General features: G+C 60.0%; 42 protein-coding genes (1 of these 42 running past the window's edge). 28 read left to right on the forward strand and 14 right to left on the reverse strand.

Translation table 11 applies throughout. The features are described from left to right. The 12 genes from FJ964_RS20835 to FJ964_RS20890 all read left to right on the forward strand — a co-directional run. Positions 1–1,367, forward strand: partial view of an amidohydrolase family protein gene (locus FJ964_RS20835; RefSeq protein WP_140552134.1) — the 3' portion only. It extends 76 nt beyond the left edge of the window; only the last 1,367 of its 1,443 coding nucleotides appear in the window; its start codon lies beyond the left edge, outside the window; the stop codon is at positions 1,365–1,367. Between the two features lie 218 nt (positions 1,368–1,585). Then, positions 1,586–2,206 (forward strand): HdeD family acid-resistance protein, encoded by a 621-nt coding sequence (locus FJ964_RS20840; protein WP_140552135.1) that lies wholly within the window; start codon positions 1,586–1,588, stop codon positions 2,204–2,206. Next, positions 2,190–3,326, forward strand: coding sequence for an efflux RND transporter periplasmic adaptor subunit (locus FJ964_RS20845; protein ID WP_224717419.1), 1,137 nt, complete (start codon positions 2,190–2,192; stop codon positions 3,324–3,326). The genes FJ964_RS20840 and FJ964_RS20845 overlap by 17 nt, the downstream gene beginning before the upstream one ends. Beyond that, positions 3,323–6,484 (forward strand): efflux RND transporter permease subunit, encoded by a 3,162-nt coding sequence (locus FJ964_RS20850; protein ID WP_140552137.1) that lies wholly within the window; start codon positions 3,323–3,325, stop codon positions 6,482–6,484. Before FJ964_RS20845 ends, FJ964_RS20850 begins: the two co-directional genes overlap by 4 nt. Positions 6,485–6,724: 240 nt before the next feature. Next, on the forward strand, positions 6,725–7,432 hold the full coding sequence (locus tag FJ964_RS20855) for an META domain-containing protein (protein WP_140552138.1): 708 nt from the start codon (positions 6,725–6,727) through the stop codon (positions 7,430–7,432). Between the two features lie 18 nt (positions 7,433–7,450). Then, positions 7,451–8,632 (forward strand): alpha/beta fold hydrolase, encoded by a 1,182-nt coding sequence (locus FJ964_RS20860; RefSeq protein WP_140552139.1) that lies wholly within the window; start codon positions 7,451–7,453, stop codon positions 8,630–8,632. A gap of 37 nt (positions 8,633–8,669) precedes the next feature. Next, on the forward strand, positions 8,670–9,377 hold the full coding sequence (locus FJ964_RS20865; RefSeq protein ID WP_181172550.1) for an MgtC/SapB family protein: 708 nt from the start codon (positions 8,670–8,672) through the stop codon (positions 9,375–9,377). 61 nt (positions 9,378–9,438) lie between these two features. Then, positions 9,439–9,639, forward strand: a complete 201-nt coding sequence (locus FJ964_RS20870; RefSeq protein WP_140552140.1) for a hypothetical protein — start codon at positions 9,439–9,441, stop codon at positions 9,637–9,639. A 110-nt stretch (positions 9,640–9,749) separates the two neighbouring features. Further along, positions 9,750–10,745 (forward strand): AraC family transcriptional regulator, encoded by a 996-nt coding sequence (locus FJ964_RS20875; RefSeq protein ID WP_140552141.1) that lies wholly within the window; start codon positions 9,750–9,752, stop codon positions 10,743–10,745. Positions 10,746–11,316: 571 nt separating this feature from the next. After that, the gene (locus tag FJ964_RS20880; protein ID WP_140552142.1) at positions 11,317–12,387 is read left to right on the forward strand and encodes an AraC family transcriptional regulator; all 1,071 of its coding nucleotides are present in this window, start codon (positions 11,317–11,319) and stop codon (positions 12,385–12,387) included. 533 nt (positions 12,388–12,920) lie between these two features. Beyond that, the gene (locus FJ964_RS20885; RefSeq protein ID WP_140552143.1) at positions 12,921–13,988 is read left to right on the forward strand and encodes a helix-turn-helix domain-containing protein; all 1,068 of its coding nucleotides are present in this window, start codon (positions 12,921–12,923) and stop codon (positions 13,986–13,988) included. Positions 13,989–14,240: 252 nt separating this feature from the next. Next, entirely contained in the window at positions 14,241–14,846 is a 606-nt protein-coding gene (locus FJ964_RS20890; protein WP_140552144.1) for a L,D-transpeptidase, read from the forward strand. Positions 14,847–14,986: 140 nt separating this feature from the next. On the opposite strand, the gene FJ964_RS20895 is transcribed toward FJ964_RS20890, so the two are convergent. The 4 genes from FJ964_RS20895 to FJ964_RS20910 all read right to left on the reverse strand — a co-directional run bounded on the left by FJ964_RS20895 (position 14,987) and on the right by FJ964_RS20910 (position 18,077). After that, positions 14,987–15,439, reverse strand: a complete 453-nt coding sequence (locus FJ964_RS20895; protein ID WP_140552145.1) for a universal stress protein — start codon at positions 15,437–15,439, stop codon at positions 14,987–14,989. Positions 15,440–16,449: 1,010 nt separating this feature from the next. Beyond that, entirely contained in the window at positions 16,450–17,445 is a 996-nt protein-coding gene (locus FJ964_RS20900) for a YihY/virulence factor BrkB family protein (protein WP_140552146.1), read from the reverse strand. Between the two features lie 5 nt (positions 17,446–17,450). Next, positions 17,451–17,669, reverse strand: coding sequence for a hypothetical protein (locus tag FJ964_RS20905; RefSeq protein ID WP_140552147.1), 219 nt, complete (start codon positions 17,667–17,669; stop codon positions 17,451–17,453). Between the two features lie 102 nt (positions 17,670–17,771). Continuing rightward, complete coding sequence (locus tag FJ964_RS20910; RefSeq protein ID WP_140552148.1) at positions 17,772–18,077, reverse strand: preprotein translocase subunit YajC; 306 nt, start codon at positions 18,075–18,077, stop codon at positions 17,772–17,774. A 502-nt stretch (positions 18,078–18,579) separates the two neighbouring features. On the opposite strand from FJ964_RS20910, the gene cyoA reads away from it, so the two are divergent. The 14 genes from cyoA (at position 18,580) to FJ964_RS20980 (ending at position 32,550) form a co-directional block, all read left to right on the forward strand. Continuing rightward, the gene (gene cyoA / locus FJ964_RS20915) at positions 18,580–19,527 is read left to right on the forward strand and encodes a ubiquinol oxidase subunit II (protein ID WP_140552149.1); all 948 of its coding nucleotides are present in this window, start codon (positions 18,580–18,582) and stop codon (positions 19,525–19,527) included. 2 nt (positions 19,528–19,529) lie between these two features. Further along, entirely contained in the window at positions 19,530–21,533 is a 2,004-nt protein-coding gene (gene cyoB / locus FJ964_RS20920) for a cytochrome o ubiquinol oxidase subunit I (protein ID WP_181172551.1), read from the forward strand. Then, positions 21,530–22,204, forward strand: coding sequence for a cytochrome o ubiquinol oxidase subunit III (gene cyoC, locus FJ964_RS20925; protein ID WP_140552151.1), 675 nt, complete (start codon positions 21,530–21,532; stop codon positions 22,202–22,204). The genes cyoB and cyoC overlap by 4 nt, the downstream gene beginning before the upstream one ends. Continuing rightward, a complete protein-coding gene (gene cyoD / locus FJ964_RS20930; RefSeq protein WP_140517457.1) occupies positions 22,201–22,611 on the forward strand; it encodes a cytochrome o ubiquinol oxidase subunit IV in 411 nt (136 codons plus the stop codon). Before cyoC ends, cyoD begins: the two co-directional genes overlap by 4 nt. Before the next feature lie 648 nt (positions 22,612–23,259). Next, the gene (locus tag FJ964_RS20935) at positions 23,260–24,096 is read left to right on the forward strand and encodes a heme-binding protein (RefSeq protein ID WP_246676204.1); all 837 of its coding nucleotides are present in this window, start codon (positions 23,260–23,262) and stop codon (positions 24,094–24,096) included. Between the two features lie 122 nt (positions 24,097–24,218). Further along, positions 24,219–25,979 carry a methanol/ethanol family PQQ-dependent dehydrogenase gene (locus FJ964_RS20940; protein ID WP_263493498.1) on the forward strand — a complete coding sequence of 587 codons (1,761 nt, stop codon included), beginning with the start codon at positions 24,219–24,221 and terminating at the stop codon, positions 25,977–25,979. After that, positions 25,960–26,829 (forward strand): substrate-binding domain-containing protein, encoded by an 870-nt coding sequence (locus FJ964_RS20945; protein WP_140552153.1) that lies wholly within the window; start codon positions 25,960–25,962, stop codon positions 26,827–26,829. Before FJ964_RS20940 ends, FJ964_RS20945 begins: the two co-directional genes overlap by 20 nt. Continuing rightward, positions 26,826–27,359, forward strand: a complete 534-nt coding sequence (locus FJ964_RS20950; protein WP_140552154.1) for a c-type cytochrome — start codon at positions 26,826–26,828, stop codon at positions 27,357–27,359. Before FJ964_RS20945 ends, FJ964_RS20950 begins: the two co-directional genes overlap by 4 nt. 38 nt (positions 27,360–27,397) lie before the next feature. Further along, positions 27,398–28,369: a cytochrome c oxidase subunit II gene (gene coxB, locus FJ964_RS20955; protein ID WP_224713301.1), complete on the forward strand. Its 972-nt coding sequence runs from the start codon at positions 27,398–27,400 to the stop codon at positions 28,367–28,369. Beyond that, positions 28,366–30,342, forward strand: a complete 1,977-nt coding sequence (gene ctaD / locus FJ964_RS20960) for a cytochrome c oxidase subunit I (RefSeq protein ID WP_140552156.1) — start codon at positions 28,366–28,368, stop codon at positions 30,340–30,342. Before coxB ends, ctaD begins: the two co-directional genes overlap by 4 nt. Further along, positions 30,339–30,944 carry a cytochrome c oxidase subunit 3 gene (locus FJ964_RS20965; protein WP_140552157.1) on the forward strand — a complete coding sequence of 202 codons (606 nt, stop codon included), beginning with the start codon at positions 30,339–30,341 and terminating at the stop codon, positions 30,942–30,944. Before ctaD ends, FJ964_RS20965 begins: the two co-directional genes overlap by 4 nt. 40 nt (positions 30,945–30,984) lie before the next feature. Beyond that, positions 30,985–31,287 carry a hypothetical protein gene (locus tag FJ964_RS20970; protein WP_224717420.1) on the forward strand — a complete coding sequence of 101 codons (303 nt, stop codon included), beginning with the start codon at positions 30,985–30,987 and terminating at the stop codon, positions 31,285–31,287. After that, positions 31,284–32,162 carry a cytochrome c oxidase assembly protein gene (locus FJ964_RS20975; RefSeq protein ID WP_140552159.1) on the forward strand — a complete coding sequence of 293 codons (879 nt, stop codon included), beginning with the start codon at positions 31,284–31,286 and terminating at the stop codon, positions 32,160–32,162. The genes FJ964_RS20970 and FJ964_RS20975 overlap by 4 nt, the downstream gene beginning before the upstream one ends. A gap of 1 nt (position 32,163) precedes the next feature. Next, on the forward strand, positions 32,164–32,550 hold the full coding sequence (locus FJ964_RS20980; RefSeq protein WP_318012708.1) for a c-type cytochrome: 387 nt from the start codon (positions 32,164–32,166) through the stop codon (positions 32,548–32,550). Positions 32,551–33,109: 559 nt separating this feature from the next. On the opposite strand, the gene FJ964_RS20985 is transcribed toward FJ964_RS20980, so the two are convergent. Further along, positions 33,110–34,099 (reverse strand): NAD-dependent epimerase/dehydratase family protein, encoded by a 990-nt coding sequence (locus FJ964_RS20985; RefSeq protein ID WP_140552161.1) that lies wholly within the window; start codon positions 34,097–34,099, stop codon positions 33,110–33,112. A 500-nt stretch (positions 34,100–34,599) separates the two neighbouring features. Between FJ964_RS20985 and FJ964_RS20990 the strand changes: the two genes are divergently transcribed. Next, a complete protein-coding gene (locus FJ964_RS20990; RefSeq protein ID WP_181172552.1) occupies positions 34,600–35,532 on the forward strand; it encodes an ABC transporter permease in 933 nt (310 codons plus the stop codon). A 3-nt stretch (positions 35,533–35,535) separates the two neighbouring features. Beyond that, positions 35,536–36,765, forward strand: coding sequence for an ABC transporter ATP-binding protein (locus tag FJ964_RS20995; protein WP_140552163.1), 1,230 nt, complete (start codon positions 35,536–35,538; stop codon positions 36,763–36,765). Between the two features lie 9 nt (positions 36,766–36,774). Here FJ964_RS20995 and FJ964_RS21000 read toward each other — a convergent pair whose 3' ends face one another. Genes FJ964_RS21000 through FJ964_RS21040 form a run of 9 tightly spaced genes read right to left on the reverse strand, consistent with a single transcriptional unit; the run spans position 36,775 to position 46,460 of the window. Further along, the gene (locus tag FJ964_RS21000) at positions 36,775–37,713 is read right to left on the reverse strand and encodes a glycosyltransferase (RefSeq protein WP_181172553.1); all 939 of its coding nucleotides are present in this window, start codon (positions 37,711–37,713) and stop codon (positions 36,775–36,777) included. Next, entirely contained in the window at positions 37,710–38,588 is an 879-nt protein-coding gene (locus FJ964_RS21005; RefSeq protein ID WP_140552165.1) for a glycosyltransferase, read from the reverse strand. Before FJ964_RS21005 ends, FJ964_RS21000 begins: the two co-directional genes overlap by 4 nt. Continuing rightward, positions 38,581–39,579, reverse strand: coding sequence for a polysaccharide deacetylase family protein (locus tag FJ964_RS21010; protein WP_181172554.1), 999 nt, complete (start codon positions 39,577–39,579; stop codon positions 38,581–38,583). Before FJ964_RS21010 ends, FJ964_RS21005 begins: the two co-directional genes overlap by 8 nt. Beyond that, positions 39,576–41,138, reverse strand: coding sequence for a glycosyltransferase (locus FJ964_RS21015; protein ID WP_140552167.1), 1,563 nt, complete (start codon positions 41,136–41,138; stop codon positions 39,576–39,578). The genes FJ964_RS21010 and FJ964_RS21015 overlap by 4 nt, the downstream gene beginning before the upstream one ends. Continuing rightward, positions 41,135–42,229, reverse strand: coding sequence for an NAD-dependent epimerase/dehydratase family protein (locus FJ964_RS21020; RefSeq protein ID WP_181172555.1), 1,095 nt, complete (start codon positions 42,227–42,229; stop codon positions 41,135–41,137). Before FJ964_RS21020 ends, FJ964_RS21015 begins: the two co-directional genes overlap by 4 nt. Then, positions 42,226–43,329, reverse strand: coding sequence for a Gfo/Idh/MocA family oxidoreductase (locus tag FJ964_RS21025; protein ID WP_181172556.1), 1,104 nt, complete (start codon positions 43,327–43,329; stop codon positions 42,226–42,228). Before FJ964_RS21025 ends, FJ964_RS21020 begins: the two co-directional genes overlap by 4 nt. After that, the gene (locus tag FJ964_RS21030; RefSeq protein ID WP_140552170.1) at positions 43,313–44,305 is read right to left on the reverse strand and encodes a glycosyltransferase; all 993 of its coding nucleotides are present in this window, start codon (positions 44,303–44,305) and stop codon (positions 43,313–43,315) included. Before FJ964_RS21030 ends, FJ964_RS21025 begins: the two co-directional genes overlap by 17 nt. After that, a complete protein-coding gene (locus tag FJ964_RS21035) occupies positions 44,302–45,318 on the reverse strand; it encodes a glycosyltransferase family 2 protein (protein WP_140552171.1) in 1,017 nt (338 codons plus the stop codon). The genes FJ964_RS21030 and FJ964_RS21035 overlap by 4 nt, the downstream gene beginning before the upstream one ends. Next, entirely contained in the window at positions 45,315–46,460 is a 1,146-nt protein-coding gene (locus FJ964_RS21040) for a glycosyltransferase family 2 protein (RefSeq protein WP_181172557.1), read from the reverse strand. The genes FJ964_RS21035 and FJ964_RS21040 overlap by 4 nt, the downstream gene beginning before the upstream one ends. Between the last annotated feature and the right edge of the window lie 905 nt (positions 46,461–47,365).

Consider the following 47,365-nt stretch of genomic DNA (forward strand, 5'->3'; position numbering starts at 1 on the left):
GGGCTTCCCGTCGCCTGGAAGCCTTTTCCCGGCGTAGCTTTCTTTCCGGCATCGGGGTCGCGACCATTGCCGGCGTCCTGACCAAGCCGTCGTTCGCGCAGACGGCTACGCCGCCCTCCAAGATCCTGTTTCGCGAGGTTCGGTTATTCGACGGCAAGTCAGGCATGGTGAAGGATGGCGCTCAAATCCTGGTGGAGGACAACAGGATTTCCGGAATCGATATGACGAATGCCCCTCCCCCGAACGACGCTACCATCATCAAATGCCGCAATGGCGTCCTCATGCCGGGGCTGATCGACGCGCATTGGCATGCAATCTTCGCGGCGGTCCCTGTCAACATCCTGCTCAACGGCGACCCGGGAATTATCTTCGCCGCGTCCACCGCCGAGGCGGATCGCACGCTCAGTCGCGGCTTCACCGCCATACGCGATCTGGGAGGCCCTTCCTTCTCCTTCAAGCAGGCCATCGACACGGGGCTGATCCCTGGCCCGCGCATCTATCCCTCAGGCGCAATGATCACGACCTCCGGGGGCCACGCCGATCTTCGCCTGCCGAGCGAGATTCCGCGCGACGGCGGCAAGCTCAGCAAAGGAGAGCTGCTGGGCGGCTCGGCCATAGTCGACGATATCGGCGACCTGAAGATGCGTATCCGGGAACAGCTTCTCCAAGGCGCCTCACAGATAAAGTTGGTTGGCAGCGGTGGCGTATCGTCGCCGCGCAGTCCGCTGGACATAGTCACCTTCAGCGAAGATGAGTTGCGGGCGGGCGTCGAGGTGGCACAGGATTGGAACACCTACGTTACCGTGCACGCCTATACGGCTCGCGCGATACGGCGCGCGCTGGCAGCCGGGGTGCAGTCGATCGAGCACGCGCATCTGATGGACGAGGACACGGCGGCCATGATCGCCGAGAAGGGCGCATGGCTCAGCACCCAGCCTTTCCTGACAGCGGAGGACACAGGCCCGCTGACCGGACCTAGCGCCGACCGCGCCCAGCAGCTTTTCTCAGGCACGCCGAGGATATATGCCTTCGCTCGCAAGCACGGCATCAAGACGGCCTGGGGTTCCGACGTGCTGTTCTCGCCCGCGTTGGGTCCGCGCCAGAGCATGATGCTCACGCATTTAGCCAACTGGTACAAGAACGCCGAAGTCCTGCAGATGGCGACCTCCGGCAATGCCGAACTGCTCGCGCTCTCCAATCTGCGCAACCCTTATCCTGGCAAGCTCGGCGTCATCGAGGAAGGAGCTTTCGCGGACCTCCTGGTCGTGGACGGCAACCCGCTCGACGACATCCGGCTGATCGAGGATCCGCACAAGAATTTCGTCGTCATCATGAAGGACGGCCGGCTGCACAAGAGTACCCTTTGAAAGCCAGCGGAAAGCCGTATGCCGCATTCACGTCGCAGCGATCAGTATCCGACACGGCCTCACGGACCTGACGAAGCAAGGGCGCAAGAAGATCTCGACCACGCAGCCGTCGTCATTGGGAAATCTCGCCGAGAGGCGGCCAGACTGGCTCCTGACGTTCCGTCCGGTCTGTCCGCAGGGTGCGAGATCGATATTTAGAACCTGCATGGAACGGGGACATGCCAGAAAAATCAGATCACCCGCCTGCAACGCCATATGAACGGGCCGAAATCGAGCAGAGCAAGTGGCGCAGGTTTCTGCTCTTTGGGATCCTCCTGCTTGCGGGCGGTGTTTTTTCAGTCGCAGTTCCCACCGTTTCCAATTTCGCATCCAACGTCGTGTTCGCCGTAGCCCTGATGGCAGTCGGCGTCATCAAGGTCATCCAATCTCTCTGGATCAAAAGTTGGGCGGGTTTCGTGTGGCAGGAACTGACCGGCTTCTTCGAGCTCATCGGCGGCATCATGATTTACTTCAACCCTATAAAAGCATCGGCCGCAATATCACTGTTCATAGCATTTGTACTATTCGTCCACGGTATTCTTCAACTAATCATTGCCACGGAAGTCAGGAAAGTCGGCGGCTGGTATTGGTTCGCCGTTTCCGGAATCGTCGCCATATTTGCTGCCTTCTCCATACTGTTGAAGTGGCCGATCGTCAGAGAGATGCCAACCGGCTTGGTGGCCGGATTTTCCATGATGATTGCCGGACTGGCGTATCTCGTCATTGCGCTGAGCGTGCGCAGGACGAAGGGGTTGGCTTTAGAGCGGGATGCGAGTGCCCATGATGAAAAGCAGTTTTGATTTTCGAGCCAAGATCGTGGCGGCTGCAATGCTGGTCGGCGTGGCCGGCTTCGCGGGCGCGGCACGTACGCAGACCGCGCAGCCGGCGCCCGTGCCGGTGGTCGTGCAGAAAGTCCAGTCCGGTCCAGCAAACGCCCCGCTGACATACAACGCGCAGGTCGAGGCCATCGACGCTGTCGACATTCAGGCGCGCGTGTCCGGCCTGTTGAAGGAGATCCGGTTTTCGGAAGGCCAGCGTGTGAAGGAGGGCGATCTGCTTTTCGAAATCGAGCCGGATCAACTGTCGGCGGCGGTGATGTCGGCCCAAGCACAAGTGGCGCGATCCGAAGCCACCCGCAATGCCGCGCAGCAAAGCCTGTCGCGCGCCAGGGACCTGCTCAATCGCAGGACTATTGCTCAGGCCACGCTGGACGATGCGCAGGCTGCATTCGATGTCGCCGCGGCGGATGTTCAAAGCGCCAACGCAGCGCTCCATACGGCCGAACTCAATCTTTCCTATGCTCAGATCAGGTCTCCCATCGATGGCACCATCGGCCGCTCCCTGGCGACGCGCGGCAATCTCGTGGGGCCCGGCTCCGCGCCATTGGCGCGCATCGTGCAACTCGACCCTATTCGCGTCGCATTTTCGATCGCCGACAGCACCTTGGTCGACATCAGGCAGAAACTGGCCGGCGGCCAGAAAATCGATCCGAACGGGTTTCGCCTGAGCCTGTTGCTCGCCAACGGCACCGAATTCGCTTCGCCGGGGCGGGTGCAGTTCATCGACAATGAGGTCAACCAGCAGACCGGCACCGTCGCCGTCCGCGCGCTGTTCCCCAACCCCGACCATATATTGGCGCCAGGCCAATTCGTCCGGCTGACAGTCGTCGATGAAGACGCCAGAAAATTGCCGATGGTGCCGATGGCGTCCGTTCTTCAGGACCGCCAGGGCAAGTTCGTCTTCGTGCTCAACGACAACAATACCGTGACCAGGCAGGCGATCACGACCGGTGCGCGCATCGACAATCGCTGGGCAGCGACGAGCGGATTGAAAGGCGGCGAGACGATCGTCGTCGAAGGACTGCAGCGCGTTTCCGATGGTCAGCAGGTCACCCCGCGCGAAAGCGAGGGCACGCAATGATCTCGGACCTGTTCATCACCCGCACCCGGCTCGCGATCGTTATCTCAATCATCATTTCGATCGCCGGTGCGATAGCGGTGTTTTCTCTTCCCATACAGCAATACCCGCAGATCAGCCCTCCAACGGTGACAGTGTCGGCCTCCTATCCGGGAGCAAGCGCGGAAGTCATCGCCGACGTCGTCGGTGGCCCGCTGGAGACGGCCATAAATGGCGTGGATCACATGATGTACATGTCGTCCACCAGCTCCAACGCCGGCCAATACACGCTGTCGGTGACCTTCGAAGTCGGAACCGACCCCGAGACGGCGCAGATCAACGTACAGAACCGTGCCCAACTGGCGATCTCGCGCCTGCCGGCGGCGGTTGCGCAGCAAGGCGTGTCCGTGCGCGCTCGCTCGCCGGATTTCATCCTTGGTATCGCTTTCTATTCACCGGACGACAGCCTCGATGCGCTGGCGATCACGAATTTCATCACCACGACCATCGCCGACACGATATCGCGTGTGCGGGGCGTCGGTGAGGCTTCGGTTGCGGGGGCCTCGGAATACTCGATGAGGGTATGGCTCAACCCACAGCGCATGGATGCGCTTGGGCTGACGCCCGACGATGTCTCAGCCGCCATCCAACGCCAGAACATCCAGGCGACACTCGGGCAGGCGGGCGCGCCGCCGCAGGCGCAAGGCTCGGAGCTGCAGTACACGCTGGTCGCGCAGGGGCGGCTGAGGAGCGTCGAGGAGTTCGGCGACATCGTCGTGCGCACGGGCTCGTCGGGGGCCAAGGTCTACCTGCGCGACATCGCGCGGCTCGAGCTCGGCGCGCGAAACTATGCTTCGAGTGCCAGCTTTGCCGGACACGCATCGGCGATGATGCAGATCAACCAGTCGCCCGGCGCCAACGCCATCCAGACCGCGGCCTCGGTACGCGCCGAACTGGAGCGCCTTTCGTCACGCTTTCCCAAAGGCATGCAGTACCACATCGTCTACGACGCGACCCGCTTCGTGAATGCCAGCATCTCGCTGACGACCCGAACCCTGCTTGAAGCGTTCCTGATCGTTCTCGCGGTCACCTATGTCTTCCTGCAGGATTGGCGCGCCACGTTCATATCGGCGCTTGCCATCCCGGTTTCCATGCTCGGCGCCTTGGCGGTGCTGTTTGCCGCCGGCTATTCGCTGAACATGGTTTCTCTTCTGGCGCTGGTGCTGGCAATCGGCCTGGTGGTGGATGATGCCATCCTTGTCGTTGAGAACGTCAAGCATGTGCTGGAGGATACGCCGGACATCGGGGTCGCCGACGCCACGCGCAAGGCGATGCACCAGATCACCGGGCCGATCATATCCACGACCCTGGTGCTGCTGGCCGTGGTGACGCCGACAGCGTTTCTCGGCGGCATAGGTGGCCAGCTCTACCGGCAGTTCGCCGTGACGCTGTCTTCGGCGCTGGTGATTTCCTCGTTTGTCGGATTGACCCTGAGCCCGGCGTTGGCCGCACTGCTTCTGCGGCGCCATACGGGTCATTTCAAGCGCGGCCCCTTGGCCTGGTTCACGGCATTCATGAACAGGACGCGCGACGGCTATGGACGCCTCGTCGGGTTTCTGGTGCGGCATTGGTACGTGCCTTTGGCGGGATTGCTTGCCTGTTTTGGCGCCGCCTATCTAATCTTCACCGGGCTGCCGTCGACTTTCCTGCCCGACGAGGACCAGGGCGCGCTGTTCATCGACATCCAGTTGCCCAATGCCGCTTCACTCGATCGCACGAAAGCCATCGTGGAGGACGTGCGCAAGATTCTGGCCGACACCGGCGGCGTGCAAGATGTCATCACGGTTGCGGGATTCAGCATCCTTCAGTCGACGAGTTCGCCCAGCGGCGCAATGGCGGTCGCGGCGCTGAAGCCCTGGGACGAGCGCACGTCCAGGGAACTGCAGCTCGCCGGCATCCTGCAGGCGCTGCGGATGAAATTCTCCCAGATCCCCGGCGCGAATGTCGCCGTGTTCGCTCCGCCGGCGATCGCCGGCATCGGCTCGGTCGGTGGCTTGGACTTCCGCCTGCAGGCGCTAGAAGGGCAACCGCCGCAGGAGATCGCGCAGGTCGTCAGCGCCCTGCTTGGCGCCTTCAATCACCTGCCCGAACTCGGCGGGGCCGCCACCACCTTCAGCGCCAATGTCCCGCAAGTCTATGTCGACGTGGACAGAACGCGTGCCGAGGCGCTCGGGGTAAGCGTGTCGGACGTCTACTCCACGATCGGCGCGGCTTTCGGGTCGCGCTACGTAAATGATTTTACGCTCAACGGCCGCGTGTTCCAGGTCAATCTGCAGGCCGATGCCGATTTCCGTGCCCATGCGGAAGACATCTTGGACCTGCACGTGCGCAGCCGGAACGGCACCATGGTGCCCTTGAACACTCTGACGTCGCTGACGACGATCCTGTCGCCGTTCGCCATCCAGCGCTACAACCTGTCGGTCGCCGCTCCGATAAACGCCATTACCGCACCTGGAAGCTCGAGCGGCGGCGCCATGGACGCAATGGAGAAGACAGCGGCCCAGGTTTTGCCGAACGGCTATGGTTTCGAATGGTCGGGCCTGTCGTTTCAAGAACGTCGCGGCAGTGGCCAGGAGGGTCTGGTCTTCGCGCTGGCGTTCCTCTTTGCCTATCTCTTCCTTGTCGCCCAATACGAGAGCTGGTCGCTTCCGTTGGTCGTCATCCTTTCGCTCGGAGCGGCTCTCTTCGGCGCCATCGCGGCATTGAAGGTCTTCGGATTGCAGAACAGCCTCTACGTGCAGATCGCCATGGTGCTGCTGATTGGGCTGGCGGCGAAGAATGCCATCCTGATCGTGGAATTCGCCAAGGAGCGCCGCGATGAAGGACAGAGCATAGTGGAGGCCGCGCGGACCGGGGCCGAGCAGCGCTTCAGGGCGGTCATGATGACCGCGGTCTCCTTCATCCTCGGGATCATTCCTCTTGTCGTGTCGACCGGCGCGGGCGCCGGCGCGCGGCGGGCTGTTGGCGTCACAATCTTCGGGGGCATGGCCGCGGCTACCACGATCGGCCTGCTGATCATTCCCTCGGTCTATTTTGTCGTCCAGAAAGCAACCGAGTATCTGTCGTTCCGGCGTCCGGAAGACCGTGCGGAACGCCTCGATACGATCGAACCATCCCGTTGAGGTTCGTCCTCGCCAAAGGGCGGCCGAGATGGTCCGCGGCCATCATCCATATTCTTGGAATCTCAATTCTTGGCTTTGCGTCCATTTTTCGCCGAATGGACTCGTTCCCCGAACCGCGACGATAGACTGACGGCCGGATGTCAGTACATTCGGCGCAATATTTTGGCGAAGCTGCCCCGCCAGAGGCCGGTTTCCGGGCGGCCTTCGAATTCAGTGACGCTTCGCCTGGAGGCTGCAACCGTGAGCCCAGATTCCTGCTCGTCTCCACCATTAGCCGCTTCACTTGCGGTGTTGTCGGTGTTCGCCACCGCGACCGGCAATGCAGAGGCCGCATCGCTGACCGCACGCGGCAACGAGCCGAGTTGGCAGATCAGTATCTCGGACACCGCGCTCAGCTTCAACGCCTTAGGGGGCGAGACCTTCACGGTTAAGCCGGCTCCGAGCCCTACGAGGCAAGGCGACGCCGACACCTATTTGGCAACGGTCGGCGGCCGGCAACTCGCGGTGACCGTCGCTGCCAAAATATGCGTCGATACCATGAGCGGAATGCCATACCCCCAAACCGCGACCGTCATCCTTGGCGACCGGAAATTTGAGGGCTGCGCCGGAGAGCCGGGCGACCTCCTTCACGGAGATTGGCTCGTGGACGAGATTCGAGAAGAAACCACGGTCGCGGGTTCGAAACCAACCCTTGCCTTCGAGCCGAATGGACGCATCCATGGGAATGGTTCGTGCAATCGGTTCTTTGGCGGCTTCGCCTTGACCGGGGAAGCGCTGACGATCTCGGAAACCGGCTCGTCGAGGATGATGTGCGATCAGCCACTCATGGATCAAGAGCGCAATCTTCTGAAGGCACTCGGGTCCGTCCATCGCTTTGAAGCCCCACAGACAGGACGAGTGCAACTGTTGGACAAGGATGGCCAAAGGCTGGTGAGTTTACAAAGATAAGCCGGCGCGGCCAGCAGGATGCAGAACCCCGCAGGACGATTTGTGTTGGTTATCTCGCTGGCGTTGCTGGTGCAAAGCTGCGCCGGTCCAAGAGCCGTGACGGGCCTTGCCTCGCCTGTACAAATTAGCAACGAAATGTCGGCTATTCGCTTCCTGGTCGCCACCACGCGCACAAGATCCCCTATCTCCGAACCACCCTATTCGCGGGATCGTTCCCCGACATTGAGTTTTTCGCAGTTGACTGTCGTCGTGCCGGCTACACACCGGCCGGGCGTCGTCGAGACGTCATCGACATCACCCGATCCGAAGCGCCATTTTTCCGCTCGTGATCTTGTCCGCTTCGAGAACAGGGCATCCTTCGCAGGTCGGTTAAACGGTATGCTGGCGAAGCGTCCGCCTTCGGAACGCGAGGTGTTTATCTTCGTGCACGGCTACAACAACAATTTTGCCGAAGGCCTGTTTCGCAATGCCCAAGTCGTCCACGACTACCATATCTCCTCGGTGCCGGTTCATTTCTCCTGGGCGTCGGCGGGATCCATCGGCGGCTATCTTTTCGATCGCGATAGCGCTCTGCAGGCGCGGGACGGCTTGGCCGAAACGATCGAAATCGCAGCTCGATCGAACGCTACCGGTGTTTTCATCGTCGGCCATTCCATGGGCGCGTATGTCGTGATGGAGGCGCTCCGCACCCTTGCGTTGCAAGGCAAGGCGGAGGTGACCTCAAGAATCCGCGGCGTCTTGCTTGCCGCGCCCGATATCGATCCGGATGTCTTCAGCAGCCAGGTTAGGGACATACACCAACTGCCACATCCCTTCACGATCGTTGTCTCTCGGCGAGATCGTGCCTTGAGCGTGTCGCGCCGCATCGCAGGTGGCCGGCCACGAGTGGGCAGTGGCTTCGAGATTCCGCTCCTTCAGAAAAAGAACATCCAAGTTATCGATATTTCCGGCGTGGACGGCGGCGGACACAGCGGCTTCGCAACATCGGAAACACTGATGAAGCTGTTGGGGTCCGGGCATCTGCTGCGTCGTCTCATCGTGAACGAAGATATGCCGGTCGAAGACAAAGCCGAAGAGGCCCGGCAGATCATCTTCAACAACGCCTTCCTCGTTCTCCACCTGCCGCTCACAATCCTGAAGCGGTCGGCATCCCAGCAATCCGTGTCCCGGCAGCCGGCGCCCGAGATCGGCGCCATGTGATGAAAGCCCTGCATCTTGAATAAGACGGAATGAACATTTGGAAGCTGAAGTCGCGATAACTCAATCAATCCTGCTGAAGCTTGTGCTTGCGTTGCTGCTCGGCGCGCTGATTGGTGCGGAACGCCAGTACCGGCAACAGTATACAGGACTTGTGACGTACGCACTGGTCGCACTGGGTGCGGCGGCATATTCCTCGCTGCCGGGCGCTCTCGGCTCAGGTCTCGATCTTCGAATGGGGGCTCAGGTCGTAACCGGCATTGGTTTCCTTGGCGCCGGCCTGATCATCAGGGACGGTTCCAACATAAGAGGGTTGAGTACGTCCGCGACGATCTGGAGCACTGGCTCTGTCGGAGTGTTCGTAGGCTTTGGCTTTCTGCTGCTGGCCGCGGAAACCGCAATGCTGATTATCGTACTCAATTCGCTTCTTCCTAATTTCTCAAGATTCTTTCGAAGGCACTCTCAGGAACAACCTGCCGTCGAATACACGTACACCATAGAGATCGTATGCCCACGGGATAATGTTTATTTGCTCAGATCGATCCTGCTTCAGACCATCAATACAAACCTCCTCCGCCTACGCTCCCTTAACAGCCATCCCATCAATGAGGGCGACGCCATGAGAATAGAAGCAACGTTGTTCAGCAACCGTGATGATGCGCAATCAGTCGAACGCGTCGTCGCTCACCTCGCGCTCGACTCGAATGTTCAGTCGGCTTCCTGGGAGCCAGAAGAAAAGACCGAATAGAGCGAAAGCCAGAAAGACCCTCGACACCACCTCGAAACGTCAAATTTAAGGAGCTGCGACAATGGAAGGAACCACCAAGGCCCTGTTGGCAAACAAATTGATAGCTATCGGCCTCTTGCTCATAGGCTTTCTCATTTTTGCATCGGGCTATCGCTACGGCTCTCCATCGAGCATCACGGTTGGCTGTCTTCTCTTTGCTATCGGAATCATTCTCCTGATTATAAAGATCGCCCGCAGAAACAAGCCGGACTCGGTTGCTTGACTTATCGAGTTGGACGAAAGCGATCGCGTCCAACCCCAGTCCGGACAAAAGACTTGGAGAGGCCCTCGTTGTTGGAGGCTCCTAACTGGTACGCTCGCCAATATAATTCCGTGGTCGCGCGCACCCGCGAGTCTGATCCCGACGCGGAATTCCATATCCAGCAGATTGGCGAGCAGCGCCATGCATCGAGCCTTGCAACGATAGACTATGGCGACACGTTTGTCCTCGATTTGCGGGACAAGGGTGGCATCGCCATGTCTGGGGCGATCAATGACGATGCGTTGACGGCGGTGTTCCTCTGGGGCGAAGGCACGACCTTCAACGGACAACGGAGTGAAGTACCGCAGTTGCGGATCATCGGCCCGGGAACGGAATTCAAGCTGGAGATGCCAGGAAGCTATCGCCTCATGCGGATCGGTCTGCGTGGGTCCGCGCTCGAGTCTCTGCGCACGGCATCAGCCTCCCACCTGGGCCAGAGGAGCTCGTTGACGCCAGGGATACATGAGCAACGCCTCACGGCAGGAGCCGAACTGGAGCTTCAGCAGAAGCTGCTGCGAACCGTCGGGTTCGCGGAAGCTGCAGCACAGCGTGGCTATGACCTAAGTGCCGGCCTGGCCGTTGCGGCGAGCGAAGCGGGCGCCGCGCTCGCGCGGGTGCTTTCCCTCACGGAGCAACCGTCCCCCCGCGCCCCCGGCTCCAGCGATCGGCGCGATATCGTTGACGCTACCCTGGCCATTCTGGAGGCAAAGCCTCATAGCCCTGTTTCCGTCAGTGCAGTCTGCGAGGTACTGGGCATTGGCGAACGAATGTTGGAGCGCGCCTTTCAGGAACGTCTAGGAGTCAGCCCTCGAGCTTACGAGCGTGAGCGGCGGCTTCGGGCCGCGCACGGCCTTATCCTGACGCAGGGCGATCGCCTCTCGATCACCGATATCGCCATGAGCTTTGGTTTCTGGCACCTGGGCCGTTTCGCTGGAGCCTATATGTCAATCTTCGGATGCTCCCCCAGTGAGGCGCGTCGACGCTTCTGGAGACACACAGCACCAGACCGATGGGATGCCCAACCTGCCGATCCGAGGCTGGTTAACGCGGGGCCCCAGGCATTTTGATCAGGATGGAGCCGTCGGCTCCTGTTGGACGGAGGCAGTCGGCAGAAATGCCGGCCCCCCGGTCCCAAGCCAAGAACATACCTACGCATAGAGCCTCATCACAGCTTGTGCAGCCCGCATTCGGCCTATTGCCTACTGAACCACCCCAATCCCGAGAGCTTTCACGCACTCCGTCGGAAAGTGGATAGAAATTGGTTGGCCGTCAGGAGATTCTCATGTCGCGACCTCTGTGGGTCGCAACAGACCTTCCGACCGGTTGGTCGCAAGCAAGAGAATGCAAGGGTCACTCCACATGGCGCGCTCGGCGCCGACGAGAATGGCCATGGTTGCAAGGGTAAATACGATGGGAAAAACGCTGTCCCCGTTTCCACGAGAAATAAACGCATTGCCTATGTTTGGGATTCCTAGCCCACTCTAGGGGCGTATCTCCGGCTTAAGATTGTCTCAAAATCGATCTCATCCGCGGCGGCAGGTTGAGGCGTGTTTTATTGTCGGTTTCCTTGCGGGAAACGGCCTGCCGACCCCTTGAGTTGCCTATACTTCGGCGTCTCTTGTACGACAGGAGTTTGTTATGGACGCGAGAGTAACCGCTGCCGGCGTTCCCACCGACCCTTTTGCGGATGAACCTCTAAGATGCGCCATCGACGTAAGTAGCTTGTTGGCGCCCCCAGCCGAACAGTTTGATTTCTATCGATCATGGTTTACCGGGGTTGCCGAAATACAGCTTCTTCGAGCTGAGCACTCCGCGTTCCCGGCTCGTCATCAGGTATGGCAGTTGGGCGATCTGGCGTTGAGTTCCATCGAAATTCCAGGCGCCGGTTACGAGATACAATGGGAACATCGCAGACGACCGCTGTTGGATCACTGGATGCTGTCGGTGCCGTTCTCGCGTTGTGCCGGGGGCGAGATGATATCTCGTCGGCCCCGCATGAGGTGTCTGGCCCTGCCCGATGTTGGAGTGAGCAACGACGACCTGTTCATCACACTTTTTCTGCCGCGCACATGGCCGGCAACCAGATCATCGAAAATCGAAGCCAGCGACGCAGCGCTTGATTTTCTTGCCCACTACGCGGTTCTTCTGCACCGCTCACTTCCTCACTTGAGAGAAGCGGATCTACCCCATATCGTTACCGCGACCGCCAATATTTCCGCGGCTGCTCTTATGCCGACAAAAGATCATCTGGCAGAGGCGCAAGGGCCTGTGAACGCCGTGTCTGCCGCTCGGATTGCCAAGCGTATCGCGGAGAGGTTGAGCGATCCCGACTTGACGCCCAACAAACTCTGCCGTGCGGTCGGTGTCTCGCGCTCCCGTCTCTACCGGATTTTCGAGCCGGTAGGCGGTGTGTCCAACTATGTGCGACGCAAGCGGCTGCTCAAAACGCGCGACGCCCTGGCGGACAGTTCGGACAAGCGAACGATCTCCAGCATAGCCGAAGCATGGGGCTTCCACGATCCGTCTACCTACAGCCGGATGTTCAAAACAGAGTTCGGCATCTCTCCAAGAGAAGCGCGCGAACTCGGGTGGCAGGGCGTCAAGCATTCGACTTGGCTGACTGTGGATGAGCCAGTCGCGGATGCTGGCATCCTGAGCAACCTTCTGATCAACAATTCATTGGGATTGTCCCTTTCTTCAAGACAGTGACGGATTCCTGGCAGAGGTCGGGGGCGCCTGGAGATCATCACACAAGCTACAAGAAATATACGTCAAACCCATATTATGGATTCCTCGCATATTTTTCAAAAATCGATGACCGTTTAAGCTCGGCCGCGCTCTCGTCATTAGCATCACGATTTTCGATAACTCCACCCTGGATTTTTAATTGTCAGGACCGTCTCCTTGCGAAAGGCACATCGTTCATTGTTGATCTGCTAGCGCGATAGGAGCTTGTGATGGAGGTAACAGTACGAAGCGATACTCTTGGCGAGCCGATCGCTGGAGCAGTTGCCATACACGCGGCCGACATCCGCACATCATCGATTCTGCTGGCTGGGCGAGATGTTCTTGTCGACTGGCTCCATACCACCCAAGCAGGTGCGGGTGTCGGGATTTCAAGTCCCATAACCTCGATCTCGCCGCGGCTACATCCGCCGGGGATGAGCCCGACACGTCTGGTCTCTTGATCGAGAACTCCATGGGGTTGGCGTCACCCTCTTTCAAGCAATGAGTTTGCCTCAATGCAAGACAAGCCATCAATTGTCAGCGAAAGTGAAGCGATCGGGACCGCGGAACCTCTAAGATGCGTCGTAGACGTTGATACCTCGCAGGTGCCACCGGCCGAGCAATTCGACCTGTTCCGGAGTTGGCACTCAAATATTGCCGACGTCGAATTGCTGCGAGACGAGTTCGGCTCGTTCTCGGCGCGCGAGCGGGCGTGGCGATTGGAGAGCCTCGTGCTGGCTTTCATCGAATATCCCGGGATGGGGTACCGTCGGCGGTGGCGCAGCAGAAAGAGTCCGGTGTTCGACCACTGGGCTCTCTCGGTGCCCCAGACAATCCCCGCGGGCGGCGGCCCGCCAAGAATGGGACAGCTACGTTGGCAATGCCTGGGTGCACCCCATGAAGATCAGGGTGAGGATGACGGTGTCCTTGCGCTATTCCTTCCGCGGGATTTCGCCTTCTCGCAACCCTTCACGCTCGATATCCGGCCCGAGATGGCTACGTTCGTCGCCGACTATGTTCTGCTGCTCTATCATTCCTTCCCCGATCGCACGGAAAACGACGTCCCGTATATCGCATCGGCGACCACCAGCCTGCTTGCCGCGTGCATTTCCCCGTCCCGGGATCACTTTTTCGAAGCACAGGAGCCGATCGACGCGGTCATCATGGCCCGCGCAAACAAGATCATAGTAGCCAATCTGGCCGACCGGAACCTGACACCGGGAAAGCTCTCGCAAGACCTCGGCATTTCACGCTCCCGACTTTATCGGATTTTCGAACCAGCCGGAGGCATCTCGCACTATATCCGGCGACAGCGGCTGCTGAAAACGAGGGACGCGCTCGGGAACATCGCGGATGGACGCCCGATTTCAAGCATTGCGGAGGAGTGGGGCTTCATGGATCCCTCGACATATAGCCGGACATTCAGGCGCGAGTTCGGAATCTCGCCCAAAGAGGCACGGGAGGCGGGCTGGCTGGGCCTCAAGCATCCTCCTTTGGCGGAGCGGTCGAACAACGGCAAACCTTCCCTGAACAGCCTCCTGGCTAACAATTGCCTTCTCAGCCATCAGCTTTCGAGTACGTGATTGGAGTCTTCGGCTGAGGTAATCTTGTCGAAGACGAGAGTGAACCCATTCCTTGGCGAAGCTGGAGATTGGACGCCGGTTCGAACTGCCCGCCGGGAACACCACGCAGCCTGACGAGGCGCTCGTACGGCATAAGAGATTGCACCCTCAAGCGGAGAGGCCGATGTCAGAAATGTTGGTCCCGATAGCGCAGGCTTATCGAAACTCACAAAATACCAGCCAACAAGTCATTATATTTTGGAGGTTCATTTGGTGAATTCTTTGAGCAGACGATCCCTGATCGTTGGGGGAATATCATTTCTGGCGCTGTCCGGGCGTGCGGAAGCTTCCCAAAAAAGTTGGTATATCGGGAGAATTCCCGATCAGCCGTTTGACATCCCTCTCGTAGACAAGACGCGCATCCCCCAGCAATTCCGTCGGCAAACGGTGCCTTACTTGGGCAGGGAAACCGCCGGAACCATCCTAATCAACAAGCAGGAGCGCTTCCTGTACTATGTCGAAGACGCCCGCAGGGCGATCCGCTTCGGCATCGCAGTCGGTCGGGACGGACAGAGATGGAATGGAGAGGCAATCGTTGGACGACGAGCCCAATGGCCGACCTGGACCCCCACCGCCAACATGCGACGCCGCAATCCGAGCTTGCCGCAGCGCGTTCCGGGAGGCCCAAACAATCCTCTCGGCGCGCGGGCGCTGTATCTGTATCGCAATGGCCAGGACACGCTGTATCGCATTCATGGGACCAATGAGCCCTGGACCATTGGAAAAGCTGCATCATCCGGCTGCATCCGGATGTTGAACGAGCATGTTTTTGAACTCTTCGGGACAGTGCGCAACGGCGCCCGCGTTGTCGTTGTCTAGCCTGCGCCAATCATGGATGCCATTGCGCGGCAGCCTCTAAATGCCGAGGCCGGCGCATGGAGACATCGTCGTCACAGGATACCGTCTCTTTCGGAAGGTTGAGCGCAAAGGAAGCCGGTACTTTCTCCGGTTTCGTTTGGCTACCGCACGACCAATACAGGCACACTTCCCTCCGCGAGAACCTCCGATGTCTGGCTTCCCAGCAAAAGCTTTCTGATGCCACGACGGCCATGGGAAGCCATCACAATCAGGTCGCAGCTCCGTGACTTGGCGGTCTCGATAATCGCCTTGGCCGGGTGGGCATCCGGGACATGTAGAAATTCCGCGGATACCCCCATCCGGTCAGTTGCCTCTCTGACTTGATCGAGGACTTGCCCTGCGAATTCCTTGCTCGCGGCCTCAAAACTATCAACCTCCTCCTGCGAAGGAATAGACCCGGAGGTAAATCCGGTTCCATAGTCAATCAGCATTGGCTCCGTGACAGTGACAACTGTCGCCTTGGCAGCCAAGGCTTTCGCCAAGGCTATCCCCTGCTCAACGCCCTTCCTGGCGACGTCGGAACCATCCGTGCTCACGAGGATATTGGTGTACATCTGAGTTCTCCCTGCCTGGTCGATCACGGTTCCGGCAACACCAACAGTAGTCGAGATATGCACGTTGGTGCACTGCAAGCCCTCTCTTGCATATCCAACTCACGCCGCCTGTATCGCGACGCCGGGCACATTCGGGAGCGGGCGCACCGTCTCCAAATCGCGGAGGAATAGCGCTTGCCCGGCCCGCCGATCACCAATTGCCTTCTCATGTACCAGCTATGGTTAAATCACAGACAAGACGACAGATGTTCGCAATGCCTTTGTTGCCCGCTCAACCTACAATTCATCGGGTCATTGCGTTATGTGCAATTTATCCCAATGAATTGCATCTCGTCCAATTCTTCTTATTGCGATGGCATATGTTAGAGATACCCCTTTCGACCCCGAAATCGAACAATATGATTTGATCAATGTATCTTTCGGTGAGGATCTCCACATGAAAAGAAGCCCATTTCTGACTGCAGGGGCGGCAGCCGTAATCGCCTGTCTGTAAAGCCCGCATTTTCGCAGTCGACCTCGGAGACGGCCAGCCGCTAACGGTCACCGATTTGGAGAACTCGGCCGCTCAGCTTCGACCCGCTTTTTCCCGGGGTTTCGATCCCGCCCGGTGAGTGTCTATCAGGGTTAACGCGCGATGCTACCGATGATCGACACGGCGCCGAGCCAAGGCCCCGATTTGCAGGTCCGAGGTAAGGAAACAGTGCCTTCGCACCGCTTAAGTCCTCCACCACGGCACCTGAATGCCGGAGCACAGTGCGGGCCCGCGCTGTGCCGAACCTCCCGCTGTGGCAGACCGACTCCTTCTGCGAAGCCACAGGCGCCAAGTGTCCAAACGCGCGGCACGACCGCGCCGCGATCCACGGGTCAAGGCTGCCGGACAGCACGGATAACCTTCGCCTTGCTCCTGCGCAGCGGCCGGGATCCTGTTATCCTCAGTAGTGCTGCGCCCATATGGGGCTGGATCAAGATGCTACGGCTTTCGCTTTTTGCAACGGTGCCCCCGCGCGGCGTCAATCCTGTTTTCGCCGCCACAATTGCGAGACCAGCGCGGTGATCAGGCTGCTTACGACAATCCATGCGGCGATCTCGCCGTCATGCACTTCAGGCCGGCGCGGCGTGTCTATCTTGTTGCCGCTCAACACCACTACCGGCGCAAGGTCTGGCCGGCTTCCACGCCTGACCGAGTAAGCGCGCGTAATTTCGGCACCGAAGAGGAAGATCTGCGCTGAATAATAGACCCAAAGCAGCACCACCATCAGCGCGCCTGCCGCTCCGTAGGAAGTCGCTATCGCGCTGGTGCCGATGTACCAGCCGATCAGCGACTTGCCGATGGTGAACAGCAACGCAGTGACCACCGACCCGACGGCAACATCGCGCCATTTGAGCGTGCGATCCGGCAAGACCTTGTAGATCGCTGCGAAGAGCAGCCCAATCAGCAAGAAAGAGACAACCGTGTTGACCGTGCTGAGCACCAGTTCGCCGAACGGCAGGTGGTGATTGATGACTTCGCTTAGCGCGGTGATCGCTGCGCTTGCCGCCAGCGATACCATCAGCATGAAGCCCAGTGCGGCAACCAGGCCGAGACTTACCGCACGCGCCCGCACCAGGCGCGAAAGCGACAGGCCGTCGGCTTTTACCTTCCAGATCTCGTTCAGCGACTGTTGCATCTCACCGAAAACACCGGAGGCAGTGAAGAAGAGCGTCACCAATCCGATGACCGTGGCAAGCGTCCCGGACCATCGGTGCGAAGCCGTCTCGATCGTCGCCTTGAGTAGATCGGCACTCTGCGCGCCCATCACGCCGGATATCTGTGCCGACAGGGCGAGCTGGGCCGCATCCTTGCCCACCGCCAGACCAGCGACCGCCACGACGATCAGAAGGATCGGCGCCAGCGATGTCGTGGCGTAGAAAGCCACCGCTGCCCCGTGGCTCAACGCATTGTCGTTGATGAAGCCGGTGACGGCATCCTTCAAGAGAATCCAGGCACCGCGAAACCAGTGTGGCATCTCCCTCATCCGTCACGCCATATCGGACGCGGAGCGTCGTGGCCTGTCACGATCGGCGGAAACTGCCCTGCACGTCGTTCTTTGACCGCTTCCGCCACTGCCAGCACCGCGATGCGGACCCCGGTCTGGATCGCACGGTCGGCGTCAAGCGCTTCGTGGCTCGGCTCCCAGTAGCCGATATAGCGCGCGAGTTCGGCCACCTCGCCAATGGGATCACGCTTCATCGAGCGCAGCCCGTCGGTAAAGCTGGCGCGGCGAGATGGCGTGGATAATCCCATCCCCCGAGCTCGGCCTCGTTGGCGAGCTTTACGTCGCGGGGTGATGCGTCAGCCATTTCGGGCCGCGCAATTTTTCTTCAGCCTTATGATCGCCGACATGTGGACGGTAACCACACCGCCACAGTCAATCCGTACGCTCAGCTTGTTGGTTTCAAGATCGACCCGAGTGACGTCCCCAACAAGAACGACTTTGTCTCCGACGTGAGTTCTGGGGGGCGCATCGATCGCATAAGGACGATCATAGGAGGGGATGCTCACCCTGGCGCGTCCGCTGGGAAGCATGTCCATGACCGTACTCGTCAGGGCAACTTCATCACCGATTGCAACTTCTCGAGGCAGGTTGAATTGCAGCATGGCATTTCTCCCGAGACTGTCCCAAATCAATGCTGGCAGCTCGAGTTGGTTGCCTGAAATCGCACCTACATAGCAGGCAATCGGAGACCTGCTGACGCGCATCGCGAGTCGCGAGCTCAACAGCTCGCCGGGGAGGAACACACGGGGCGGAACCTTTAAGAGCCAAGCCAAACCGATATTGCGTGATCGCGAAACGTCCCAGCGCGCAACGGCGTCTCGCCCGAGGTTGGGTTGCATCTTGTAGGGCTCGCGTTCGCCATAGCACCCGAGTTGGACATTTGCTGTCCATTTCCGCAGACAAGGCAGGCCGACCACACGGGCCAGCTTGCCGTAGCGCTGACGTAGAACAAGTTGAGATCGGAGCGTGGGGCGCGCGAGACGCTCCGTCATCTCGATGCAGTTGCCGTTGGAGACAAAAGCGCGCCTTTGCGGAACAAGCAGCCCGCGCCGCAGTTATGAAGGTACTCATCCCGGGGACGGCGGCTGGCTATGATGTTTTGCAGTGTTACACTGTTGTAGTCGAGGCCTATCGCTTCTCTGGATTTTCGCAGCGGTAACCCTGTCGGGTTGCGCGGGAGGCGTGCTCGACCCGCAGGGACCGGTCGGCGCGGGGAACCGCACGATCCTCCTGAACTCACTGGCCGTGATGCTGGTCATCGTCATTCCGACGCTGGTCGCGCTGCTTGCCTTCGCCTGGATATTTCGTGCCTCGAACAGCAGGGCTCGGTATGATCCAGAGTTCACGTATTCCGGCCGGATCGAGCTCATCGTCTGGTCGATTCCGACGCTGACCATCCTCTTCCTCGGCGGCTTGATCTATTATGGATCGTACCATCTCGATCCTCGCAAGCCGATCGACTCCAGCCGGCCGCCAATCGAAATCCAGGTGGTGGCGCTCGACTGGAAGTGGCTGTTCCTCTATCCCGATCAAGGTGTCGGAACGGTCAACCAGCTGGTTATTCCAACCGGCATGCCGCTGCGTTTCAGACTGACCTCGGCCAGCGTCATGAACACCTTCTTCGTGCCGCAGCTCGGCAGCATGGTCTATGCCATGAATGGCATGCAGACCGAGGTCAACCTGCAGGCTGATCGCGAGGGCGAGTACTTCGGCCTGTCGGCGCATTTCAGTGGCGATGGCTTTTCGGACATGAATTTCCGTGTCAGGGCAGTCTCGGCTGACGCCTTCGCCAGTTGGGCCTCCTCCTTGCATGGCGGAGGCGGCGTGCTCAACGCCAGCGCCTATCGCCAGCTTGCCAGGCAAAGCATCAACGCGCCGGCATCCTCGTTCGGCCATGTGCAGCCGGGCTTGTTCGATGCGGTCGTGCGCCAGTCGCTGCCTCCAGGGCCGGGACCTGCTGGAACTGCCGCCGGAGGGCCGCAGGTGAGCCCGAAAGCTGAGCCCAAGGCGGGAGCGCCGCCCATGGCTCACCAGCACGATGAAGGAGGATGACGATGCTCGGCAAGCTCGACTGGTCGGCCGTTCCCTTTGACCAGCCTATTCCGCTCGGCGCGGCCCTGATCGTCTTCCTGGCCGCCGCCGCCGTTCTGACCTGGGTAACGATCAAAGGCTACTGGCCCTATCTTTGGTATGAGTGGATAACCTCCGTCGACCACAAGCGGATCGGCGTCATGTATATCGTGCTGGCGGCGCTGATGCTCCTGCGCGGCTTCGTTGACGCCGTCATGATGCGTACCCAGCAGGTGCTCGCCATCCACGGGCCGGGATACCTGCCGTCGGAGCACTACGACCAGGTCTTTTCGGCCCACGGCACGATCATGATCTTCTTCGCCGCGATGCCCTTTGTCATTGGGCTGATGAATTTCGTCATCCCGCTGCAGCTCGGCATCCGCGACGTCGCCTTCCCGACGCTGAATTCAGTGAGCTTCTGGCTGACCGCGACCGGCGCGCTGCTCGTCAACATTTCGCTCGTCGTCGGCGAGTTCGCGCGCACCGGCTGGCTGCCTTATGCACCGCTGTCGGAGACGACCTACTCGCCAGGCGTCGGCGTCGACTATTATCTGTGGTCGATTCAGATCTCCGGCGTCGGCACCCTGCTCACGGGCGTCAACCTGGCGACCACCATCCTCAAGATGCGCGCGCCAGGCATGGGCTATCTGCGCATGCCGATGTTCTGCTGGACCTCGCTTGCCTCCAACATGCTCATCGTCGCCGCATTCCCTATCCTTACCGCAACCCTCGCCATGCTAACCCTCGACCGCTATCTCGACTTCCATTTTTTCACCAACGAAGCCGGGGGCAACCAGATGATGTTCGTCAATCTCATCTGGGCCTGGGGTCACCCCGAGGTCTACATCCTCGTGCTTCCCGCCTTCGGGATCTATTCGGAAATCTTCTCGACCTTCTCGTCGAAACCGCTGTTCGGCTATCGTTCGATGGTTGCGGCGACGATGTTCATCTGCATCGTCTCCTTCATGGTCTGGCTGCACCACTTCTTCACCATGGGCGCCGGCGCCGATGTCAATGCGGCTTTCGGCATCGCCACCTCGGTTATCGCCGTCGGCACCGGCGTCAAGATCTACAACTGGCTCTTCACCATGTATGGCGGGCGCGTGCGCTTCGAAACGCCAATGCTCTGGGCGCTAGGCTTTGTCACCACGTTCATCATCGGCGGCATGACCGGCGTGCTGCTCGCCGTTCCGCCGGCCGATTTCATGCTGCACAATTCGCTCTTTCTCGTGGCGCATTTTCACAACGTCATCATCTCGGGCGTGCTGTTCGCGGCCTTTGCCGGCTTCACCTACTGGTTCCCGAAAGCCTTCGGGTTCCGGCTGCATGAGGGTTGGGGCAAGGCGGCGTTCTGGGTCACGCTTGCCGGCTACATTCTGGTGTTCGTGCCGCTCTATATCGTCGGCCTTCTCGGCATGACCCGCCGCCTTCAGCATATCGACATGGATATGTGGGCGCCGTGGCTTGTCGTAGCGGCCTTCGGAATCGTGGTGATGATCATCGGCGCCGCATGCCAAATCACGCAGCTTGTCGTCTCGATCAGGCATCGCGACGAGTTGCGCGACGAAACCGGCGATCCTTGGGACGGACGCTCGCTGGAATGGTCGACATCCTCGCCGCCGCCCGTCTTCAACTACGCGCGGCTGCCGCATGTCGAAAACGAGGAGCCCTACTGGACCATCAAGCAAAGGGCAATGGACGAGCAGAGTCAGGAGACCGAAGAAGACTACGAGGCGATCGAGATGCCGCGCAATAGCCCCACAGGCTTCGTCACCGCCTTCTTCAGCACTCTGATTGGCTTCGCGCTCATCTGGCACATCTGGTGGTTGGCGATTGTCGGCTTCATCGGGGCCTATGCCACCTTCGTTGTATTCGCCTGGCGCGAGCATGGCGATTACGAGATCCCTGCCGACGAGGTCGGTCGCATCGATCTTGACCGCAAGGCAGCCCAGCTTGCCTGGATGCGCAGACGCGAGCGTGTGGCATGAGCGACATCCCCGCCGACGCCGCAACGCGCGATCCCTACCGGCTGGGTCGCACCGCAGGGCATGGCCATCACGTGTTCTCGGCGACCGGCCACGGCGAGGGTGGCCCGGCCTCCAAGTTCGTCACGGTTGCCTACGGCTTTTGGATCTTCCTGTTGTCGGACATCATAATGTTCTCGGCTTTCTTCGCCGCGTATGCCGTCCTGTCCAATTCGGCGGCGGGCGGGCCAACAGGCAAGGAGCTGTTTGAGTTGACGCGCGTCGCGGCACAGACGGCGCTGCTGCTCACCTCGAGCTTCGCCGGCGGCCTTGCGATGCTCGCGACCCACCGCCGGTCGATGGCCGCCACCCAGTTCTGGTTGCTGGTGACCGGCCTGCTTGGTGCAGCCTTCCTGTTCCTGGAGGTGCAGGAATTCGCGGCCATGGTGAATGAGCAGGCGGGCCCATCACGTAGCGCCTTCCTGTCCGCGTTCTTCGCCCTTGTGGGCTGCCACGGAACCCATGTTGGACTTGGCCTGCTTTGGCTCGGCACCATGATGGCGCAGCTCTGGATAAAAGGCTTTCGTCCCGACATATTGCGCCGGCTTCACTGCTTCAGCCTGTTCTGGCACGCGCTCGACATCATCTGGATCGCCATCTTCACCCTGGTCTATCTGCTGGGAGCGTCATCATGAGCGAAATGGACAGCCGGAACGAGGACATGCTTGACCGCCGCGATTCCGCACCAGGCGAAGAACGCAGCGAGGAACACGAGGTGGCGGGAGGCCTTTCCGGCTATCTGCTGGGCTTTGGCCTGGCAATCCTGTTGTCAGTGGCGTCCTTCATTGCGGCACAAACCGATCTGATTTACCAGCCGGCCGTGATCTCGGCCCTGACGGTGCTTGCCATCGCACAAATGGGCGTCCATCTCGTCTTTTTCCTGCACCTGACGACAGGACCTGACAACACCAACAACGTGCTCGCGCTCGCTTTCGGTGTGCTGATCGTGACCTTGGTCGTTTTGGGCTCGGTGTGGATCATGAATCATCTCAGCCAGAACATGGGAGCGATGGATGCGCATCAGGCTCACATGATGCCATGATGCGGTTCCAGCTCCGTGGCCTGGGCGCAAGACCGCCCGTCCCTCGGTTCGGCTACCTTGCGCATAGCGTCTGCACCTTCAGGCGTCGAAATCCATAGGTGCGGAGAGCCAAGCCGATACCACTCGTACCCCCAGTGATGACGATGCTCTGTTGGAAAACTTGCCCATAGCTCACAGTCCGCACGGCGTTTGCACCTTGGACGCTGCGAAATACATAGTTGCGCCGGATTAGCGGGCCAGGGTGTGATGAGGGCAGGCTCCCTCGCCTTCTGGCAGCCGCATGCCCCGGTCTTGACCTGGACGCGATCCCGTAGCGCTGGCGACGGCGGATCCAGAGCGGCATCGAGGACGAAGGCGAACTCGGACGCATCATTTCCCGTCACACCGTGCCGCTTCGGATGATGGCTTAGACTACCTCGGACGTCGGCTGGCCGCATGCGTGACCAAGCGTGCTTTTCCGGGCTGTCATCCTGCTGCGGCCAACATGGGAGGGTGACCAGCGGGCTGCGTCGATGCCTTTTCAATGAGCTGCTGCCTATGTCGCAACGTCTATGCCTTCCATCATAATTTCAGGAAGCAGGAACATAGGGGCCTCGTCCGAGTTCCATTGACAGTGCGGGAACATAGCTCAGTTTGCGAGGGGATTCCTTGCTCTGTGAGCGCTCTCACTTTCCACGTCGTGTTCAACGAATGCTCCGGATCATGGGTCGCCCACAGCTTTTCTCCCTGGCTTTCAGCCTCCTGGTACTCGTTAATTGCGCCTTGCTGCAAAGCAGGGCTTGGGCACAGCTACCCTGCCCCGCCGACCACGCCAAGCTCCTGGCTGCCCTCAAGGCAAACGTCAAAGCAAGCGGCGGCCCTGCCAATGGCGGCTTCGAGACCAATGAATGGGCGGCGATCGTTACGCGTGACGGAACAGTTTGCGCTGTTGCTTTCAGCGGCCCCACCAGCGATGCGCAGTGGCCCGGCAGCCGGCTGATCGCAGCCGAAAAGGCCAGCACGGCCAACGGGCTCAGCGTTGTCCAGATGGCTCTCTCGACGGCGAACCTATATGCGTCTGTTCAGCCAGGCGCCCCCTTGTTCGGATTGCAGCTTACCAATCCTGTCAACCAGGCAGCCGCCTATGCCGGCGACAGCAAGGCCTTTGGGAGTGCGAGCGATCCGCTGATTGGCAAGCCGATCGGCGGCGTCGTGGCATTTGGCGGCGGCCTTGCTCTCTACGACGGCAAAACGATTGTCGGCGGGCTTGGCATCAGCGGCGACTCCTCGTGCGCCGATCACAATGTCGCTTGGCGGCTGCGTGCGGACCTAGGGTTGGACAAGGTTCCGGCGGGCGTCAATCCCAGCGCCAAGGACGCTATCATCTACGATCTCGATCCCGGCGGAAAGAGCGCCTCCGGTTGGGGTCATCCGTTGTGCGCGGGAACCGAGGCGGACATCGCTGCGGAACTCGGCGCCGGAGTGGGAGGTTCGATCCGCAAATGAGGGGATTGCTGAAACTGGCGGGGAAATACGCATGGGCGACACCAGACGGTCGAGGAGCGGAAAGGGGCCGGTGTTTTGACTTTAGGCCGTTGAAGTGGCTGGTGCTGGCCGCAGGCTGCTCATTGCTGAACGCCGCGGCCGCGCAGTCTGCGGTCACACCCGCCATCGCACCGCCCGCCGCGGCCGCGCCACCCGATGACGGCCAATGGACAATGCCGGCTAAGAATTATGCCTCGACGCGCTACAGCGAATTGGCGGACATTAACGAGGACAATGTCAAGAACCTTCAAGTTGCCTTCACCTTTTCGACCGGAGTGAACAAGGGTCAGGAAGCGGCGCCACTCGTCGTCGGAAACACGATGTATATCGTGACGCCTTTTCCAAACATCGTCTACGCGCTCGATCTTTCCAAGCCGGGCGCGCCGATGAAATGGAAATATGAGCCAAATCCTGAACCTGCCGCGCAGGGCGTTGCCTGCTGCGACGTCGTCAACCGCGGTGCGGTCTTCGCCGACGGGCGCCTCTTCTTCAACACGCTGGATGGTCACACGATCGCGCTGGATGCCGCCACTGGCCAACCAGTGTGGAACGCGCATATCGGCAACATCAATATCGGCGAGACCATAACCATGGCGCCGCTTGTGGTGAAGGGCAAAGTGCTCGTCGGCAATTCCGGCGGCGAGATGGGCGTGCGCGGCTGGGTCAAGGCGCTGGACGCGGGCGACGGACATGTCGTCTGGACGGCCTACGGCACCGGACCGGACAAGGACGTGCTGATCGGGCCGGATTTCAAGCCGCATTACGACATGGACAGGGGCAAGGACCTTGGCGTGACCACATGGCCGCCGGAAGCCTGGAAGATCGGCGGCGGCAATATGTGGGGCTGGATCTCTTACGATCCGGACCTCAACTTGATCTATCACGGGACCGGTAATCCAGGGCCGTGGAATCCGGATCTTCGACCCGGCGACAACAAATGGACCTCCGGCATTTTCGCGCGCGACCCCGATACCGGGGCCGCGAAATGGTTCTACCAATGGAGCCCGCACGACCTGCACGATTACGACGGCATCAACGAGCAGATCCTGCTCGATATGAATTGGCAGGGTAAGCCGCGCAAGGTGCTGGTCCGCCCGGAGCGCAACGGCTATCTCTACATTCTGGATCGGACCACCGGGGAGGTCCTGTCGGCGACACCCTATGGGGCCGTTAATTCCAGCAAGGGCGTCGATCTGAAAACCGGGCGCCTGATCGAAAACCCCGACAAGAAAACCGGCACCGGCAAGGTGATCCGGGATATCTGCCCGACAGCATCCGGGCTCAAGGATTGGCAGCCATCCGCGTTCTCGCCGAAGACAGGACTGCTCTACATCCCACACAACAATCTGTGCATGGACGAAGAGGGCCTCGAGGTGAACTACATCGCCGGCACCCCCTATGTCGGCATGAATGTGCGCATGATCCCGGGCCCGGGCGGCAACCGCGGTGCCTTCACCGCCTGGGACATCGCCGCGGCAAAGCCAGCCTGGAGCCTGAAAGAAAATTTTCCGGTGTGGAGCGGCGCGGTCGTAACCGCCGGCAACGTCGTGTTCTACGGCACAATGGAAGGCTGGTTCAAAGCTGTGAGCGCAAGGACAGGGGAATTGCTTTGGCAGTTCAAGACCTCGTCCGGGATTATCGGCCAGCCGGTCACCTATCGCGGCCCCGACGGACACCAATATGTCGCGATCCTGTCCGGCGTCGGCGGTTGGGCCGGGGCAATCGTATCGGGCGACCTCGACCCGCGCGACGCTACCGCCGCGCTCGGCTTCGTCAACGCGATGAAAGACCTGAAGAACGCGACCACTGCGGGAGGCACGCTCTATGTGTTCCGGCTCCCCTGATGCTTTCGAGTTGACGGCAGTTCGAAGACGCGAGGCGAACGGACGTCTTGTAGCCGCGGTGGTAGCGTTTGCCTCGCTGCTCTTCGCGGTTGCCGCCGACGCACGTGAACTCAAGGTGTGTGCCGACCCTAACAACATGCCGTTTTCCAACGCCGCTGGACAGGGCTTCGAAAACAAGATTGCCCAGATCATCGCCAAAGAACTGGATGCAAGACTTTCCTATACCTGGTGGGCCCAACGCCGCGGTTTCGTTCGCAACACGCTCAAGGCAGGCCTGTGCGATCTCATACCTGGCACCCCCGCCAATCTCGAAATTCTCCGCGCCACCGCTCCCTATTACCGCTCGACCTATGTCTTCGTGACGCGGAAGGACAGTCCCGAGATCACGTCTTTCAACGATCCACGCCTGCGCACTTTGCGCATCGGCGTGCAGCTCATCGGCGATGACGGGGCCAATTCCCCACCGGTCCAGGCACTCGGCCGCCGCGGCATTGTCGGTCATCTCGTCGGCTATCCAGTCTATGGCGACTATTCGGCCCCCAACCCGCCCGCGCGCATTGTCGAGGCGGTGGCCAGCGGCGAGATCGATGTTGCCGTCGTCTGGGGCCCGCTCGCTGGTTATTTCGCCGCCAAGCAGAAGATACCGCTGCGCATCACGCCCGTGACACCTCGAATCGACGGGCCTCAATTGCCAATGGTCTACGACATCTCCATGGGCGTCCGACGCGGGGACGACGCGCTGCGCGACGAAGTGGAGGCAGCCCTTGCCAAGCACAAGGCTGAGATCGACGCGACCCTGGCCCGATACGGTGTACCGCGCCTTGATACCGGCGGGAGCGCGGACCGATGAGGCGGAACCTCACCGTGCTCTTGTCGGCGATGCTGGCCCTTGCCGCTTGCCAGCGGGAAGAGCGCGACACACGTCCGCAATCGGCCCTTGGGTCCGGCCAACAGCCAACGCCGGTGACTGCGTTGGAGCCAGGCGGCCAAAGGCCATCCCCAAGCGACAACAAGGCGGCCAGCTTCGAGGCCAACGCCTTTCATCTCAGCGAGGGCAAGCGCCTGTTCAGCTGGTTCAATTGCTCGGGGTGCCATGCCAATGGCGGCGGCGGCATGGGACCGGCGCTGATGGATCAAAAGTGGATTTACGGCAGCTCGATCGAGAGTATCCACGCAACGATCCGGGACGGTCGGCCTAACGGCATGCCGAGCTTTCGAAACAAGATTCCCGATGATCAGATTTGGGAGCTTGCAGCCTTCGTGCGTTCGTTGGGCGGCAACGCGCCCTCCTCCGCCGCACCGCAGCGTAACGACGACATGATGGTCCATCCGTCGGAAAATCGCCTGCCCGATGCCGCGACGCTGGGGAAATCGCCGTGAAACGCTTTTTTCCAAAAGCGTGTTGCGCAACCGCTCTCTTGGCCCTTGCAGGTTGCAGCGGCTGGCAGTCCGCTCTTGATCCGAAAGGCCCCGCCGCGGGCGAGCTCGCCTGGCTGATATGGTTCTTCACCGCACTGTGCGCGGCAGTGTGGATGCTGGTGATGGTCGTGCTGGTCGCCACCCTGTTCCGGCGGGCTCGAACAGGAAAAGATCCGCTCGTCCTCGACCTCGCTTCCGAACATCGCAAAATGCGCGTGGTCGTGACTGCGGTTGGGGTGACGGCGGCGATCTTAATTGGGCTAACCCTGTTGAGCTTCTTCGCCAACAGGACCCTTGCCGGGATCGGATCGGATGAGGCGCTGACGATCCGCGTGACCGGCCACCAATGGTGGTGGGAAGTGCGCTACGAGAATGCTCAGCCAAGCCGCATCCTGACGACGGCGAACGAGATCCACATTCCAGCCGGCGAGCCGGTTCGGCTTCTTTTGACTTCGACGGATGTAATTCACTCCTTCTGGGTGCCAAGCCTTGCGGGCAAGCTCGACCTCATCCCCGGATATATGAATGTGCTGGACATCAGAGCTGACAAGCCAGGCGTCTATCGTGGTCAATGTGCTGAGTTCTGCGGCGCGCAGCACGCCAACATGGGCACCTTCATCATTGCCGAGCCGCGGCCGCAGTTCGATGCCTGGCTGGACGACCAGTTGCGGCCCGCCGCCGCTCCGGCGAACGCCGAAGCCAAGGCCGGCGCCGACCTTTTCCTCCGGCGGCCCTGCGTGATGTGCCACAGGATCGGCGGCACACCCGCGGGCGGCACAGTGGCGCCTGATCTTACCCACATTGCGAGCCGGCAAACTCTCGCAGCCGGAACGCTGACGATGAGCCGCGGTAATCTCGCTGCCTGGATCGCCGACCCGCAAGGCATCAAGCCCGGCTCCCATATGCCCGTAATGGAACTCAATGGCGACGAGCTCAATGCCATCGTCGCCTATCTCGAGGGGTTGAAATGAGCAGCGCCGGCCTGACGAGCGGACGTGACCTGCGGGCGGAAGACGAAGCAGGCTCCACGGGCGATCTTGCTCCCGAGCAGGACGGACCGCGCGATACCGGCATGGAAAAGGCCGACCTCCAGCGGTGGCTGGAACGCACCTGGCGTACGCCTCCCGGCATCATCGGCGCGCTGTCGAGCGTCGATCACAAGGTGATCGCCAGGCGCTATCTGATCACTGCCTTCATCTTTCTGTGTCTGGGCGGGCTCAACGCAGTGGCCATGCGTATTCAGCTGTCGGGACCGCAGCGTGGGCTGATCGGGCCGGACCTCTACAACCAGCTGTTCACGATGCACGGCGTCACGATGATGTTCCTGTTCGCGGTACCGATCGTTCAGGCGACCGGCATTTATCTGGTGCCGCTGATGGTCGGCACCCGCAACATCGCGTTTCCGCGGCTGAATGCATTCAGTTACTGGGTCTATGTCTCGGGCGGCCTGTTCGCCTGGGTGTCTTTCGCTCTCAACATGGCGCCGGATGTCGGCTGGTTTGCCTATGTGCCGCTGTCCGGCCCCGAATTCGCCCCTGGCAAGCGCGCCGACGTCTGGGCGCAGATGATCACCTACACCGAAGTATCGTCGCTGGCTGTGGCGGTAGCGACGATCGTCACGGTCTTGAAGCAGCGTGCTCCCGGCATGTCGCTGGACAAGATCCCGCTATACGTCTGGGCAATGCTGGTCACCTCCTTTGTCGTCGTCTTCGCAATGCCGGCGGTGATGATCACTTCGACATTCCTGATTCTCGACAGGCTGGTCGGCACGCACATCTTCAACCCGGCCGAAGGCGGTGACGCCTTGCTGTTCCAACATCTGTTCTGGTTCTTCGGCCACCCCGAGGTCTACATCATATTCCTGCCGGCGACCGGCATGGTCTCCTCGATGATCCCGGCCTTCGCCCGGCGACCGATGTTCGGCCATCTCGGCCTGGTTTTGTCGTTGATCGCGGTCGGCTTCCTGTCCTTCGGCCTGTGGGTCCACCACATGTTCGCGACAGGCCTGCCCAAGCTCGGCGCCAGCTTCTTCACCGCTTCCAGCATGATGATCGCTATTCCCAACGGGGTGCAGATATTCTGCTGGCTGGCGACGATGTGGGACGGCAGGCCGGTGATCCGCACGCCATTGTTGTTTGTGTTCGGCTTCTTCTTCATCTTCGTCATCGGCGGTCTCACCGGCGTCATGCTGGCCTCCGTGCCGCTGGATCTGCAGGTGCACGACACCTACTTCGTCGTCGCGCATTTCCACTATGTGCTGATCGGCGGATCGGTGTTCCCGCTGCTGGGCGCGGCCTATTTCTGGTTTCCCAAAATCACCGGCCGCATGATGAGCGAGCGCCTCGGCCGCTTGCATTTCTGGCTGGCCTTCATCGGCTTCAACGCCGCCTTTTTCCCGATGCACATCGTCGGCCTGTGGGGCATGCCGCGACGGGTCTATACCTATCCAGCCGAGCTTGGCTGGGGAAACATCAACCTGTTCATAACAGCAGGTGCCGTGGTCTTCTTCCTGAGCTTCGTCCTGTTCACCTTCAATCTTGCACATGGCGCGTCGAAAGGCGCGCCGGCAGGCAGCAATCCGTGGGAGGCCGGCACGCTGGAATGGGCGACGTCCTCACCACCGCCGAGCTATAATTTCGCCCGCATTCCGGTCGTCACCAACGTGGAGCCACTCTGGGCCGAGCGCGACGCCCTGCCTGTAGCGACCGGGCTTCGCGTCGACACGCGCGAGCTGCTGGTGTCGACAGTCGCCGAAGCCCATCCCGACATCCGCGAGAAATCCGCGACACCCTCGATCTGGCCGCTATTTGCGGCGCTCGCCGTAGGCGGCACGTTTCTCTATTCGATCTTCACACCTTGGGCCATCGTGTGGGGCGCCCTGCCAATCGCCGTCACCTTGATCGGTTGGTTCTGGCCTAAAGGTGATCCGGAGGACGAGGAATGAACGAGCGTCCCGTCACAGATGTTTCCGGGCTCCCCACCTTTGGGCATGGTCCGCGCAGCCCTACCTGGTGGGGCACGCTCGGCTTCATGGCCCTGGAGGGCACCGGCTTTGCGCTCGCCGCAGCCGCCTATCTTTACCTGGCGCTCTCGTGGCCTGAATGGCGGTTGAGTGCACCGCAGCCGAACCATTGGCCAGGAACGATCGTCACGCTTCTGCTGATCGCCAGTCTGGTGCCGAACCACATCCTCGATCGCTATGCCAAGCAATGCGCCATCGTACCAGTGCGGATCGGGCTGGTTGTCATGTCGCTGCTCGGCCTCGCCCCGCTCCTTGTGCGCTGGTTCGAGTTTCCGGCCTTGAACGTCTATTGGGATACGAACGCCTACGGCTCGATGCTTTGGGTGCTGCTCGGGCTCCACACCACGCATCTGATAACAGACGTCGGCGACACGATCGTGCTGACGGTGCTGATGTTCACGCGCCATGGTTATAACGGACGACGCTTCGGCGATGTCGGCGACAACGTTTTCTATTGGGATTTCGTGGTCGCAACCTGGCTTCCGATCTATGTGCTGATTTACTGGGTACCGAGGCTCGGCTGACATGCGCGCGGTGCAGTTAGGAACTTCCTGGGGTGGGCTTTTGTCGGGCCCGTTGGGTTGGGCGGTCTCGACCCAATTGAACTACGCGCTGGTGCCCTGGCAATGCAATCACCAGGTGCCGGTCGTGCTTCCCGTAGCGCTGCTGCTTGCCTTGTTCTCGCTTCTGGGCGGTGCTCTCTCCTGGCAGGCAAAGCGGCAAGGCGGCGCCGCTTTCAAACCATCGCGCACGCGCGGTACTGAGCATTTCGTCGCCGATCTCGGCATGCTGGCGGCTCTGCTGTTTGCACTGGTCATCATCATGCAGGGCAGCGCCGCACTCATCCTGGACGAGTGTCTGCGATGAACCTGGCCACGCTCTTCTCCACCTCGATCTGCTACGGCTCCGGCGCGCCCGAGGCCGGATGGACACTTGCGCTTCCCATCACGGTTCCGCTGACTGCCGTTGCGCTCATCTACATGGCCGGTGCGATGCGCCTGTGGCGCCGCAGCGCTCGCGGCCGTCCCCTGCGGATGCGTCAGGCACTGCTGTTTGCCGCCGGCTGGAGCGTGCTGACGGCGGCCTTGGTGAGCCCGATCCATGCTCTCGGCGAGCGGCTGTTTGCCGCGCACATGATCGAGCACGAGTTGCTGATGGCGGTGGCTGCGCCGCTGCTGGTCATCGCCTGCCCCGCCCCTGCTCTGTTGTGGGCATTTCCCGTAACGTTTCGGCGTGCCCTGGGTATGGTTGGGCGTGGCAAATCGCTGCGAGCGCTCTGGACCTTTGCGAGCCGGCCTGTCACCGCAACGATTGTTCACGGGATCGCGATATGGGTGTGGCACATTCCGGTCCTGTTTGAGGCAGCGCTCGAGCATGGCGTGCTGCATTATGCGCAACATGCGAGCTTCCTCGGCACCGGCCTGCTCTTCTGGTGGGCGTTGCTGCCGCGCCGAGGCCAACAGCAGGCTTATGGAAGTGCCGTAATGCATCTTTTCTTCACCTCCCTGCACACCGGCCTGCTCGGCGTCCTGCTTCTTCTATCGCCGAAGCTCTGGTACCCGAAGAATGCTGCCGGGGCGGCAGTGTGGAATTTGAGCCCGATCGAGGACCAGCAGCTTGCCGGGCTCGTTATGTGGGTCCCGGCCGGCCTTATCTATGGCGGGGCAGCGCTATTGCTGGCCGGCCTCTGGATAACGACGAGCGGAACCAGGAAGATCGCACATGCGCCCTGGCCCATCTAAATTGATCATCGCCGTGTGCATTCTGTTGGTCGTCGCGGGCGGCGCGCTCGCATTGTGGGCCGACCGAGTCCGTCGGGTGCAGCAAGAGGCGGACGCCGCTACCGGCGGCGTCGGTGCACGTGCGGTACCGATCATGCTGGCGAATGGCTGCGCCGGCTGCCACACCATCACCGGCGTACCCGGTGCGGTAGGCCACGTCGGCCCGCGCCTGGACGCCAGTCTATCTGACAGGATCTATATTGGCGGCGTGCTAGCCAACAATCCGGAGAACATGATCCGCTGGATACGGTCAGCAAGGGACATCAATCCGCACACCGCCATGCCTTCCACCGGCATCACCGAACAGCAAGCGCGTGACATCGCCGCCTATCTCTATGCTTTGAGATAGACCAGTCTTCGCCGCCTCGGCGGGACCACGGGCTGCGCCCAGGACCATAGCCGACGACGGGGAACAAAGCTGCCCGATTGCGGTTTGGACAGCAGCCGGCGCAGTACAAATTCAAGTCCGCCGTGCTGCTGGGTCATAAGCCCCAGCCAAGAGCCCGCTTCCCCCTCCCTCAAGAGCGGGCTCTTTCCTTGTGGATCGGATGCGGAGCGATCAGGGGCGGGGACCGAGGCGACATGAAGCAACTTCTGTCAGATCTCGCCGCAATGGCCGAACCCGGCTTCTGGATCGCCTTGGGGCTTTTAGCTCTGCCTTACGTTGTGGGAGTAATCTTCCTGATCAAGACATGCCACTGCCTCTGATCGCCCAGCCTTCCGGTCGTACGGGCCTTATTACTTGCCAGCGCAAGGTGTGACCATCACGAACTGGGATCGTCGCCGAGGCCATCCGCGCCGCTCGAACACCCATAAGGTTGCCGACCACGCGTTGGAGGAGTTGCTGGGGAAGCATGCATTGCCGCGGGCGGAGCCTTCCGGTCACATTTTATCGGGGCGGGTCCCACTCACACCGATGCGGCAACCATCGAGTCCGAGGACACACTGGACAAGTCCTTCTGTTGCTGGCGGCGAAACCAATCCAGGGTGAGGCGCACACCCTCTTCAAGAGGTATTTGACAGGCCCAGCCGGGGATGATCCTGCGCGCTAGAGTTAAGTCCGGACAGCGGTTCGTCGGATCCTGGGGGATCGGATCAACATGCACGATTTTAGTGCCCGGCACCAAGCCCGCGACGTAACGGGCAACATCGACAACGGAAATCTCACGATCGTTCCCGATGTTCAGGGGACCAATATAACCATGCTCCTCCCCCCAGAAGAATTGCTCTAGGCCGTCCACGATATCGCTGACGTATCCCCAACTCCTCGACTGCAAGCCGTCGCCAAAAACGATTATAGGTTTGCCGAACAGCGCATTCGTGATGAAATTTGATACTGCACGTCCATCGTCAGGTCGTGTCCTCGGTCCGTAGACGTTGAACAATCTTGCAACTCGAATGTCGAGCCCGCTCAATCGGTTACTCTCAAAAAGCAGGGCCTCGGCGCAACGCTTGCTTTCGTCATACGATGAGCGCGGCCCCGTGCAATCAACGGAGCCCCTGTAGGTTTCCGGTTGCGGCGTCACCAGCGGATCGCCGTAAACCTCAGACGTGGACGTGAAACAGAAGCGGCCCCCGGCGCGAAGAAGGGCCAGAAGCCGCATAGTTCCTATTACGTTGGCCGAGATGGTTCTTACCGGATCTTGCATATACCAAGGAGGCGAAGCGGGTGAGGCGAGATGATAGATCTCGTCAAAAAGGCTCCCCTGCTGAAAATCTTCAACAGCCACATCTACCACGACCAAGCGAGGGTCGGCGATATGATCTAAATTGGCACGCGTACCGGTCCAGAAATTGTCAACAGCAACAATTCGATTTATTTCTTGCCTTAACAACAGTCTATCAACCAGATGGGATCCGATGAACCCGGCTGCTCCCGCGACAAGAACACTTTTCATTTCCGACCCAAAGCTTTGCAGCTTGCTCAGGAGCTATGAACGCTGACTCGTCAAGCCGTCTGAATTGCCAATGAGATGTCACTCCTTCCACGCAATGATGGTTCGCGCAACGCGCATCGCCCGAACAACCCAAATCCGCGCAAATAGTACCACCCCATTGGACAATGGCACATCTTAAGGACCCTGTCACCAGCGGTGCAGTGCATACACTACACTGTAAAAACGACAGATTTCTGTAGCCTGACTATCTTCGATGGGCATAACATCACCACAGGTTTCAATAGGGAAATATATCCCCGACAAACCCAGCACAGGTGGGAGAATAGCGGTAGAACTCAGACGGCCCGGCAGGTGTTCGTTAGCATCCGGATCGAACATAAAGTCCCTCCGTCCGGTTGGACTTATCGAGCAACGGGGAATATGCGGCGCGATCTCGCGCCTCCGAAGGATCTGGTCGAGCATTATGGGCGGCTGCTATGCGCTCTCGAATGGTGAGGGTCGTGGAACGACAGGCACCATCAAAAGTGCTGATTGCACTGCGTGGAAATGTAGGCCTCAATGGGCTGTCAAGGGAGGCGGACGCCATCATCGTGTCGGACCGGACAGGCGCACAATCAGCTGTCGTGACAATCATCGATCCGTCCCGCAAGCGAGGACTGTTCGAACCTTCCGAGCTTTGGCGATATCGGGAAGTTGTGTTCTTCCTGGCCTGGCGTGATTTCAAGGTCAAATACCGGCAGACTTATCTGGGCATCCTTTGGGCAATGCTGCAGCCGCTCGTTGCTATGTCGGTCTTCAGCATCTTCTTCGGCAAGCTCGCAGGCATTTCGTCCAACGGCGCGCCATACCCGCTCTTTGTTCTGTGTGGGCTTGTGCCATGGAGTTTTTTTTCGCGAGCCGTCGCCAGCATGACGGGCAGCCTCGTCAGAAACCAGGAACTGGTGAAACGCGTCTATTTCCCGCGTCTGATCATTCCCATCTCCACGATGGCCTCATGCCTGACCGATATGCTCGTCGGCTTCGCTCTTTTGTTCGCCGCCATGCTGGCATTCGGAAGCTGGCCGGCACCACAAGCAGTCTTCTTGCCGCTGTTCGTGCTCGTAATGGCTGCGTCAGCGACTGGAGTGGGCGTGGCATTGTCGGCGATCAACGTTCGCTTTCGCGATGTGGGCTATCTGTTGCCGTTCAGCCTTCAGATACTTCTGTTCATGACCCCGATCGTCTATCCAGCCAATCTCGTCCCTCAATTGTGGCGGCCGCTCTATAGTCTAAACCCAATGGTGGGGACAGTCGAAGCCATCCGCTGGAGCGTACTGGGCACGCCTGCGGACTGGCTCATGATCTCGATATCAACGCTCTCCTCGTTAGCCCTTCTCGTTGCCGGACTGACTATCTTCTCAAAATCCGAACGCGCGTTTCCGGACCTGATCTGAGTGATGACCGACATCGTGATTCAGGCTGCCAATCTCTCCAAGGCGTATAGACTTGGTGTGGCGAACAACAGCTTCCCCACGCTGCGAGACGCGCTCGCCAGCAAAAGGCGGGGCCTCCGCGGGGAGGCCGATACAAGTCACCGCAAAGGTGCGGACGAGCCGTTCTGGGCGTTGAAAAACGTCTCCTTCGAGGTGCACGCAGGCGAAGTCCTTGCCGTGATCGGTCCCAACGGTGCAGGAAAGAGCACCATTCTCAAGATACTGGCGAAGATCGTGGAGCCGACTTCCGGCCGCGCGACGATACATGGACGGCTGGGAGCTTTGCTGGAGGTCGGCACGGGGTTCCATGCCGAACTGACCGGCCGTGAGAACATTTATCTCAACGGGGCCATACTCGGCATGCGGCGCGTCGAGATCAATTCCAAGCTTGACGAGATCGTGGATTTCTCCGGGGTCGAGCCGTTTCTCGATACGCCTGTCAAACGATACTCAAGCGGCATGTACTTGCGTCTGGCCTTCGCGATTGCCGCCCACGTCAATCCCGACATTCTGGTGGTCGATGAGGTCCTGGCTGTCGGCGATGCCACGTTCCAGAAGAAATGCATTGCCAAGGCAGCGAGCATCGCCGGGACAGGCCGCACCGTGCTGATCGTCAGTCACCAGATGCCGGTTCTGCAACGACTTTGCACCCGCGCAATCCTTATCGACGGCGGGATGATCCAGGCGGACGGCCCGACTCAGGACGTGGTCCGGGATTATCTCCAGACGCTTGAGGCCCGTGCAGGAACCGATCTGAGTGTGCGATCCACGCGCACCGGGCGCGGCCGCCTCCGTGTGGTCGGCATCGAAGTCTTCAATGAAATGGGCCCCGTCGCGTCCGGGCAGCCGGCAACTTTTCGGCTTCAGGTGGATGGGCCGCGCGAAACATTGCAGTGCCTCGTGACTATCATTGATGATCTCGGGGATCCTGTGACCTCATTTGATAGCCGGGAGCATTCCCTGCATGACCGTCAGGGCGAAGTCTACATGGTACATGTGGACAGCCTTATGCTGAGACCAGGGCGCTACAGGATTGACGTGGCGCTGGTGGCGGACGACAGGGTGGTCGAAGACCATGTCGAGACGGCCGCTGTGTTCGATGTCATGCCCGGTTTGCTCGACGATCGACCGGTCAGCGCCCAGCCTGGCTTTGGCAATGTCAGCTTCCCGCATCGATGGGTGGTCAGGAAGTGACGCCTGTTTTCACCTGGCCACGTGCGCAAACTGTCGCCGAACCCTGCGCCGCTGCTTTGCTACCCACACCATGATCTTCAGGGCAAGCCGTTCGGCTTTGCTTCCGATCGTTGCAGGCGTGACATAGGGCGCGCGTGCCAGCCGCAGCGCCAATTGGAGGCGGAAATCCCGCGTTCCACTTTCCATCATATGCTCCGCGATCCAGTCAAGAAAAGCGGCGCGGGCGGGGTGTTTCCCCATCCGATCGTAGAGCCCTCGCTCAGTGGCAATCGCCGAGGCCGAACTGGAATGCTGCCGGTAACGTGCGAGAGTTACAGGAGTGATGAAGGCTGGGAATCGCAGGAATAGCTTTGCCCACAGAGCTTGGTCTTCATAGAGATCAAACTGCTCCTCAAAGCCGCCAACCGTGCTAATCGCGCTTCTCCGCAAGAGCACGGAACAGGTGCACGGAACGTGGCCGTCCTGCATCAGCAGAAGCCGCCCCAGAAGCCTGGGGGGCTGATGCAAGCGTGCGGCAAGTCCGTCCGTCGGCTCGATCCAGTCGGAGCGCGCTCCATCCGGGTACCACCATTTGGTCGGCCCGAAAATCATTGCGGCATCCGGGTTGCCATCGGCTGCCGCCAGGACCGTCTGCAGCATATGCCGCTCGTACAAATCATCTGCATCCAGGAAGGCAAGCAAATCGCCGCAGCTGGCGGCTATTCCGGCGTTTCTCGCTGCCGCGGCGCCGCGCTTGGATCCGGGCGGCCTGCGCAGCACCTTAATTCGGGGATCGGTTGCCGCGGCATCATTGGCGATCCTGACACTGTCGTCCGTCGAATTGTCGTCGACCAGCAAGAGCTCCCAATCCGCAACCGTCTGGGCTCGGACGCTGGCGATCGCTTCGCCCAGATTTGACGCCGCATTGAGGAAGGGGGTTATGATCGTCACCCGCGGCACGGAAGTCATCGCTGGAGCCGTCTCGCAATGCTTCGCTTGCTCGCCTTCCAGGTTTCGCGCGCGAGCACTCTCCAGATTGCGGAACGAATGCGGAAGGAGGCGCCCTGATCCGCCATCACCCCATTCAGCCATTTGAGAAACGTGATACGCGCGGCTTCGTCAGTGCCTGCCCTGGCGGAGGCAACAGAGCAGCTTTCGGCGTGCTGGCGGTATCTCGCCCAGGTCCGGCCGGACACGTAGACGGGCGCGAATGCGAGCGCCTTGGCAAAGAATGTCTGGTCTTCGAACATCAGGCGAAAACTGTTCTCGAATCCCCCGAGGGTTGCGAACAAGCTCGAACGCATCAGGGCATTGCAAGTAGTCGGCGTCTGGGCCTGGTTCTGCAGCAGCAGCTCCAGCAGCACGGGCGGATCGTATCGGGCGTTTGGTTCGACTCCGAGCGGGTAATAGTAGTCGGCACGGCCAGCAGCCTCTTCCCAGCTGTGCCAGATCAGCGTCCGGCCGTAGATTAGGCCGAGCGCCGGATCGCTTTCCATGACGGAGACTTGTTCGGACAGCTTTTCGGGCAGCCATGTATCGTCTGCATCGAGAAACGCGACATAGTCGCCCCTCGCCTCGGCCAGCCCGCGGTTGCGCGACGCGCTAATACCATGATTGCCATTGTCGGGATGAGAGAGTAGTCGCACCTTGCTTGGCGAGCGCTGCGCATAGTCGCGCACGATGACAGATGACCGGTCCGTCGAGCCATCGTCGACGACGAGGAGTTCCCAGTCGGTGAAGCTTTGACCTACAACGCTGTCAATAGCTTCCCGGAGATATCTCTCGCCGTTGAACACGACGATGATTGCCGTGACGCGCGGTTTTCCGCATGCATGGTCAGCCATGGCATAGCACCGTACGCCGGAACTCTATCTCACCCCAATCAGCGACCGTGACCCGCGGCAGTCGGAAGGGATCGACCCTGGGCCCGGCTTCACGCGGCAGGGTGGTTACTGCATAGTCCATGCCAGCAGATCTTACCGCTTTGGCGGTGCTGTCGTCGAAGTCTCCGAAGGGGTATGCGAATCCCGACACCCTCCGCCCTGTGATCTCTTCGCATCGTTGGCGGCTAGCGGAGATCTCGCGTTCAAGATTGTCCCGTTTCAGCAACGGCAGGGACGGATGCGTGCAGGTGTGGGCACCGATCGAAACGCCACCGGTGTCGGCGAGATGCCGCAGCTCCGAATGAGTCATGGCACGGTCACGCCTTCGGGGGCTGGCGTCGGTTCCTGCCCATCTTGCCAGCTGCTGCAGCACCCTCCTCCGTTCGTGTACTCTCAACGGCTTCAGCAGTGCGTGTAAGCCGAAATGGAGCGCCGTGCGACTGATGGCGAGATTCGATTTCGCGCGCGCGGCGTCCTCCGTCACGAGCCAATCATAGTTTCGGCCTGCGATCTGGATCGCCAGCCTCTCCGGGAGAGCAGGCGTCTCCAAAGTGATGCGCGACAGAATATCCCACCAGAACACTGAGGGATCGGTGAGCGCATGGGTGGTGACGAAGACGGTCACAGGAGCGTTCATGCGTAGCATGATCGGCACGGCATTTTGGACGACATCCGCATAACCGTCGTCAAAGGTGACTGCCGCAGCATTTCTCGGTGGCTTTCCGTCCCGAAGCCGTTGTGCCAGCCATTGCAGGGGAACAATATCGCGTGCCTCTGCCAGGGTTTCGATTTGGCGTGCGAAATTTTGTGGCGAGACCGAAAGTTCCCAAGGATCGACGAGCGGTTCTCCGACCCGGTGATACATCAGCACGAGCGGCCGATTGTAACCGGCAAGCAATCGGCCCCGTCGCAAGAGCTTGCTGAGAGTTTGACGCACTGTCACGCCGCTCATCGCCTGAAAGCGCGCGCGGCGACAATCACGGGGCAACATGGGTCATGCACATCGAGCATTGCCGAATTCAGCTCATGTTCTGCCAAGCCATAGAGAAACCCGGTAGCCGAATAGGCGTTTCCATAGTGGCGGACTTCGACATTCTGTACCCCGAACCTGTCTGAGAGAAGCCGTCCCAGGGCCGCCGGGGTTATCGACCAGAACCAGCTCTCGCCCCATTCTCCTCGGTCAATCGGGCTTACCCAAGGCACCGTGACCAGGAGCACGCCTCCCGGTTTCAGCATCCGCCATAGGGTTGCGACCGCGGCAGGCATATTGAAAAGGAGATGAAGGGTCTGGGTGAGCACGATGCAGTCAAATGTTTCGGACGGCAGATCGTCGCCGTTGGCCAGATCGCCCACCAAGGTCGTCAACGGGTGACCTTCATATCGGTTTAGAACGTCGCTCCTGGCAACCCGATTGCCTCCGAAGCGGGTCGTATAGGCGCTGTCGCCGATTTCCAGAACCCTGCCGGATATGTTCAGCGAACATGATGCGAGGAAAGTCTCGACATAGCGGCGGTCCACCGGCTTGCCGCGATCAAAACCGAAATTTGTACTGAAGGGCAGCGGGCGGCTGAGGTCACCGAACCGGACGCCCGAGCGGCGCCGACTTGACCAACCCTTGAACCGCTGCTGCAGCATCATGGTAGTCTGCAAGGGCGCTGCGAGCGAAACGGCAATGGTGTTCAGGAGCTGACCGCCGAGCGAAGAACGGGATCGAACCGCTGTACTAAGCTGTCCCAGTTGCATGTGCGCATAGTAGCGTTTCCAATTTTCGACGCCCTGATGGTAGGCGGCCGTCCAGTCTGGATTGGCCTGCACAAGACTCCTCTGCCGGCCAAGGACTTTTAGCGCCGCGCGCAACATCATCGGATTGCTGTTGGACATATTCGTTGCGTGCCTGCGGTAATCTGCGAGACACGCCGGGCTGCATGCGGCCTTGTTTGCCCGGGACAGGCGAAGGTAGACGTCGTAATCCTCGCAAGCCCGCAGGGATCGGTCAAATCCGCCAGCGGCCTCCAATGTGCTACGGCGATAGAGCACCGTCGCATGCATTCCAATCAGGTTGCCGGTCAAGAATCCGGCATACGGGTCCTCTCCCACCGGCCTCAGCGGAACTGAATTCCTGACTGCTCCCGCCTCATCGATGTAGCAATAGGCTCCATAGACGAAGGCGCAATCCGGACTGTCATGGAACAAAGCAAGATTGGTGGCGAGCGCCGTCGGGCGCAGCCTGTCGTCGGCATCCAGGAACGCGATGAATTCGCCACGTGCTGCCTTCATTCCCGTATTGCGGGCAGCGGCTAAACCCTGGTTTTTTTGGCGGATGTAGTGGACGTCTACATACCGGCGAACGACATTCTCGGGATTGTCCAACGAACCATCGTCCACAACGATGATCTCATCGGGCCGCACGCTCTGGTTCCGGACACTGTCGATCGCTTCCGCGAGAAATCGAGCATGGTTATAGGTCGTAATGACAACCGAGACACAGGCTGCGGCGGGTCTGGCGGTCATCTCTCGCCCACTTGGCTCCGCGTAGTCGGATAGCCGGCAAAGGTTAGCCATGCGACTGATCGCCGACATGCCTCCTCGAAGCCGACCACCGGTTGGTATCCGAGCTCGCGCTCGGCCTTGGCCGACGGGAGTTTCACCCGACACCGGTGCAACAGCGCACGTTCTTCAGATATCTTGATCTTTGGAGCCGTAGGCGGCTTCTGATCGATCCCTGACTTCCGCCACTCGGCATAGCCTACCTTTAGTCCGCTACGAACGGGTCTTGGGAGGCTTCGGACAAGCCGCCGGTATAGGTCGCCATCTCTCAGCCATTGTGTCCAGTTCGGTGCGAATGACAGTGGCGCGGAAACCGAAATCGCAGCCAGGTCGAAGCCCAATGCCTCTGTGATCGGGCGGCAAAGATCTGCCCAACTTATCCTTTCGCGGTCCCCGACCAGATAGGTTCGCCCAGCCGCCTCGGGCACTTCGATGGCAAGCTTGATCGCATGAACGACATTGTCGACATAAGCGCTGTTGCAGATGCCATGGCCGCCATCCACCAGATAGGCAGAGCCGTCGAGGAGATCGTTGGCAAAGCCGCCCGTCCAGCTGGAGCGCGGGCCAAAGACAATTCCGGGCCGCAGCACCACCACCTGGATTGCACCGTCCCGTGACAATTCCCCGAGACGACGTTCAGCACGAACCTTGGCATTGTTGTACTCGACCGTCTGGCCGTCGTGCAGCGCGCTCGTTTCGTCCGTCCCGGGCGGCGGCGATTGGCCGTGAACGGATGCACTACTGAGGTAGACCAGGCGAACGACGCCCGCAGCGGCGGCGGCACGATAGACAGGCTCGACGGCATCGACGATCGTGCGAGTATCACCGGCAACTGCATGAACAACGGACTGACAGCCAAGAAGGGCCGCGGTAAGAGCCGGAACGTCATGCGCGTCCGCCACCCTTCCATCGATCGCAAAGCGAGACAGACTGGCGAAAGCACTCGGCCTGCGAACGATCGGCCTCACCTCTGCCCAGCCGGAAAGATGCAGCAACTCCACGGTCCGGCAACCTATGAAGCCGTTGGCGCCAAGCACGGCAACAGTACCGGTCATTGTCTGGTCTCGGCGGAAGCAATGACGTGGCGAAAGTCTTCTGCTCCGAGCCAAGGCATTTCCAGCCGCTTCCGTCTGGCATAGCATTCCTCGATTCGCTTGAGCACGTTGCGCCCCGCTGTGGCTGACCCCGAAAGGGGAATTCCATTTCGGACCGTGTCGACCAAGTCCGAAATCTGATCGCAGAACGCGTCGACGAAATCGCGCGATCCGCCGTCGGTGTTGGTGAAGGAGGCGGTGGCTGTCGTGCGGCATCCTTTCAAGGCGATCTGTACGAGCTCAGTCTCATTGACTGCCCAGGAAATCGAGCCTCGTTCGCCCTCAAGACGGTAAAGGTTCGGACGAGCCCAATCACGGCTCAACCGGACCGTTGCCTCGAAGCCGCCAAAACCTAACCGGACAAGGCAGTTCGCCTCGACGCCGCCCATTGCGTCATCGGCGTAGTGGATTTCATGGGGCTCTCCGAACCACCAGGTCAGGAGGTCGAGGCAGTGCGTACCTATGTCCTGAAGCACGCCACCGCCGGATTCCGCGCGGCTGAAATAGCTCGTCGAAGCGACAGGCCACTGGAAAGGGCCACCCTCAAAACAACAAACACTTTGGATTTTTCCGATCAATCCGCCCTCGACCATGGCCTTTATCGATCGGGTGGCAGGGAACTGCCTTCTGACGAGCCCTGTTGCCACATGCAGGTTGTTGGCTGCCGCTGCCGCGAGGATAAGATCCGCGTCGGAGCTGCTCGTAGCCATCGGCTTCTCGCATAGAACATGCATGCCGGCCCGCAACGCCTGCATCGACTGATCAAGATGGTATCGAGGCGGGGAAGCGATGATCGCCACATCGGCGCCCACAGCCAAAAGGCCGTCGAAACTGGCTGCAACCTTCACTCCGGGCAGCCGCGCCTGTACGACCGCGGCGGATTTCGCTTCGGGATCAAAGATCCCTGCGACTGCGATCTGGCCTCTGCCTTGAAGGCGCGACAGCGCTTCCGCATAGTAGAGCTTCGTGACGGCGCCACATCCGGCCAAAACGAGACGGACGGGCTCATCTTGCCGCAGCCGTGCCGGCCGCCGTTGCACAGTTTCAATTTGGGCGGACAATCTCGCCTCCCTGCTTCGCAACGAGTCGCAGCATACGTCCAATTGTCTTGAGCGACGGATCGAGTTGGAAGGCTTCACTCATTTGCGCGAGGCATCCAGCCCAATCACCGGAGCCAAGCAGCCGCCGCCCGGTTTCGAGAGCGCTTTGCGAATAGGTCCGCCGAGCCGATGCGGCTACATCGTCCGCGAGTTCGCTTGGAAGATAGCTCTTGAAAATATCAATCGCCATTCGCGTGTAGGCCATGTCCCCGGCACTCCGGATATGGCGTCCTGTGTTCGATTGCGGGTGCATCCGATAAAGGGCAAGGGCTTGCGGTTCGTACCAGACGGGAAAACGAGAAGCGATGCGTATCCACATCTCCCAGTCTTCGCTGCATTTCAGCCGCCGGTCGAAGCCGCCGAGTTCTTCGTAGACCGCGCGTCGGACCGCGATGGACGGCGTCATGATGCGCTGTTCGAGCGCCAGTCGCACCACCGCATTCTCAAGCCGTCCGGAGATTGACTGCATTGCAGGTTCGATCGACAACTCCTGTCCATGGGCGTCCATGAAGACAGTCCGGCAGAACGCCGCACCTACTCTCGGGTCCGCATCGAAACCCCGACCGAGCAATTCGTAGAATTCTGGTCGGACGGCATCGTCGCCGTGCAGGAGATGGATAAGTTCCCCCTGGGCTCGGTTCAGGCAGGTGTGGAAGTTGCCGATATGGCCGAGGTTTTGCGGCTGGCGGAAAAAGCCGACACGCCTTCCCCCGATTTCGTTCACGACTTTTTGCGGATCGTCGGACGAACAATCGTCAACCACTTCGATCTGCATATGAGCCGGGTCAGGGGCTTGCGCGAGCACGCTTTGCAGCGTTGAGGCAAGAAAGCGGGCGCTATTATAGACGGGGATCATCACCGACCACTTCGGACGAACGGCCGCCTGTGGCAAGGACGGGACCGGATCGCGATTCTCGAAGTTGCGGAAAGCCGTCATCTCCCGAGCACCGAGGATTTCAGCAGGAGCAGTGCCAACCGCGCGATATCGCGTTTCGGCACGTTGTTTCCGCCACTGCCGCTTCGCAGCAATCGCAGGAAGCACGATCTGGCCGACGGCAAGTCACCTTCGTTCAGATACTGCTTCGACCATTCGTAAAAGTAGCGGGAACAGCCGCCACGGGCAAACTGTGCCCCACGGGCATCCATGACATTCGCCATTCGCCGGTAGAATCCCTCGATCGCATCAAGCCTGAGCGGGCCTGGCAGCGCCGATACAAGCCCACCCGGGTGCAGACGATAGATACCTGCCACCTCGTCGACAAAAGCGAGGTCTGCTGTCTTTGCGCAGTGCACATACAGCGGCCAGTCAGTAATCGGAAAGAAATCTGCATACCACGATGGTACATCCCGAACGCACGCCGTTCGCATCATACCGCCGCAAGTGGCGAAGGGATTGCCTTCCCAGATCTCCCTTTGTGTGATTAAGGGCTTCTGATCACGTGGCGTCCACCGCCACGACGTGATCTCGTCGCCGTGCGCCACGAGCGCATTGTAAAATATGGCCGAGAGCTCAGGATGCTCGTCAAGATGGGCCACCTGATCTCGCAGCTTGGTCCTGGATGTCCACAGGTCGTCGCCATCAAGGATCGAGACATAGCGCCCGCGCGCGACCCGGAGTCCTCTCGCAACGACCTCGTTGGATCTCAAATTGCTGCCAGAATAGATCGCCGATAGTCTTTCGGGATAATCGGATACATACCGCTCAACGATCTCCCGGGTACCGTCCGTCGAAAAATCTTCGCTGATCAGGATCTCAACACCGAATTCCGCGTCTTGCATGAGAACGCTGTCGATCGCTGCCGCTACGTAGCGTGCGTGATTGTAGGTGACAATGAGGACGGTCACACTGACCGTCGGTTGATTCACCGTCGGCTCTAAAGTGCATTCTGCCCCCTGGGCCAAGTTGCGGCCCGATGACGACTGCTCTTTCGACAGCAGCAGCTTCTTCATTCCAAGCCTCGAAGCAGAAACAGGCTGTCTGAGTCGCCGCCCTCTTGGGGCACTGCAAAGGTTCCTCGTTCGGGATGCTGCGCCAAATAGCCTCCGCAGGGTCCAAGTTTGCTGTCCATTACAGCCAGATTGTTGAGCAAGGCGCGGTAATCGGTATTCTCGCCCCGATCAAAAAACTCATCGACAGCGTAGTCCCAGAACGATTTCCCGATCCCCGAGCTGCGGCCTTCGCGTTCCAGCTTGGTTCCTTGCTTCGCCTTGCGCCGGAAAATGGCAAGCGTCGCACCGGCGACTTTCGCGAACTGCGAGGGCGATCGCCAGAGCACCCTGGCGAAGTTCATGGCGACGGCAGCAAAGCGGCGCCTTTTAAGCCCGAGCCTGGCGATCTCGACATCGTTACGGAACATCACATCCGATAGGATCGGGCTCACCACCTCGGTGCAGCGAGCAAAGAGGCTCTCGAGCACCATCCGACGCGAGATGAGCATTCGGACGAAATCTTGCGACATAGCCCCTGGCGTTCGGCGGTATCCGACCAAGTGCTCCATGACGACATCGAACCGGTATTTCGAGGCGATACTCAATTGGAGGAAGAAGTCCTCACAACCCTCCGCACCGTTTTCGCGCAGTCGCGAGGAATAGCCGCCCATTTCGAGTAAGACATCGCGCCGGAACATTGCCGAACTTCCGTGACCGATAAAGTTCTGTCCGAGATGCTGCATGAATACCCATCCGTGCGGGTGCGTGCGCTTAGGCGTAATGATCGCCCTATCATCGGCATCAATCGTCCGGTAAAGCGTATAGACAAGCCCGACATCATTGCCTGCTGCAGCGAAAACACGCAGCTGCTTTTCGAGTTTGGTTGGGTGCCAGAGATCGTCGGCGTCTATAGGCGCTATGTAGATGCCCTTGCTTGCACGTATCCCCGTATTCCGCGCCGACGCGACGCCGCTGTTCTTCTGTTGGAGCAACTTGATACGCGGATCGTCATTAGATATTCGGCGGACGATTGATGCAGTTTCATCGATCGAACCGTCGTCAACGACTATTATCTCGATGTTTCTGTAGGTCTGGTTTGTCACCGACGCCAAGGTGCGTTCGATGAATTGTTCTGCGTTGTAGGCGGGGATAATAACAGCCACAAATGCGTGAGTAGGACATTGTGAGTTGCTCGTAGAACAGCTCCCCTTAGTGCGGCCACTTCCCTTCACTGTCACCCGGCCTCTGAGCTCTGCATGTACTGCTAAACGGTCGCTGTCCGGCTCATTAACATTTTAGGCCACGCACACTGGACGGCCCCTCGCCCAGCCTTCTTAGGTGGCCGATCCATTCTCTTTGTGCGACAGCCCATAGCGTATTTTCCTTTCGCCCCTGGCGAGCTTGGGGTTCGAAACTCACGCAATAGCCCGCGCCGCCCCCTGGCTAAGTGACCCCAAAATGATCGCCCCCATGCGTAGAGCCGCCCACGCAGAGTGGCGGATCCGAGAATATCTGCCGTTCCTGCAATCTATGCCCCTGGATGGCGAGTAGATAGATCGTCAAAAGCGGTATCCGATAAGGAAAATTCGCGACCGTTTCGGGGCGCCCGCGAGAATAAAACGGTCTCTCTGTTGAGAGCGTTCACGAAGGTCACGAGCTGACAGAATCGCACCCAAAACTGTGGAAATTCGCCTTCCATCTGGAGTGCGCCCCCTCCGGAGGATTTCTGATCACCCACGAAACTCAACAAAATTAGTGACTTTGAGAAGCCCTCCGGACGCCTCTTGGGGGTTAGGGTAGGTTGGCTCCGAGTCAGACCCGCAAATCACAATCCGGTCCAGTGATCCGGAACGGCTTGAAAGTGAATTTTCGCGACGGGGCCCGAAATCGCTCTCGAACGCAATCCGATCTAACTTTTATCGGGGCTTCGAGCCCACTGCCTGGGCAAAGAAATAATAGATGAAAAAAAATCAGTGACGTAGTTGTGTAGTTGGTGGGCCCGGAGGGACTGATAGAACCGAGCAATTCTGCGGTTCTCTTCGCCAAGGTTAGACAGTAATGTTCCCAT

This window comes from Mesorhizobium sp. B2-3-2 (genome assembly GCF_006442295.1).
Classification (GTDB): Bacteria; Pseudomonadota; Alphaproteobacteria; order Rhizobiales; family Rhizobiaceae; genus Mesorhizobium.

Bases quoted from the DNA above. Each gene is read 5' to 3' on its own strand.
- FJ964_RS20840 (WP_140552135.1), top strand. From the start codon at position 1,586: ATGCCAGAAAAATCAGATCACCCGCCTGCAACGCCATATGAACGGGCC.
- FJ964_RS20845 (WP_224717419.1), top strand. From the start codon at position 2,190: ATGAAAAGCAGTTTTGATTTTCGAGCCAAGATCGTGGCGGCTGCAATG.
- FJ964_RS20850 (WP_140552137.1), top strand. From the start codon at position 3,323: ATGATCTCGGACCTGTTCATCACCCGCACCCGGCTCGCGATCGTTATC.
- FJ964_RS20860 (WP_140552139.1), top strand. From the start codon at position 7,451: ATGCAGAACCCCGCAGGACGATTTGTGTTGGTTATCTCGCTGGCGTTG.
- FJ964_RS20870 (WP_140552140.1), top strand. From the start codon at position 9,439: ATGGAAGGAACCACCAAGGCCCTGTTGGCAAACAAATTGATAGCTATC.
- FJ964_RS20880 (WP_140552142.1), top strand. From the start codon at position 11,317: ATGGACGCGAGAGTAACCGCTGCCGGCGTTCCCACCGACCCTTTTGCG.
- FJ964_RS20885 (WP_140552143.1), top strand. From the start codon at position 12,921: ATGCAAGACAAGCCATCAATTGTCAGCGAAAGTGAAGCGATCGGGACC.
- FJ964_RS20895 (WP_140552145.1), bottom strand. From the start codon at position 15,439: ATGTACACCAATATCCTCGTGAGCACGGATGGTTCCGACGTCGCCAGG.
- FJ964_RS20900 (WP_140552146.1), bottom strand. From the start codon at position 17,445: ATGCCACACTGGTTTCGCGGTGCCTGGATTCTCTTGAAGGATGCCGTC.
- FJ964_RS20905 (WP_140552147.1), bottom strand. From the start codon at position 17,669: ATGAAGCGTGATCCCATTGGCGAGGTGGCCGAACTCGCGCGCTATATC.
- FJ964_RS20910 (WP_140552148.1), bottom strand. From the start codon at position 18,077: ATGCTGCAATTCAACCTGCCTCGAGAAGTTGCAATCGGTGATGAAGTT.
- cyoB (WP_181172551.1), top strand. From the start codon at position 19,530: ATGCTCGGCAAGCTCGACTGGTCGGCCGTTCCCTTTGACCAGCCTATT.
- cyoC (WP_140552151.1), top strand. From the start codon at position 21,530: ATGAGCGACATCCCCGCCGACGCCGCAACGCGCGATCCCTACCGGCTG.
- cyoD (WP_140517457.1), top strand. From the start codon at position 22,201: ATGAGCGAAATGGACAGCCGGAACGAGGACATGCTTGACCGCCGCGAT.
- FJ964_RS20945 (WP_140552153.1), top strand. From the start codon at position 25,960: ATGTGTTCCGGCTCCCCTGATGCTTTCGAGTTGACGGCAGTTCGAAGA.
- FJ964_RS20950 (WP_140552154.1), top strand. From the start codon at position 26,826: ATGAGGCGGAACCTCACCGTGCTCTTGTCGGCGATGCTGGCCCTTGCC.
- ctaD (WP_140552156.1), top strand. From the start codon at position 28,366: ATGAGCAGCGCCGGCCTGACGAGCGGACGTGACCTGCGGGCGGAAGAC.
- FJ964_RS20965 (WP_140552157.1), top strand. From the start codon at position 30,339: ATGAACGAGCGTCCCGTCACAGATGTTTCCGGGCTCCCCACCTTTGGG.
- FJ964_RS20975 (WP_140552159.1), top strand. From the start codon at position 31,284: ATGAACCTGGCCACGCTCTTCTCCACCTCGATCTGCTACGGCTCCGGC.
- FJ964_RS20985 (WP_140552161.1), bottom strand. From the start codon at position 34,099: ATGAAAAGTGTTCTTGTCGCGGGAGCAGCCGGGTTCATCGGATCCCAT.
- FJ964_RS20995 (WP_140552163.1), top strand. From the start codon at position 35,536: ATGACCGACATCGTGATTCAGGCTGCCAATCTCTCCAAGGCGTATAGA.
- FJ964_RS21000 (WP_181172553.1), bottom strand. From the start codon at position 37,713: ATGACTTCCGTGCCGCGGGTGACGATCATAACCCCCTTCCTCAATGCG.
- FJ964_RS21005 (WP_140552165.1), bottom strand. From the start codon at position 38,588: ATGGCTGACCATGCATGCGGAAAACCGCGCGTCACGGCAATCATCGTC.
- FJ964_RS21010 (WP_181172554.1), bottom strand. From the start codon at position 39,579: ATGAGCGGCGTGACAGTGCGTCAAACTCTCAGCAAGCTCTTGCGACGG.
- FJ964_RS21015 (WP_140552167.1), bottom strand. From the start codon at position 41,138: ATGACCGCCAGACCCGCCGCAGCCTGTGTCTCGGTTGTCATTACGACC.
- FJ964_RS21020 (WP_181172555.1), bottom strand. From the start codon at position 42,229: ATGACCGGTACTGTTGCCGTGCTTGGCGCCAACGGCTTCATAGGTTGC.
- FJ964_RS21030 (WP_140552170.1), bottom strand. From the start codon at position 44,305: ATGACGGCTTTCCGCAACTTCGAGAATCGCGATCCGGTCCCGTCCTTG.
- FJ964_RS21035 (WP_140552171.1), bottom strand. From the start codon at position 45,318: ATGAAGAAGCTGCTGCTGTCGAAAGAGCAGTCGTCATCGGGCCGCAAC.